The following is a 57671-nucleotide window of genomic DNA, read 5'->3' on the forward strand; positions in this document are numbered from 1 at the left end:
AATTTCTAAAAAAACTAATCCCGAACAGAGTTATTGCTCCAGATAAATAAAAACCTACTGCCAGAATATCTGCAATACCTCGCCACTTTCCGCTAGCAGTAAGAGGAATTACTGCTGTTTTGAAGAGATAGAGAAAAATTCCCATAAGCCCGTTTTGTGGTGATTACACTAATGTGCAAATCTTTGGCCAGCTGCCGGATCGAGAGGAGAAGCCTATTTATATTCTATTAGAATTATCGTATAATAAAAGTAGAATATTCTACTAGGGGGCCAATTAAATGATTATAAAATCATCTACAATGCTTCGTAATAAATATAATACCATTTCCCAGCTTGCCCATGAAAAAGCAGAACCTATATACATCACAAAAAATGGTGAAGGCGATCTTGTAATAATGAGTATTGAGGCTTTTGAACGTCGAGAAGCTATGCTTGATCTCCGCGAAAAATTATTGTTGGCCGAACAACAACGCCTTGCTGGCGAGCCGACCATCACGCTTGCTGAGGCACAAAAACGGCTCAAGGAGAAAATCCATGGAAAAATATAATGTAGAACTACTCCCTGCCGCATATACAGACCTAGACGAGATATTTGATTATATTATGGTAGATAATCCAAGCGCTGCAGATAGTATACTTGAAAGTATTATGCACGCCTTGAGCCGTTTAGAGAATTTTCCTCATTCTGGAACCCCGTTACTCGATCCCTCGCTGAAAAAGTTTAATTTCCACATGATTATCGTTGAACCTTATATAGCTTTTTACCGGGTTATAGAAAATAAAGTATATGTATATCGCGTATTACATGGTGCCCGAAATTATACACATTTATTAATAAAAGAATTAAAATAAGCCTATAATCGGTGTAGCGCTGAACAATTGGATTCGTGCACCTCAGTCCGTACGTTCAGCTAACGGTAGGTACTCACCAACCCCAGCTCGAGAATATCACTCGTTAGATACAACAAAAAGGGCTGAGCTCGTCGCTCAACCCTTTTCCTTTTCATTTTACTCCACAGTCACACTCTTGGCCAGATTCCGCGGTTTATCCACATCACAGCCGCGGGCCACCGCCACATAGTAGGCGATCAACTGCAACGGTACCACCGTCAGCACCGCACTGGTCAGCTTATGGGTGCGGGGAATATAGATCACCTCATCCACACTCTTGGCCAGCTCCTCTTCCCCTTCGAAGGTGATGCCCACCACCGAGGCATCGCGGGCCTTGACCTCCTTGATATTGCTCACCATCTTATCGAAGACATCCATCTGGGTAGCCAGGGCCAGCACCAGAATCCCCTCGACGATGAGGGCCAGGGTACCGTGCTTCAGCTCCCCGGCGGCATAGGCCTCTGCGTGGATATAGGAGATCTCCTTCAGCTTGAGAGAGCCTTCCATAGCCACTGCATAGTCGATGCTGCGGCCCAGGAAGAACACATCCTCACAGTGGGCGTATTTCTGCACAAAACCCTTGATTTCCTCTTCCCGGCCCAGGATGGCTTCCACCTGAGCGGGCAGTTCCCGCAGGGCGGTGACCACTTCCCTGATTTGCTCCTGGGTAAGGGTACCCCGCTGCTGGGCCAGGTAGAGGCCGAGCAGATACATCACCACCAGCTGGGTGGTGTAGGCCTTGGTGGAGGCCACGGCGATTTCGGGACCAGCCCAGGTGTAAATCACCCAGTTGGCTTCACGGGCCACCGAAGAGCCCACCACATTGGTAACGGCCAGCACTCTGGCGCCGCGGTTTTTGGCCTCCCGCAGGGCAGCCAGAGTATCGGCGGTTTCGCCGGACTGGCTGATCACCACTACCAGGGTATCCTGGTCGATAATGGGATTGCGGTAGCGGAATTCGGAAGCGATATCCACTTCCACCGGAATACGGGCCAGGTCTTCGATGACATACTTGCCTACAATTCCGGCGTGATAGGCGGTACCACAGGCGGTGATGAATATCTTCTTGATCTGCTTTACTTCCTCCGGTGTCATTTGCAGTTCTTCCAGCAGGACCCGGGAGTTATCGGTGGCCAGACGGCCGGAGAGGGTGTCCCGCAGGGCCTTGGGCTGTTCGTGGATTTCCTTCAGCATGAAATGAGGATAGCCGCCTTTTTCCGCTGCTTCCACATCCCAGTGGACCCGGAAGACTTCCTTGTTGATTTCCTGCCCCTGCTGATCAAAGACCTTGACCTCATTGGCAGTCAGCAGAACCATTTCCCCGTCATTGAGAATATAGGTATCGCGGGTGTGGCTGAGAATGGCGGGGATGTCAGAGGCAATGAAATTCTCCCCCTGACCCAGGCCAACCACCAGGGGGCTGTCCTTGCGCACGGCCACGATTTTGTCGGGCTCATCCTGGCAGATGATGCCCAGGGCATAGGAGCCCTCAATGTGTTTCACCACTTCCCGAACGGCGGCCAGCAAATCGCCCTGGTAGAAATGTTCCACCAGGTGGGGCAGTACCTCAGTATCCGTTTCCGAGCGGAAGGTGTGGCCATTGGCGGCCAGCCATTCCTTCAGCTTCTGGAAGTTTTCAATAATCCCGTTATGGACAACCGCAAATTTTTCCGCACAGTCAGTATGGGGATGACTGTTGATATCGCTGGGGCGGCCATGAGTGGCCCAGCGGGTATGGCCGATGCCCAGAGTACCCTGGGGAGCATTGTGGGCCAGTTTTTCTGCCAGTATGGCCAGTTTGCCCACGCTTTTTTCCACAGCAATGCCTTGCTCTGTCAGGACAGCGATACCAGCGGAGTCATAACCCCGGTACTCCAGTTTAGCCAGTCCATCCAGCAATATAGGTACAACCGGTTTACTACCGATATAGCCGACGATTCCACACATGCAAGTTATCCTCCTCAAGCCAAAATCCGGGCCCCGGTACGGGTTTTGGCCCTGGCATCACTGCCAGGTTTTGTCCCGTCCTTACGGCCTGGGCCCCTCACCGGAGGGCATCCGCCGAAACCTCGATGCTCCCTCACCTCGTCAACTCCCGCAGGAGTCCCGGCGCTTTTTTTCAGTATGCCCGTTGCTCTTTTTCTTCATGTCTCACCCCCTTAAAAAATTAAGGCCAGGGGGCCGCCCGCAGCAGGCGGCCCGCTTGCTTATAGCCTACATCTGTTCAAAAATGGCGGCAATTTCCCGTACCAGTTTTTCCACTAAGGCTCCGTCCCGGCCTTCGCCCATCACCCGGATCAGGGGTTCAGTGCCGGAAGGCCGCACCAGAATCCGGCCCTGGCCGGCCAGCTGAGCTTCCGCCTGGCGGATAGCTTCCTGGGCCTTGAGGCTGGCCATGGCCGCCTCCTTATCCTTCACCCGCACATTCACCAGGAACTGGGGCAGGCGTTCCATCACCGCAGCTGTTGCGGAAGCGGGTTTACCCGCCTCTTTAATAATATGCAGTAACTGCAATCCCGTCAACACCCCGTCACCGGTAGTGTTGTAGTCCAGAAAAATGATATGCCCTGATTGCTCGCCCCCGAGGACGGCGCCGCTTTCCAGCATTTTTTCCAGGACATAGCGATCCCCTACCCTGGTTTCCAGGATGTTGATGCCCCTGGGCTTTAAAGCTAGATGTAAGCCCAGGTTGGTCATCACCGTTACCACCAGGGTATTCTGTTGGAGTCGGCCCTGTTTTTGCCATGCCAGCGCGCAGAGGGCCATGATTACATCCCCGTCGATAACCTGGCCTTTTTCATCCACAGCCAGCACCCGGTCAGCATCACCATCATGGGCGATCCCCACCTGAGCCCCGTGTTCCACCACCGCTGCCTTGAGAGCGTCCAGATGGGTCGAACCGCAGCCGGCATTGATATTGAGCCCATCAGGCTGGTCATTGATGACCAAAACCTCCGCCCCCAGTTCCCGCAGCAGGCGGGGGGAAACCCGGCAGGCGGCCCCATTGGCGCAATCCACCACCACTTTCAGGCCGCTCAGATCGCCCGGGATGGTGGATTTGAGGAAGGCCAGATAGCGATCTTCCGCATCCTCCAGCTGACGCACCCGGCCAACCTGGGCCCCGATGGGCCGGGGCAGGTGGTCCTCCTCTGCCGTTTCGCCCAGCAGGGCTTCAATAGTTTCCTCCTGTTCATCAGTAAGCTTGTAGCCACTGGGGCCAAAAAACTTGATCCCATTATCCGGAGCTGGATTGTGGGAAGCGGAAATCACTACCCCGCCCTGGGCTCCGTAGGCCCGGATCAGATAGGCTACCGCCGGCGTGGGAATCACCCCGGCCAGCCAGGCATCCACTCCTGCTGAATTAAGACCGGCTACCAGAGCGCTCTCCAGCATCTGGCCGGAAATGCGGGTATCCCGGCCGATCACCAGTGCTGGCCGCTCTATCCCCTGTTCCCGGGCTGCCCGGGCCAGCACTGCACCCCCGGCCCGGCCCAGGCGAAAAGCCAGCTCAGGGGTCAATTCCTGATTGGCAATACCGCGTACCCCATCAGTACCAAACAATTTTCCCATCTCAGTAATCTCCTTCCCGATAGCGCTGGATAATGGCTTCCGCTACTTTCAAGCCATCTACCGCTGCACTCATTATACCTCCGGCATAGCCGGCTCCTTCTCCGGCCGGATAGAGACCAGCAATCTCCAGGGCCTGCCGGTCTTCTCCCCGGTTGATACGGACCGGAGCTGAAGTGCGGGTTTCCACCCCGGTTAAAACCGCGTCGGGGTGGGCAAATCCTTTCAGTTTTTTATCCATATTTATTATAGCTTTTTCCATGGCTTTGGCAACATAATGCGGCAGAGTTCGATGCAAGTCGGCAGGAGTAATACCCGGTCGGTAACTGGCCCCTTTTACTTCTGAACTGGGACGACCGGCCAGAAAGTCCTCTACCCGCTGGGCTGGAGCCTGATAGCTTTCTCCCCCCAGGCGAAAAGCGGCCTGTTCCCATTTTTCCTGAAAAGCGATCCCACCCAGCGGTCCCTCCTCGGGAAAATCAGGAGGGAATACCTGCACTACCAGGGCAGCATTGGCGGTGCCGCTGGCCCGGTCCCGGTTGCTCATGCCATTGGTCACCACCTGGCCTGGTTCTGAAGCAGCGGCCACTACCTGACCGCCGGGGCACATACAGAAAGTGTAGGCTCCCCGCCCGCTCTCCTCATCCTGATAGGTCAGGTGATAATCCGCCGCTCCCAGGCGAGGATGCCCGGCAAAGGCGCCATACTGGGCCCGGTCGATCAGTGCCTGGGGATGTTCAATGCGGGCACCGATGGCAAAGGCTTTAGGCGTAAGGCTGACCTGATGCCGGTGTAACATGCGATAGGTATCGCGGGCACTGTGACCTACTGCCAGGATCACTACTTCAGCCGGAATTTCCTGCGTATGGTTAACAATGACTCCCTGTATCCGGTCTCCTTCCAGAATCAAGTCGGTAACCCGGGCCAGGAAGCGCACCTCCCCGCCCAGTGCCTCGATCTGACGGCGCAGATTGACCACCACCCGGCGCAATATATCCGTACCGATATGCGGCTTATGTACATAGAGAATATCCTCCGGTGCCCCGGCCTTAACCAGCTCCTTCAGCACCAGAAAGCGGCGGGGGTCATCGATGCGGGTAGTGAGTTTGCCATCGGAAAAGGTCCCAGCACCCCCTTCCCCGAACTGGACATTGCTGCGGGGATCCAGGTTGCCGGTGCTCCAGAATTCCTCCACCGCTGCTGCCCGGCTGTGGACATCGGCTCCCCGTTCCAGCACCAGCGGCCGATAACCATAGCGGGCCAGCAGCAAGGCGGCAAACAGCCCCGCAGGCCCTGCTCCTACCACAATGGGCCGCTGGTTCAAAAGCAGACTGCCTTTGTTCAGTTCCGGTTCCGCAGCCGGTGTAGAGACGGCTGCAATTTGCCCTTTGCCCCGGCAGCGGGCCAGCACCCGTTCTTCCTGAGTTACCTCCACATCAACGGCATAGACGAACCAGATCCTGTCCTTGCGCCGGGCATCTACCGAGCGCCGCACGATTTGCAGACTAAGGATATCCTTTTCCTTCAGGCCCAGCTCCCGGGCCGCCTGGCGGGTAAGTTCCCGTTCACTGTGTTCCAGCGGTAACCTGAGATTATTGATGCGAATAGCCATAGGCAGCCTCCTTAGCGGGTTTTGTTCCAGGGTTCCAAACGAATAGCAATCTGGGCCGGACTCACTTCCAGCAGGCGGGCATCTTCGGGTACCTGCACTTTGACTTTGGCCCAGTTCAGGCCGGCTTTGGCCTGGCTCAAATCCACTTCCGCCTTGACTTCAGCACCGGTCCGGTTGCCCCAGAGCGGCAGGGTAGTCTTGTTTCCTCTCAGGTAACGGACATTCACCGTGGGCTGCATTTCTACGATGACCAGCTGTGCTGGCTGGTTTTTGACCACTACTGGTACTGTCGCCTGAATCTCCTGCTGGCCCCCGGTTTCCAGCTGATTGACGTAAAACCAGAGGACAATAGCAGTCAGGAGAGCCAGCAATTTCAGTCCGGTATTGCGTTCCCAGAATCTTTTCATCTTACTTTCCTCCACCAGGGCCGGTTCTGGTTTTCCGGCGCACTGTATAGAACCTCCAGCATTTCTTTAAGGGATTTTTCACTTAAATAGCGAGTCAGGTTGCCTTCCTGAGCAACGGAAATGGTACCTGTTTCTTCCGAAACTACAATAGCTACCGCATCGGAAACTTCACTGATACCCAGGGCGGCCCGGTGGCGGGTACCCAGCTCCCGCCCTACCTCCCGGTTTTCCGACAGAGGTAACAGACAGCCCGCTGCTACCACTCGCTCCCCATCGATGATTACCGCACCGTCATGGAGGGGGGTATTGGGACTAAAGATATTAGCCAGCAATTCGCGGGAAACCACTCCATCGATATATGTACCCGTTTCCGTAAATTCATGCAATTTGCTTTCCCCCACCAGTACGATTAACATCCCTATTTTCTGCTGACTGGCCTGGCTGATGGCCCGAACCAGCTCCTCCAGCAACCGTTTTCTGGCCTCTGGCCCCAGCTGCCGGGAAGAGCTGGCAAAGATTTTGCCCCGTCCCAGTTGTTCCAGGGCGCGGCGCAATTCCGGCTGAAACACTACCGGCAGGGCCACAAACACCATCCCAATCGTTTTTTGCAATAACCAGTTAATAGTATAGAGTCCAGCCCACTGGCTGATAATGGTGACCGCCAGCAATATACCCAGCCCTTTCAAGAGCTGGATGGCACGGGTTCCCTTAATTAACAAAAAGATTTTATATAAAACAAAAGTAACAAGGGCTATGTCTAACAAAGCGATAATGCTATAATAGGTGTTAGAGCCGGGCATACCCTGACCTCCCTATCCTTCCAAAGACTATAAAGAAATTCGCTTTAAATTGCTAAATCCCTTTCTTTTCCGCATAAATTCCCAGAAATTTTGCAGGAGGCACAGGAAAATGAAACTCTCCCTCAAGCGCCGGGAACTATCACCCTGGCAAGCCCCTATCGCCTTAATTGCGGTTTTGACCGGTTTACTCATTGCCATCGATTTGCGCATCCATGACCAGTTAACCAACGGTCCCAATACCAAGCGGGCAGAGACCCTGGCCGCCATGGCCTCCCGCCTGGAAAAGGAAAACAAGGCTATAGAAAAAGAAGTCAGCAGTCTACGCCAGCAACTGGCAGAATGGGAAGCCAGCCAGAAGGCAGAAGGCAGCCTGACACTGCAAGCAATCAGGGCCCAAATGGATTTGACCCGCGCCCTCGTCGGTCTGACACCAGTGGAAGGACCGGGAGTGGTAATAGTGGTCAATGACCGCACGGAGGCCCTGGAACTGGCCCGCAAGGAAAACCAGCAAGTGGATTACTGGGATTATCTGGTCCATGACAGCGACCTGGTCTACCTGGTCAATGACCTCAGGGCAGGGGGTGCCGAAGCCATCGCTGTCAATGGTGAGCGGATAATCAGTTCCAGTGATATCAAGTGCGGCGGCTTTATCGTTTTCACCAATTCCAACCGTTTGACCGCCCCCTATCAGATCAAGGCCATCGGGGACCCCGTCGCTTTGAAACGGGCTGTGGAAAGGGGCTTTACTTATAGTGTGCTCAAATCTCTGGATTATCCCATCCGAATCGAACAACACCAGAAAATCCTCGTGCCGGCCTACAGTGGTGCCCTGGCCCTGCGCTACGGTCAGCCGCTGACTCCACCGGCTGAGAAAGGAAGTTAAGCATGCACTGGCAGAAATTAAAGCTACCTCTGGCTTTTACCACTTTCAGCCTGGGGCTGCTGGTATCAGTCCAGCTCAACACCCAGGAAGCAGCCCTCAGAGACTATACGGCACAGAGCCAGGAAAACCTGGCCTCAGTGATCAAGACCCTGAATGAAAAGCGGGAAGCTCTGTTACAGGAAAAGTGGGAGCTGGAGAACCGCCTGCGCCTGATCAAGTCCGACCCCAGCCAGGGCCAGCGTCTCCTTTCCGCCCTGAGGGAAGAAAACAGCCGCCTGCGAGCTGCCGGTGCCCTGGCACCCCTGCGGGGGCCTGGCATTACCATCACCGTTTCCAGTCAGACGCCCATCGGTTATGATGACCTGATCCGCATTATCAATGAGCTCTGGAATGTGGGGGCTGAAGGTATAGCCATAAATGGCATCCGCCTGACCCAGTATACTGCCATCACCCAGAGTGCCAGTGGCAATACCATTGTCGGCAGTCATGCCATAACCTACCCCTATGTAATCCAGGCCATCGGTGACAGTGCCTCGCTTACCGCTGGTATCAATATTCTGGGCGGAACCCTGGATCAGCTAATCAATGTCAATGGAGTCAAGATCGAAGTAAAAACCAGCCAGGATTTGCTCCTACCGGCCGGCCAGGCCCCCACAGCTTTTAAATATGCCAGAGTACCGGACTAAAAAATACCCGGCACCCAAAAACAATCCCCCTATGTTAGCTTTTATAACTACCATAGGGGGAATTTATTTTTTGTCCTGAACTCAAAGCAATTTACTCAAAGCTACGGAAAATTCAATTCTGGTCGTCGCCCGATCCGGATTAAAATATCCCTGTTGATTGCCATACATCAGCCCACGGCGAACATCATCCCGGATAATGTCCCTGGCCCAGTGGTTGGTGGTATCAGGAAAAAGGCCACCACTTTGCGCTACGGGCAATTGGTCCACACCCGGCAAACGGGCCAGTACCGCCGCCAGCTCCGCTCTAGTCACCAGCTTGTCAGGATAGAAATAGCCCTGGGGCGTCCCTTTCAGCCAGCCCCGGCTGGCTGCCCAGTTGATATACCAGGCATAACTATGGTTGCTTGTATCCTTGAAGACCGGTGGTGTTTGGGTCGCTGGAGCCTGTGGGAAGGCCCGCTGCAGAAAAACTGCCAGCTGGGCCCGGGTGATATTGCCCCAGGGAACAAAGTTGTTATAAGCATTGGGTACAAGAATCTTTCTTGCAGTTACTTTCTCTACCTGGAGATAACCCCAGTAATCGGGCCCAATATCCCAGAACAACCAGCCCCTGGGGACAGCAGTCGGTGCCGGGAGGTTAGACAGATTTATCACTAATATTGGCGAGGAAACCACATACCCGCTGGCATCTCTGGCAAAGACCCGAAAATAATAAGAACCCGTTTCCCGCCCCAGGTAAAACCTGGCCTCCCGGTTATCTCCAAAGGTATAGGCAACCGGAGCAGCCAGAGTATCATTGGGCCCGTGATAGACCAGAGTGTATTCCAGGCTGGCAGGATAGCGGTCATCTACCGCCTGACTCCAGGAGAAAGTAAGGTAATGGCCCCTTTCATCCTGGCCGCTGCCGGTTAATGCCAGCTGGGGTGGCTTAGGCGGCTGATTGGTAGCTGCAGGCAGACCGGCCAGCTGCCGCCAGTAGGCTTCCAGCCCCGGCACCTGAGCTGCCAGAGGCAGGGCCAGGTTTTCCTGGGGAGAAAGATTATAGCTGCTGCTGCTGAAATAGCCAAACTGGCTGGTGAATTTAGTAAACTGGCGGGCCTGGGGAGAACCAAAGAGCTGGGCATAATCATCAGCCGCAATCTCTGCCGGGTCCCAGGCATGGCTGCCGTTATTTACCCTCGGGTCCCGAATCCCCTGCCGGATATCATACCAGGGAGTGCGCCAGTAGTTGTCAAAGGTTACACCATATTTAGTCCAGAAATAGTAGACCGTAAAATGGTGACCATATTCATGGGCCATAGTTTTGGCGACATCAGCCAGCTCTGTCTGCTCGTCACCGCCAAATAAAAAAATCGGCCGTTTAGGTGTGACATATCTCTGTCCTCTGCTGTCCCAGCCCAGTTCCGGAACATAAAGACCTCCTACGCCCCGGCCCAGGGGATAATCAGGGTAAATAACCACTCCACCCAGGTAATCCCATTCCTTACCGTGAACATTGTTTTTTAACTCATAATATAAGGCCTGTAATTTGCCAGGGTCAGACCAGGCAGAGGACAAACTTACGATTTCTTTACCGTCTGGTGCTGTATAAATTGCCACTACCGGCTCCAAAGGCAGTTGCTCATAATACCACCAGGGTTCTGCGGCTCCAGCCCCGTTTGCGCCCCCCAGAAGCAGGACTAGCAGCATTACTGCCCCAAGCCAGAATTTTGCGCTGTTTTTCATCAATTTCCCTCCCTACCGCTCCTGGAAAATAAAAGGGTTCTATCCGGAAGATAGAAACCCTCTACCCAACTTTAGTGTCTATGGTGATGGACCTCATAGCCTCTCCGCCCAATCACACCCAGCCAGCGCCCCCCCATAAAGGCGAGCAAGGTCAACGCCCCCAGTACCAGCCAGCCTAAACGGGCAGGCAGGAAGCTGACCAGAATCCCTGCCAGGGAAAAAATAGCGTGGATCAGGTAAATAGCCAGTACCGCCTGTTTGTGGGATAAACCCAAAGCCATCAGGCGGTGATGTAAATGGGCCTTATCTGCCTGAAAGATGGGTTTGCCATTCGCCATTCTCCTGACGATGGCAAAGGTAGTATCCAGCACCGGTACCCCCACCAGCAGGATGGGAACGAACACCGACATGACAAAAGCCCCTTTGGCTACCCCCATGATGGAAAGGGCCGCCAGGGCAAAGCCCAGAAAGAGGCTGCCCGCATCCCCCATGAAAATGGAGGCCGGATGAAAGTTATATTTCATAAAGCCCAGGGTAGCCGCAGCCAGCAACCAGGCCAGGATAGCTACCGCCGGATCCTGTTGCCAGGCCACAATCCCCATGGTGACAGCCCCGATTACACTGGTACCTGCCGCCAGGCCATCCAGGCCGTCAATCAGGTTAACAGCATTGCTGATCCCGACCAGCCAGAAAAGGGTAACCGGATAGGCCCACCAGTCCAGGAAGATCACACCCCCATCCAGGGGATTGGTGATCACACTGACTTTCACGCCAAAGGCCATCAATACGATCGCAGCTATTACCTGGCCCATCAATTTAACTTTCGGTGATATTTCCATAATATCGTCCAGACACCCAGTTGCTACAATAATACCTCCCGACAGGATCAGCCCCCAGACTTCCGGACGATATCCCTGAGTCAACAGGGCCAGGGCTGCAAAAGCCAGATAAATCGCCACACCACCCATGCGGGGCATCACCCGGGCATGGACTTTACGGTGGTTGGGCTGGTCTACCGCCCCCACCTTAAAAGCCAGCTTCCTGACCAGCGGTGTAGTCAATAGAGCCATGCCCCAGGCCGCTGCCAGGGATAAAGCCATTGTCTCCATCTTTCTCCTCTCCAGTCCTCTGACATTAGCTTAAGGCAAACATCAATTCCCCTTCACAGACTACTTGCCCATCGACAGTAGCCACCCCACGGGCCTTGCCGACAGTACCTTTCAGTTTCAGCAATTCCGTCTCCAGGCGCAGCTGGTCACCCGGCAAGACCTGGCGGCGAAAACGCACGCCATCAATGCCAGCAAAGAAGGCCAAACGGCCTTTAAACTGCTCCTGGGACAGGATGGCTACTGCCCCTACCTGGGCCAGCGCTTCCACGATCAGCACCCCCGGCATTACTGGATAACCGGGGAAATGCCCGGGAAAAAAAGGCTCATTGATAGTGACATTTTTGATACCCACCGCTCGTTTGCCCGCTTCCAGTTCCAGAATGCGGTCTACCAGCAAAAAGGGATAGCGATGGGGTATAATCTCCATAATTTCCCTGGCTTCCATGACCACTCCCAATCCCTCCTATATCATTGTACTACCGGGCTTTTCCCCTGACAAGTCGTTCTTTTAAGGCTAATAATAAAAATTCTGGTAATACCAGCATCCGCTTGTAGCGCCAGGGCTCCTTGATCAGACGGTAAAACCACTCCAACCCCAGTTTCTGTAACCATATAGGAGCCCGCCTCACCCGTCCGGCCCAGACATCAAAACAGCCACCGACGCCGATGCCTACTTTCACCTGCAAACGGTGCCGGTTTTTCCAGAACCATTTTTCCTGACGCCCCATGCCCATGGCTATCAGCAATATATCCGGCCTTACCCGGTTGATTGCCGCTATTACCCCTTCATCATCCTGAAAATAGCCATCATGCCAGCCTGCGATCTTGAGGCCAGGATAGATAGACTGAAGCCGGGCCGCTGCTTCTTCTGCTACTCCCGGCCGTGCCCCCAGAAAGAAGAAACTATACTTCCCCAGGTCAAAAAGGCTCTGGGCTAAATCAATGCCCGTTACCCGCTGGGGTAACGGGCAACCCAGGATTTTTGCTGCCAGCACAATCCCGATGCCGTCAGCTGTTACCAGATCTCCAGCCGCCAGGATCCGGGCCATTTCCTCATCCCGGCGGGCCAGCATCACCATTTCCGGATTGGCAGTAATCACCAGGGCAGGGGCTTGTCTATCACATACTACCAGCTCTTCTATCCGTTCAACCGCTGTGGCTAGTGTCAACCGATCAAAGGCAACCCCCAGTATCTGCTGCCGCAAATTCCATCCTCCTTTGCTCTGTTACCCCTGCGGAGATGGCGGCGTGGTCTGGGAGCCACTCTCCGGAGCAGGGGTGGAAGTAACGGGAGTACCACCGCTCCCACTCCCTCCGGGTTCCGTCCCAACAGGAGTAGTTCCTTCCGGGGTAGTTCCACCGGTCGTATCACCACCTGAGGTAGAGCTCGTACCACTACCGTTATTCGTACTGGCGGATCCGCTGCCATTAATGCTGCCAGCAGGGGTTTGAGCTAAATTCTCATTCCCTCCGTTGCCGGTAGCTGAGCCGTTCTGATTAGAATCTGGCGTCTGGGTTGGATTATTATTAACCGGCTGGGTAGAAGTTTTTTTCTCACTGCCAGTTGTTGATTTGCTATCTCTGGCTTTAGCAACCTGGGTCTTACGGCTTACCTTCTTCTTCGGCCGCTCATCCTCATTGATATCTGCCCCTACAATCATCGGATAGGTCTTGCCGTTCATCAAGTCGGCAATTAAGGTCCTGGCGATAGTGGCATCATGTTTCCAGTAACTGCCGTGATTGTTATAAAATTGACCGGGCAAAGTCTGGGAAACAATCTCCAGCTGGCCAAAATCCCGGGCCAAAGTGGCATACTTGACCATTTCGCCCACTGACATATCCGTCTGGACTGCCTGGTTAATATCCTTCATCAGCTGGGGCAGTTTGGTAACCACCGAAGGCTTGAGGGCTGCTTCAGCTACTGCTTTCAGAAAATGTTGCTGTCGCTGGGTTCTCCCCACATCCCCCAGGGCATCATGACGAAAACGTACATAGTCCAGGGCTTCTTTGCCATTTAAATGCTGCAAACCGGGCTTGAGGTTGATATACGTCCCATCAGTGGGGTCCCGATAGACCATGCGCTTTTCCACCTCAATATCGACCCCACCCAGGGTATCTACCACTTGTTTGAAGCCCTCAAAATTGGTCTTGATATAGTAGTCGATTTCCACATTCAGCATCTCGGAGACTACTTGCTTAACCAGATCCACACCGCCATATACATTGGCACTGTTTATTTTTTCCCGGCCATGGCCTGGCAATTCCACCAGGGTATCCCGGGGAACCGAAACCATTACCAGTTTTTTCTTTTCAGGGTCCAGCTGGGCCACTATAATAGTATCTGTCCGGGCGTCCTTTTCTCCTGGTCGGGCATCAACCCCTAACAAGAGAAAAGTGGTAGGTCCACCGGCAAAAAATTTGCGCAAATTTCCTGGTAGCAGGCCAGGACCTTTCCGGGAATCTTCCCCCAGCCAGAGGCCAGCAGCTCCGTAACCAATTGCCGCTGTTATGACAAGTACCAGCAGCAGCACCACCAGGGCAGCAAAGCCCCTTTCCCTGTGTCTCCTCTCCATGGATATTCCTCCTCTCAAACCATGACCCCACCTGGGCCGGTGGGGTTGAGGTTATTTCTTTACCTGGGCCAGTTGTTGTTCCAGCAATTTCACCTGTTGTTCTAATGCTGTAGCTTTTGTAGTCAGCTGCTGGATTTTGGCCTGCAATTCCTGTACTTTCGGATTTACCGCCTGATTGACATAACTTTGGGAGGCCAGAGGATCAGCTAACGAACCTGGTGTACCGGTATCCGCCTGGACTTTTTGTCCCAGCAAAAAACCGGCACCCGTACAGAGCAACATCAATGCTCCAATCCCGATGTAACGTTTCCAGTTCATCTTTTCTCCTCCCCTCTATCATATTTATTATAGACTAACCGGTTCAACACCGTCAATTAGCTAAATTCACCATTCGACAAAATCTGAAAAGCCAGCTGCGCCGGACGTCGAGCCAGGTTACTGAGTAAGGGAAGTCTCTCCTTTAAGGCGGTACCAAAAGTGTCTCGTTTCTGCCAGACCATCTGCAGATTTTCTATCAGGGGCTCTGCCTGCAAATGTCCGCTGCTTCCCAGCATCACCTGTCCTACATCAGCGATAAACCGTTCCACTTTGGGATCATAACTGATTCCCAGCAGAGGCTTATGCCAGAGGGCACCAAAAATCAGGGCATGCAAGCGCATCCCGCAGACCAGGTCCAGCCAGGCATAGATTCCAATTGCCTGGTCAAGACTGTAGGATGGTGGCAGCCAGACAGGCCCTGACCCCGCCAGTTCCTGACGCAACCGCTCCAGAACCTGCCAGTCCCCCGGATATTGCATGGGCAATAGCACTATCTGCCCTCCCTGGCCCAGCCAGTAGCGGGTCAGAGTGACCAGAGCCGGCCAGTCGTGCTCCAGTCCCAGCCAGGGACGTAAGCTCAGACCCAGGGTGGGCTGCCCTGACTGCCAGCCCAGGCTGGTCAACAGCTGTAATCCGGCGGCCCGCTCTGTCTCAGTGGGTTGATGGCCAAGAACCGGATCCACCACCACTTCCAGAGGAGGCCGCTTTATACCGAGCTGGCGCAAATCCTGGGCTGACTCGCTATCCCGCACGGTAATATAGTCGACCCGGTTGAGAACAGCTGCCACAAATCGTCGATTGTAGGGACGCAAAACGGGACCGAACCCCTGGCCATAAATCAAAGTCGGCACCCCGAGCCAGTGGGCCAGCTCAACAATAGCCAGGTAATAATAGAGGCTTTTGTTGCCAGTGACATCCTGAAAGAGACTGCCACCACCGCTGATCAGCAGGTCTGCGTTTTTTAGCTCCTTTATAACCGCAGGCAAAGACCAGCGATTAACAGCCCGCACCTGATGCTGGCCCGCTGTCGTTTCCGGTCGGTGAGACAGTACTACCAGTTCCAGTTGTGGCCAGCGGTCATTTAATCCCTGGCTTATGGCACCCAATAAAGCTTCGTCCCCTAAATTATTAAAACCATAATACCCGGATAGGACAATTTTGTAACTCCTCATTTATCTCTTCTCCCAAGCAGGAAAATGTAAAGGAATGGAGAATAAAAAATATTTGTTGCTTGCATACTTATTTAAGAAAGGAGTGAACCCATGTCTATCATCGATGAAAAGGGCCGGTTATTCGGCAAAATCAATATCATTGACTTGCTGGTGATCATTGGACTGGTAACGGTCATCGCCGGTGCCGGCTATAAATTTTTCCTGGCCCCAAAGGCTTTGAAGGCTCAGAATGCCGAAGTCACCGTGATCGTACCGGCTGTGCGCCCGGAAGAAGCCCAATCCATTAAAACCGGGGATCAGCTGGTTACTGATACAGCTGTGACCGATGCGGTGGTAAAAAAAGTGGAAATCAAACCGGCGCTCACCGTTACCACCAGGGCTGATGGTTCAACCTTGCTGACTACCAATCCCTACCGCAAGGATGCCTATGTTACCCTGGAAGGGAAAGTATCCATCGGGCCGACGGCCATGAAATTTGCCGGACAGGAAATCCGGGTAGGCAAGGATTTCTGGCTCAAGAGTCTGCGCTATGAGCTGAAAGGTTCCGTCCTCACCATCAATACCCGTTAGGTCTCAGTTTCAAGGCCCGGGAGCAAATGCTCCCGGGCGTTATTTATGGGTTTAGATGGTTTCCAGAACCAGTCCAGCTGCTTCCACCATTTCCCGGCGGTAAACATTGCGGGTATCCACGATAAAGGGCCGTTCCCCGATCAACTTGCTGCGGAAAAGGTCATAGTTGTGGAAATCGATGCCTTCCTGCCTGGCCAGAACCACAATGCCCTGAGCTCCTTCCAGCGCTTCCGCCATACTTTCTTTCTTAAATTCATAGCGGGTTGGTACTGCAGGATCGAAGGCTTGTACAGTAATTCCTTCCCTTTGTAGCAGTTCCACAATGCGGATGGCCGGACTGATGCGATCATCATTGGAATAATCCTTCATGGCCAGACCGAACACCGCCACTACCGGTGGCAACTCCGGAGTCATATTGCGTTTAATCATGGTTACCACCCGTTCCGGTACCTGCTCATTGATTTCCCGGGCAATGCGGGTCAGACTCAGATTTACCCCCAGTTCCTCTGCCTTGGGCGCCAGATAGTGGAAAGCATTGGGGATACAGTACCCCCCTACGCCCGGACCTGGCAGAAGCAGATTGACCCGGGTATGGGTATTGGCAGCCTTGATTACTTCAAAAATATCAATCCCCAGGGCCTTGGTAAACCGGGCGAACTCATTGACCATCGCGATATTAACATCCCGGGAAACATTCTCCATTACCTTGGCAGTTTCCACCACTTCCATGCTGGAACAGGGGATAAGATCAGCTTTGGTTACAATGGAGAGCAACTTGGCGGCCCGGTCCCGGCTGGCTCTGTCCACCCCGGAAACCAGGGTCGGCATGTTTTCAAACTCTTCAAAGGCTCTACCTTCAGCAATCCGTTCCGAGGAATAGGCCAGATAGAAATCCTCATCGGCTTTCAGGCCGGAAAGCTCTTCCAGAATGGGCTTGATGACATTGCGGGTAGTTCCAGGTACCACAGTACTGCGAATCAAGACCAGATCATTGGGTTTCAGGCCTCGGGCGATGGTTTTGCTTACTGCTTCTATATGACTGTAATCCGCCCGCCCCTCTTTAACGGGAATGCCTACAGTAACAATGAAATTGTCACTGTTAGTCAGGGCCTCACTGGCATCAGTTGTGGGAATGAAGCGACCAGCTGCCAGCTGATCCTTGAGGATTTTCTGAATAGGAGTGCTATGATAAGCCTCCAGGTGATGGGTTATGCCTGCCTTTAGCTCAGCTACCAGCTCCTCATTGACATCCACACCATAGACTTTGCAGCCCCGCATGGCAAAACTGAGGGCCAGGGGCAGCCCTACAAAGCCCAGACCAAAGACTGTTACTTTTACCGGTTCTGTCATGTTTACTGCCTCCTTAAAATAATCTCCAGCATTTGTTTAACCCGGCTCTCCCAGGAGTTTTCCCGGGCCCTGGCCAGCCGCCTGGCCTTCTGCTCCTCATTGTCGCTGCCTAAAATCTCCTCTACTGCGGCTACCGTCTCTGCCGGGGTTGAAGCGATTTTGACAACATCGGCAAAATTTCGTACCTGGGGCATATCCACTGAAACAATAGGCTTGCCTGAAGCCAGGTACTCATAAAACTTGAGGGGACTGACGTTGCGGGTCAAGTCATTGATTTTGAAGGTATTGAGACAAACATCAAACCCCTTCAGATAAGCAGGTAACTCCTTTTGCTCCCGCCGCCCCAGCAAGTAAACATTGGGTAGAGCTTGCAGGGCACTGACATCAATCCCAGCCCCTACCGGTCCAACCAGCACCACAGACCAATTCGGACGCAGACGGGCTACTTCCGCCAGCAAATCCAGGTCCACCCAGTCCTGAATTACCCCTACAAATCCCAGCCGGGGAGGCGGAATTTGCTCCAGGTCCGGCGGCACCCGGGTAGCCTGGTCCTGGGCCTTGCCAAACAGCTCCAGATTGGCTGCATTGGGAATGAAATATGTACGCGGATTCCAGCCTTTTTTATCTTCATACAGGCCAAGGGCAGTAACAAATACCACATCACAGCGGCGGCAGAGTTCGGCTTCCATGGATCGTACCACCTGTTTATCAATCAGCCCGGTATATTCGGAATGTTCATCCACACAATCGTAAATCAGTTTGCTGTGTTCCAGGCGGTCAACTATATCCACACTGCCTGGCAGGTACATCCATAACCAGGGCTGCTTGAGGCCCAGTTTCCTGATCTGCCGCCGGATAAAGAGGCTCTGCCACCACTGGTTAATTTTATTGATCCAGCGATATTTATTACCAAAAGGCAATACCGGTGGCGGAGAATAAAGCCAGATATTCTCCCGCCAGGGACGATTGCCTTTCAGCCACAACGTCCATTTGAACCAGAGGGTTTTATCCTTAAAGGCTGACAACAGGGTAATGGGAGGTTCTACATAAAGTACCCGGTAGTTCTGGGGCAACCGGGACATCACCTGTTGTTTACGGGTCCAAATCGGGTCCCAGTCAATGGAAGAGAGGCAAACCACTGCCCGGGCCGTTTCCTTGTTCATCGGTCTTTTTCCCCTTTCCTGAAACGAGCCAGCAGCTCAAAATATACTTTTTGCGTATCTGCTACCATTCTGTCTAAACTGAACTTCTCCCTGGCCCGCAGATAGGCCGCCTCCGTCAATTCCCGTCCCAGCTGAGGCCGCTCCCAGAGCCAGACAATTCTTTCCGCCAGCTCCACCGGATCACCGGGGGGAACCAGCAGTCCACTGATACCATGTTCTACCAGTTCCGGCAAACCGCCCACCTGGGAAGCAATTACCGGCACCTTACGGATCATCGCTTCCAGAGCGACCAGCGGACATCCTTCTGATAAACTAGGTATGATTAGCATGTCCAGTGCCGGCATAATTTTTTCCGCTGCATCGGACCGGAAGCCGAGAAAATGCACGCATCCCGTCAGGCCCAGTTCTGATGTCAGATTTTGCAATTCCTGACGCTGTTGCCCTTCTCCCACCAGCAGCAGGGTAAAATCCCGTCCCTGAGCAACCAGGCGAGCCGCTGCCTGTAACATCACCGCCTGGCCCTTGACGGGATGTAATCTTCCGATCACCCCTAATAACGGCCGCTGTGGCTCCAACCCCAGTTCTTGCCGTAGCAGCCCTTTGTCCAGCGGGGAAGTCGGCTCCGCAGGTATCGGGATACCATTATAAATCAGGCTAATCTTTTCAGCGTTCACGCCTTTGCGCTGCAAATCCCTGGCCAGCAGCTGGGACACGGCAATAAACCTGTCTACCAGGCGCCAGGTGGATTTTTCGGTCCAGCTGTTGACCAGACGATCCAGCAAACCAGGATAATCATATTCCAGCACACTGTGAACAGTGGTTACAGACACCGGCACCCCTGCCCGGAGTCCAGCCAGCCTCCCTACCAGGTTAGCCCGTACCCCATGGGTATGTAATATCTGGATATCCTTTTCCTTAATCAGCTGATAAATACTTTTTATCACATGAATATCCAGTTTATGGCGCATATCCAGGGCATAGGCCTCTATTCCCAGCTCCCGGGCCCGCTGGTACAGGGGGCGGGGAGCCAAACAGCAAAGGGTAGGAGCAAATTTTTCTTGATCCAGAGCGGCCAGAAGGGAAAGAACGTGATTTTCCGCTCCCCCGATTTCCCCGCCCCCGATAATGTGCAGGACGCGAATTTTCGTCAATTTGACCAACTCCCGCAAAATCTGTCAGTCTCACCTCTGTCTATTGTAGCTGATTTGACTGCCTTTTACAACATCAGTATAATGGAGAACAGAAATATGGAAGTGAGGAAGAAGGTATGTGGCAACAAATGCTCGCCAACAGCTGGTTCTATCGCATCTTCATCAATAGCCGCTTTTATCGCTGGGTAACTGAACCGGTGGATTCCTGGCCAGCCTGGCCGCAAAGCCGTCTGTACCTGGTTTACCGTCAGCTCCTGACCTTCCTTGAAGTACTGGCCCAAAAGCTGGAAAACTTCCTGCAATCTTCTGGTACCTATCAGTACCTGGTGCGGCTGAATCTTACTGGCCTGCTTTTGCTTTTAGTAGCCCTCTATCCTATCATCGATTATATCCTGCGAACCATCGGCCTTCTGGCCGGTCTCTGGGATGAATTGCTGTTTGTCCTTATTGTAGGTCTGGGCTTTGTCTATCTGTTAGCCACCCAGGGCTGGCGGCAGCTTAAGGCCACACCAGTTGCCAAATATATCATTCTGTTCTGGTGGGGCATGTTGCTCCTCTTTTTCCTGCGCTCCCCCGATACCAGAATCGGCCTGGATGGCCTCAGAGCTGTAGTGGAATATTCCCTCTGGTTTTTTGTGGCCGTCAATTTCCTGCGGGACAGGATCCAAATCCGGACCTGGCTGTTTGTGGCCCTGCTGGGGGCATTCCTGGTGGCAGCTTATGGTCTCTATCAAAAGGCCGCCGGGGTTTCCATCCCGGCCAAGTGGGTAGACCAGGCAGAACGCTCTATATCATTTCGGGCTTTTTCCATTATCGGCAGTCCCAACGTACTTGGCTCTTATCTGATGCTGTTTATTCCCATTAACCTGGCCTTTGCCCTTTCTGCCCGGCGCTGGTCGGAGTACATACTGTACTGGGGCATCCTGGCTGCCCAGCTCTTATGTCTGGTCTATACCTATTCCCGCGGCGCCTGGCTGGCTTTCCTGCTGGCCATGCTGGTCTTCGGCTTCTGCTACAATCGCCGGCTGCTGGTGGCCATCCTGGCCCTCTCTCTGCTGGTACCAGTCCTGGCCCCATCGGTTGGCGCCCGCATTAGTTATATGCTCAGCCCCCAGTATATCGAAAGCAGCCAGAAAGGCGGGCGCCTGATCCGCTGGACCACAGCCCTGGAAAAGGTGGAGAAACGGCCAGCTATCGGCCTGGGTCTGGGCCGGTTTGGCGGTGCCGTGGCGGCTCAAAATGATATCCCGGGTACTTTTTATGTCGATAACTACTATATCAAGACTCTGGCGGAAACAGGCCTGATCGGTTTGGCACTATTGCTGTTTGTTTACTTCAATGCCTGGCGGTATGCCATCGGTTCCTACCGGCGCATCCGCGCCCCCGGTGATCGCCTGCTGGCTGCTGGCCTGGTAGCAGGATTGACGGGAGTACTGGCCCACAATGGAGTGGAGAATATTTTTGAAGTACCGATGATGAATACGTATTTCTGGTTCCTGTTAGGGATGTTATGGCAGTTAAGGGAAAACCCCGGCTCTCAATAGCCGGGGTTTAATGTTTGTTTGGGCCAGAGATAGACGCGGCCACTGGTTACCTGTAAAAGGTCACTGTCAATCAAGATCATGCCATTATAGGGTCTTCCATCAGGCCAGCGCACCGCCACCATCGTCCCCTGTTCGGCCCGGAAGACAGTAACCAGCAATTCCCCTTCTGGTTTTGATGTAGCGGTTCCGCTCTCCAGTTCAGCCTGCAGGCTATACCGGGATTCGGTCAACTGGTAGTTGGCCAGCGTAGCGGAAGTATAGGCTACTACCTCCCAGGTACCGGCCTGAGGATTCAGCACCTCTTTGCTGACTTCCAGGCGGTTCTGGCCATCGGGATTAACTCCGGCAAAAGCCGTCAGGTCAGGATCCACTTCCCGTCCCTGGGGGTCAAACAGGTGCAGCCTGGTTCTTCCCTGTCCACCTTCTACTTGCAGTCTGATCCGCAGTTTGCTGCTGCCTTCCTCTACCCTCAGAAAATATCTTTTACTCTGCCCAGCCTGAGCATTATCCTCTTTTTGCCATCGTTTGATCGTGCCATCTGTCTGCCATTTTTCCGGAGAAATATATGTGGTTAGCAAATCCACCGCCGGTTCAGGGTTAGGCCCGGCATAACCCTGCAAATGATAGGTATATAGCCCCGGTTCAGCTGGCAGGTTAAAGTGCAAGGGTAGTGTTCGGCTTGTCAGCGACGGTAGCAAAAGATAGTTCTGGCTCATGATTGTTCCGGAAATATTTGATTCAAAGCGCATTTGCCAGTTTTGACTGTCTATATTGGTTATTTTTAAGTCAAGCACAAGAGGCCGAAATTCCCTGCCATAAAGTCCTGCTAGTGATTCAAAATCATAACCATTAATGCTCACCAGCATTGGCGGCGGTGTCTGCAGCTGTTTCAAGACCAGCCAGGATTTGACCAGATTGACCTTGCCCGCTCCCTGCTCTACTTCTGAATAACCATTGATGGGCACAGCCCCCCTGATCAGTGCCCGTCGTATCAGTTCAGGTGTTGCGGGCAATCCTTTAGCTTTGGCTCCCTGACGTAAAACTGCAATAGCTCCTGCCACATGGGGAGCAGCCATGCTGGTTCCTTCAGATAGTTCATAACCACCACCCGGTATAGTAGAAACCGCACTGCCAGGAGCCACTACTGTCGGCAAAGCCAGGCCATCCTTGCGGGGTCCGCGGGAACTGAAAAACCAGAGGGTATCGCTATTAACCTTGTAACCGTAATCCTGTAACCACATAGCCGGGGAAATATAGGCCCCTACGCTGATCACTCCGGCTGTGTCTGCCGGCATGGTGATAGTGGATAAACCCGGCCCATTATTGCCGGCAGCTACTACAAAAATAATACCATACTGATCGGACAGGTTTTTCAAAAGGCGGTTAATGGAACTCCGGCCATTTTCACTCTGGATTCCGATGGACAGGTTTACAATCTTGGCACCCAGCCGAGCAGCCAGATTAATGGCCTGAGCCAGCTTACTGGTATCAGAACGACCGCGGGAATCCACGGCTTTAATCACCAGCAAGCGAGCTCCCGGAGCCACACCGTTAACCTGACCACTGGCTGCAGCAATCCCGGCGACATGGGTCCCATGGCCGGAGCCGTCAAATCCCAGCCGCAAACTGGAGCCATCACTGGCCAGCTCAGCCAGGACAACCCCCCGTTTCTTTTCCCCCTGGCCCAGTTTAAGTACTGAGCGGTTAGAGGCAAAAACCTTTAAAGGAGTTTCATCCCGAAAATCCCCATTATGATTGGTATCAATCCAGACAGTATCATAAATTCCCTTTTTATTGCTATCTGCAACCAGTACCGGCCAGCGGTCATCACCGGTACCGTTAAAATCCAGGTCAATTCCGTTTTCCTGCCACCAGCCTCCCCGCCAGAGCCCGCTTTTGCTCCAGGCGGAATTTACACCCAGTGTCTGTCCATCCAGGATTACATTGCCTTGATCAGCAGGCAATTCTTTTAAATTAACCAGCCCATCCTCAGTTACATCCCGCCAATCCACTATTTTGGGCCAGCCCTGGATATTAGCCTGCAAATCAGGATGGGCCGCATCCACACCGGTATCGATAATGGCAATGGTTTCGCCCAATCCAGTCGCCCCGCCTGTCAGGTTGAGCAGCTCATCTACACCCATTTCCCGCCTGGTAATATTGAGGCTGACCGCCGGGTCCGGCGCAGCCTGGCTGGGTTCCTGCTGTCCATTGAAGAGGCGATACTGGTCATTGTCACGGGTTAAGGCGCTACTGGAACTATTATTCCTCTGAACTGCTACTTCAGCGCTTACCCCCTGCAACGGGCCAGCCAGCAGAACCCGCCCTTGCTGGTCCAGCACTAGTCCCCCATACCAGCCGCTATACAGGGCACCACCGGGCAGTAATGCTTCATGCGCTAGGCGCAAAGTTACTTCTTTATTACCCGCTTTCAAGGTAACACTTTCCCCTGGGTAATAAGCTGTTACAGTACCTACCAGATCATAAAGTCCGCCTGTGTCAGCCAGAAAACGGTAGACAACCGACGCAGCTTCAGCTCTCGTTAACTTGTTGTGGGGGCGAAATGTGCCATCAGGATAACCCTGGAGCCATCCCTTGCTCACTCCGTTAGCTACAACCCCCAGGGCCTCCTCCGGTATTTTCCCCAGGTCACGGAAACTGAGATTCCACCAGGGCACGTCCTGGTCAGAAGGCTGCAAACGGGAGAGGATATAGGCCAGCTCCAGTCGAGTGACAGGCTGGTCAGGGCGAAAGGTACCATCAGGATAACCCTTAACCCAGCCCTGTTCCTGGGCCAGGAGAATATAGCCATTGGCCCAGTGTTTCGGACTCAGATCACGAAATACTCCCCAGACGTTCTGCAGGCTCTGAACTTCCTTCCCACGGCCATTTATTTCAATCAGAATTTTGGCCAGCTCTGCTCTGGTCAAAAATCTGTCTGGTTCAAAATAACCGCGGTAACCTTCGACCAGATTGAGGGCTGCCAGATGCTGAATTTGCCCTTTCGCCCAGCTATAACTAATATCCCGAAAAACCGCAGCCTGAGCAGAAACAGGTAAAAAAAGCCCTAATAGCCAGACTGCCAGGCAAAGATATGCCCGGCCCCTGACTTTTTTCTCTATCCTTTTCAACCTTTTCAGTCCTCCCCTTGCCACCAGGGTATCTATATCTTCTTTAAAATGGTTATGCATATTTATAATATTGTTCGACTAATTGTTGGTTTTTCCTGCTAAACCCTGAATAATTACGGAAAAAATATCATTAACCAGTCTGTCTTCGGCTGTGCCAGCCATAATTGCCCCGAACAGCGAATGGAAAGTACCCAGGATAACCAGCGCTACCGCATGGGGATTTAGTTCTGTTTTGATTTCTCCCTTCTCCTGGCCTTCCCTCACCAGCCGGGTAATCAATTCTATCTTTTGTCTCTGATGTCTGAGAATCCATTGCCTGAACTCCTGGTTAAAATTCAGATGGCCAAAATCCAGACTTAACCTGGTTAAGTCCTGAGCTTCCCAGGCAAACTGAAAATGCAATTCCAGCAGACGCTGAATTTTGCCCGTTGTCGTTGTTTCTGCCGCTATAGCGTCTTCCAGACGGGAGAGGTGCTTACATATGTTTTGCCGAAACATTTCCTGAAACAGCTCAGCCTTACTGCTAAAATATTCATAAACTGTACCTTTGCCTACTCCTGCTGCGGCCGCTATCTCCTCCATTTTGGCTTCATGGAAGCCGCGGCGGCTGAAGACTTCCATCGCCGCCGCCAGAATTTGTTCCCGCTTGCCGCTGGTTTCCATTAAAATCCTGCCCCCCCGGTTCCGGTGGAAGCTGTAGTCTGGGCTTCAGAGCCAGCTAACACAAACAGCCGGGAAGTGAACTGGGCCCGTGCCAGATTGTAGTCGAAAATGGCTTCTGCGTACTGGGCTTCCACCTGTTCCAGGCTAACCCGGGCATCCAGCAGCTCAGCATTGGTTGCCATCCCCTTCTGATAGCGCAGGGTGGTAATGCGCAGTCCCTCCCGGGCCCTACTTATACTGGCTTTTAAGACATTAATCCTCTCCTCGGCAGATTTGAGGGTATAATAGGCCTGTTTTACTGCCAGCCGCACTTCTACTTCCGTTTTTTCTTTTTTCGCTTCTGCCTCTGCTTTGGCCGTCTGAGCTTCCCGGTTGGTAAAAACATTGGAAGTATAATATTTATCTGCCAGCTGAGCCTTCAATGCTGCCAGACTGGCTGCTTCATTGGCACTGTAAATATCCAGGGATTCAGCCACCGTATCTTTGATGGTTTTTTCCACATCCAGGTCATTGCTGGGAACATAATTGAGCACAGTGGTCAATTGCAGGGGAGTGTCCAGGTCCAGTCCCAGCTGCTTATTCAATTTCATGCGTGCGATCTGTAACTTATTTTCATAGGCTATATATTCCGCTTTGGCGGATGCGGCCAGGGTTTCGGCATTCTGGACATCCAGTTTGGAGAAAACCCCGGCTTTCTGGTTGGCATAAGCCAGCCGCACCATTTCCTGAGCTTTATCCAGGCTGCGTTTCTTGACATCCCGCATCATCTGGGCTTTTAAAGCCTCATAATAAAGCTGCTGGGTTTCCAGGCGTACCTTTTTTTCCTTCAGGGCTTTGGCCTTCTCCGCCATAGTTAGCGCATACCGGGCCTGACGGGGATAATAATACATGACCAGGTCGTTATCAAAACTGTCATTCCACTGTCCGATCGAGCTCAATTTGTCTTTAGCATCTTCCATCTGCTCTTTGCCGTTTTCCGCTTTGTCCACAGCAATCTGTGCCTTATCTATTGCTATTTGCGCCAGTTTCAAATCCGAACTGTGTTTTAAAGCCTGATCAATAGCCTGATCCAGGGAGAGCTTCACCACTTTAGGATTAGCAGTTTGTGCTCCTACCCCATCAGATAAAGTTAAAGTGGTGAGCAAAATAACCAGGAAAAGGGCTGCGGTTTTAATTCTTGCTTTCATGGTAATTCCCCCCTATCTTTGATTTTTTAAAGCGCCAGTTACGCACATCATCAAACAGGGTATAGACCACCGGCACAAACACCAGCGTCAGAATTGTGGAGGTGGTCAATCCCCCTACTACTACCGTAGCCAGCGGAGCTTCCGCCTCTGCTCCTTCGCCAATTCCCAGAGCCAGAGGAATCATCCCCAGCACAGTAGTGAGGGTAGTCATCAGAATCGGGCGCAACCTGGTATGCCCGGCTTCCAGAATGGCCGTCCAGCGGTCTTTGCCCCGTTCCCGCAGGATATTGATGTAATCCACCAGCACGATGGCATTGGAAACCACAATCCCCACCAGCATGATCACTCCGATAAAGGCATTGACACTAAAGGCTCTGCCAGTCAAGGCCAACCCTGCTACCACCCCGATAAAGGTAGTAGGCAAGGAGAACATAATGATAAAAGGATAGAGGAAGGATTCAAACTGAGCTGCCATGACCAGATAGACCATAATTATCGCCAATACCAGCGCCTGCGCCAGGCTGACAAAGGATTGCATCATTTCCTTGTTCTGCCCGCCATATTCCAGGGTATAATCAGGGGGCAAGGGCAGGTCGGCCAGAGCCTTTTGAATGTCTTTGGTGACGCTGCCCAGGTCCCGGCCCACATTTTCTGCCGAAACCGTCACTACCCGGGCATTTTCCTCCCGCTTGATGGAGGTCGGGCCCATGGTAACCGAAAGGTCTGCCACCTGACCCAATGCCACCACCCCGCCCCCAGGCAGGGATAAAGGCAACGCTGCCAGGCGCCCCAGACTTTCGGCATAGCTGTCTTCCAGAGCCAATCGCACATCTATTTCATCTTTGCCAGTACGGAACCGGGTGGCAGTTTCCCCGGCCAGAGCCTGGTGTACTGCACTGGCTACCTGAGTAGCCGTCAGACCATACTGAGCCGCCACTTCCCGCTTGAGATAAATCTGCAGTTCCGGCCGACTGGCTTCCAGGTTGCTTTCCACTTCCCGGGTTCCAGGCACCTGTTTCACCCTTTTCACTACTTCATCCGCAAGGCGAGCCAGCTCCTCCAGGTCCTGCCCCTTGATATTGATCTGAATGGGCGCCCCGGCAGGTCCTCCCTGGCTGGCATCTGACATTTTGACGGAAATTTTAGCGCCAGGCACTACCCCGATGCGGCGGCGCAAGTCTTCCACTATTTCGTCAGTACTGCGCTGCCGTTCAGAACGAGCGCCTACCTTGATGCGAATCTGGGCATTTTCCGATTGCCCGCTGAGATTGACCATCCCTCCCCGACCGGAAGGTCCCACTGAAGTAAAAATCACTTTCGTTTCCGGCAGCTCCAGGGCTTTTTGCTCACAATACTCGGCTACAGCTGCGGTTTTTTCCAGTATCGTTCCTTTGGCCAGCTTAATGTCTACAGCTATCTCTCCTGTATCGGTTTTGGGCATAAACTCCATGCCGATTACCGGCACCAGTGCCCCACTGGCTACCAGCAACCCGATTACCAGCAGGACCACTGTTTTGCGGTGGCCCAGACTCCAGGCCAGTAAATCCCGATAACGATCATCCAGTGTGCTGAGACCCGCGCTAAACCAGTTGAGCATCCGGTCCCACCAGACCACATGCCGATTTTTCTCCTGCTCCAGACGCAAAAATCTGGAGGACAGCATAGGTACCAGCATCAGAGATACCAGCAAGGAGCAAAGCAGGGAGAAAGAAACGGTTAAAGCCATTTGCCGGAACAGTTCAGCAGCAATGCCTTCCACAAAAATCATGGGCAGAAATACGGCAATTGCCGTCAGAGTAGCAGCGATAACAGCATTGCTCACTTCGGCTGTGCCCTGGCGGGCTGCTTCAATGAGACTCAAGCCCCGCTCCCGGTGACGATAGATATTTTCCAGCACCACGATGGAATCATCCACCATCCGCCCTATCCCCAGGGCCAGTCCCCCGAGCGACATCATATTAAGGGTGATGCCTTTCAAATAGAGCAAGACAAAGGTGGAAACCACTGAAATGGGAATGGCCAGGCCAACAATGATGGTACTGCGCCAGTTGCGTAAAAACAGCAACAGCACGATGATGGAGAGAACAGCGCCCTCCAGGGAATGCTGTTTGATCTGATTGATGGAATCCCGGATAAATTTGGAGTTATCCACCGCTATGCTGATCTGGACCCCGTCCGCTTTTAATTCTTTTTGTAACTGCTTCAGTTCCGCATTGACCCGGTCGGCTACCTGCACAATATTGGTCCCGGTCTGTTTCAGAATATGAATCCCAATACTGGGCTTCCCGTTGATACGGGTATACTGACGCACTTTTTTATTACTATCCTTGACCAGAGCCAGATCCTTCAAGGCAATCGAGCCACCCTGGGGCAGAGGAATCGGCAGATTGGCTAGCTGATCAATACTCCTGAATTCTCCCAGAGTACGGACAAACAGGATTTTGCCGCCATCAGTCAGCTCCCCGCTGGCCAGACTCAGGTTTTCCTGACGCAGAATGCCGGCAATCTGGGTACTGTTGAGCCCATACTGCTGTAACTTGTTGCTATCCAGCTGCACCAGAATCTCCCTGGTATAACCCCCGGTGGTAACTACCGAGGCTACCCCCTCCAGTCGTTCCAGTCGGGGCTGGATTTTATCCTCCACGATTTGTTGCAAATCCGCCAGGTCTTTACCTCCAGTCACCCCCAGCTGCAAAATGGGGATCTGGGTTGGGTCCATTTTCAGCACCATGGGGGTATCGGCGTCCCTGGGCAGCACAGGCTTGATCCGGTCCAATTTTTCCCGCATCTGGATGGCGGCTTCACTCATATCAGTGCCCCACTTGAACCAGACCAGCACCAGGGATGAGCCCGGCTGGCTTTCCGAGGTAATATGATCGATATTGTTGACTGTACCCATAGCCTGTTCCACCGGGCGTGTAATCAGGTTCTCAATCTCCTGGGGTCCCACCCCTTCGTAATTAACCACAACCGCAGCAACCGGGAAATTCAGATCAGGATAAAGGTCCAGCCCCAAACGGGTAACCGAAACCAGGCCCATTATGATGATAAAAATGAATACTACGGCAGTTAAAACCGGGCGCCGGATGGAAAGGTCGGAGATCCTCATTGTTTCTGGCCTCCTGCCTTGATCTGTACCTCAGTACCATCAGCCAGCAGGTTCTGGCCAGCGATAACCACCTTTTGGCCAGCCTTGATTCCAGAAAGCACCTCCACCTTCTCGGCATCACTCAAACCGGTTTCTATCTTGACTTCGTCCACCTTGTTACCGGTCACAACATAAACATATCTGGCCCCCAGCTTTTCCACTATGGCTGCTTTGGGTATGAGCAAGGCCTTATCCTTCTCCTGGGCTGCCAATGTCACTTCCGCTACCATGCCGCCTTTGACCGTCTCATCGGCGTTATTGATCTCAATCCGGGTTAAATAGGATTTGCTGCGCGGGTCAGCAGCCGGACTAATGGACTGGATGACCCCCTGATAGGTACGGCCAGTGGCTGTGATTTTTACCTCCACTGTCTGTCCTGGCCGGGCGTAATTGATCTGGTTTTCCATCAGGCCTACTTCTACCAGCATGGTACTGTCATCCACGATGGTCAGGACCGGCACTCCCGGTGATGCCATTTCCCCCGGATCGATATTGCGGGCTGTTACCACCCCATTAATGGGTGAAGTCAGGGTGAAGTTGGCCAGCTGTACCCGCTGGGCCTGCAGCTGCGCCTGGGCCTGCTGGATCTGGGCAGCAGAACTGCCACCCCCGGCAGGGCTGTAGGCCGCCTGGGCCCGATCCAGGTTGGCCCTGGCTGCATCCAGCTGCTGCTGGGAAGCTCCCCCCTGATCATAGAGATATTTGATCCGGTTATAGTTGTTCAGGGCGTCCTGGTAGTTGACTTCGGCCTGCTTTTGCAAAGACTGTTGCAGACGCACTGCCGCTTCAGTGGCGGCAATCTGGGCTTTGAGGTCACTGGCATCCAGCTCTACTACCACCTGGCCAGCTTTTACCCTCTGGCCAATATCCACCGCTACCCGGCTGACTTTGCCGCCCACTTTGGGCACCAGGGCTATCTCCTGTTTGGGCACCACCTTACCGGCAATAGTAATGGTCTGGGAAATGGGCCCTTCGGTTGCGGTTACCACCTCAACCGGTACAGCCTCACTGGCAGTGGCTGTTTCTTTGGCTTTACTTCCACATCCTGCTGCTCCTACCAGCAGTGTGAGTCCTAGCAAGAACGCTAAACCAGTTCTGAACATGCTCTTATCCCCTCCCTGCATTTATCCCTTCCGACCGACCGGTCGGTCTCTAGTTTCCAGTATATACTACTCCGACCTGTCGGTCAATAGGGAGAAAAAAACCCCCTGGGGTCAGGGGGCTGTTTTGTGATAAGGTTCCAGACTACTGGCCATTCCGGTGAGAGCACCTTCTACTCTGGCGAGCTTGATGTTCACGCGGTCCATTTCCGCCCGTTGAAACCGGTGTCCTTCGTAAATGGTACCAAGCCAGGTATGGCTTTCTTCGATTTTGTGTTTCATGTTAACCAGAGCCTCTAAATCTGGTTTTAATGCTACCAGTCCCTGGATATCCGGCTGCAAGGCGACCAGTTCTTTAATTTGAGGCTTGAGCTTGATGAATTCCTGGATATCTGGCTTTAGTTTGATAAATTCTTGAATTTCTGGTTTTAGTTTGATGAATTCCTGAATCTCTGGCTTAAGCTTGATGAATTCCTGAATCTCTGGCTTAAGCTTGATGAATTCCTGAATCTCCGGTTTTAAGGCAATAAGTTCCTTGATTTCTGGCTTAAGTTTGATAAATTCCTCAATCTCTGGTTTAAGTTTGATAAAGTCTTCGATTTGCGGTTTTAAGGCAATCAGTTCCTTGATTTCTGGTTTAAGTTTGATAAATTCCTCAATTTCTGGTTTAAGTTTGATAAAGTCTTCGATTTGTGGTTTTAAGGCAATCAGTTCCTCGATTTGCGGTTTAAGAGCAACAAATTCTGCCATCTGTGCCTTCAGCAGATTGACTTCCTGTCTTAGTTCAGCAACTTCTTTTTCCAGTTTTTCGATTCTGGCATCCATTCCGGCAAGCATGACAATGACCTGGCGCATCATTTCTTCCAGTCTGTCCAGCTTGTCCACCATCCTCCCCCCTTCCCAATAGCTTCATGTTAATTATATCGCAAACATTTGTTCTGAGCAAGGGGGAATTATTCATTGATACCAAATTTTTTGTTCCAGCGATACAGCAAACTTACAGCTTCTGCTCTGGTTGCAACTGCCCGAGCAGCCAGAGAGCTGTGACTGCGCCCGTTCATTAATCCCTGTTTAACTGCCTGTCCTACCGCCGCGCGGGCCCAGGGAGAGATTTGCCTGTTATCACTGAAGGAGCTTAGATCGGCACTTGCTCCCAGGTCAGCCAGCCTGGCCAGAACCACGGCCAGTTCCTCTCTGGTTACCGCCTCCTGGGGACGGAAGCGGTTATTATAGCCCAGCAGCCAGCCTTTATTCACCACCAGGGCAATATCCCGGGCTGCCCAGTGACTGGCAGGGACATCGGCAGGCAAAGGCAAGGACCGGCCATCGTCTTCTACGGCCAGCAACCGTACCAGCAAGGAGGCCAGTTCGGCTCTGGTCATGGTGCGTTCCGGTTCAAACTTACCCTGGTAGCCCTGAATCCGTCCCTGACCTGCCCAGCCGGAGATGGTGGCTGCCGCCCAGTGCTGAGCCGGGAGGTCCGGGAAGCTGTTGGGGCGCAGGAACACACCATAACGGCTGAAATGGTTCAGATTAGCAGTAATGGTTTGCCGATCAGCTCCCAACTGGCCGCCGATAGGAAGCCAACGATTAGCCAGAGGGCTGTAATACCAGACACCAGCCCCTTGCCCATCCTGGAGCTGTGTTTGCAGGGGGAAGGTGATGGCGGCCGGTTGGCTTAATGAACCATTATAAGTGATATCCCAAATGCCAGCATTGATCCCGGGTTCTTTGCCAGTGACTGCAGTCGGGCTGATGGTAATTCCCGCCCGCAGTTCAGCAGGAACATTAAATCCGGCAGGCAAGGCAGAACCCGAGCTGGACCCACCCCCAGAGCTTGAGCCAGAGCCGGAACTATCGCCCGCTGCAGGCCCGGAAGCAGGGATGGCAATAGTGAAGGTGATGGTAGTGACATGCCCCGCACTGTCTGTTACCACCAGCTGGTATTGCCCATTCTCAGTTATGGTCGTCCCGGAAAGAAATGGTTGCCCATTGAGCCGGGCGCTTCCTTCAGTAAAAACCGGGGTCACCGGCGCGGTATAAGTCTGGCCATCAGCTACTCCGGTGACAGCGGGTGGTTGTAAGTCGGTAATCACTGTTTTGCTGATTTCCTCATTCAGTATGGGATTGGTAGAGAGGGCCTTTATTTTCAAGGTATGAGTACCATCATTCAGACCTGCCAGGTTTAAAGTTGCTGTGAAGGTGCCATCGTTGTTTAATCCGGGTGTAGCTCGCGGCACTGGTTCAGCATCCAGGTAGATTTGGATGGTAGCTTTCAGGTCCTGAACCTGGCCCTGGATCGTCACCTGAGCCTGAGCCGGGTCTGTCAAATAGACCGTATCCTCTACCGGCAGATCCACACGCAAACTGGGCGGAAAGGCATAAATGCCCGGCTGGTCGACGGTAAAGTTAACCTGATTGTCCTGAGCATCCCAGCCCGGTGCTACCACAAAAGCGGTAGCATCCAGTGGTCCGCTTTTTAACCAACCACCGGAACCATCAGGAGTAAGTTTAACAATGTCCGGGTCTCCTGTCCCTGCAGCAAAATAGACATCTTCCATGACGATTTCCAGGCGGTTAGGCATTGTAAGCAAATAATCAGGGCCATAACCGATGATTTTTGGCTCCAGCCAAACCCTCTGCCAATCCTGCCAGCTATTGATCAGCACAGGATCCACCAGGGATAATGTCGTTGCCGGCCACCATTTGATTGAACCGACTCCGGGCCTGTTTACCTGAAAGGAAGTCATGGAGCCCAGGCCCATATCGGTCTGTATCCGCGGGTCAGGCGACAGCTGCCAACCGCCTGGAAAATTGTAATTTAACAGCAGATTATACTCTCCAGCCAGGCGTGGACTACTCTCCCCATTGATCTGGACCATGAGGGGCAAACTGAAGGTTTGGGCTTCTGCATTCAAATCAGGCAGAGGGAATTGCAAGGTAAAATTATTATATCCGTTATCAATTAACAAATAATGGCTGTCCATACCGATACTGCTTAAGTCAGCATATACTTCACTGATAGTTGCTCCACCTAAATCGTTGTTCATCAGCCAATCGTTTAAATCAACAGCGACTTTGACTGTCTGATTGAAACCGGTGTAATAGAGATAACCGTTGTAATTTTCGGCATTACCCGGAGCTAAAGTCGGGTCATTGGGGTGATAGATTTCATATAAAGGATAAAGAGTGCTGCCATAAGCCCCCCAGGCAACCTGGGTCCAAAATATCAATACACTCAAAAACAAGGCCACCAGCTGCCATCTTCTTCTCTTGAACCCCATCTTGCTCCGCTCCTTTCATAACGAATTATTATTAATCATAATAACTTCGACAATCTTCTGTAATTTCCTGCAAAAAACTCCGGCCTACGGCCGGAGTTTTCCCTAATTTACCAACAGTTTTTTCATATAATCTGTTACCTCAAGTTTGGGCCAGGCTATCCACATTCGCTTGTATTTTTCCGGTACTTGCTGCCAGACCTTTTCCATCCGCCGGGGAACTTCCTGCATTTTGGCCCGATAAGCTTCTGCCTTCGCTGTTTCGCCCTGTTGCTGGTAGTACTGGGCTACATTATGGTAGGCTTCGGTCAGAACTTCCCAGGTGCGAATATCGTAGGGGGCAAGGGTTGTCAGCTTTTCCAGTTCACTAAGCCCCTGTTCGATCTGACCTTCCAGCAACAAGGCTTTGCCGTAATTAAGTACATTATTAGCAGAATAAGGATCCAGTTCTACCGCCTTCCGGACAGATTTGACTGCTTCAGCAAAATACGAGGGATTGTTTTGCTGCTGGGCCAATGCCAGCAAGATGACAAATTGCTCCCGATAATACTCCGCTTTCCAGCTGTTATAAGCTATAGCCTGCTGAATTTTTGCAGCTGCCGCTGATAAATCTTGAGCCTGAAACGCTTGTTGGGCAGTGCGATAATATCTTTCTCCCAGGCTGATTTTCGCCGCAAATATTATTAAAACCAAAGTAATGGCTACCCCGGCCCAGGATAACCCCTGGCTCTTGGGCTGAAGGGGTTCCTTTTCTTCCAGCTCTGCCAAGGTCAAGGCCATGATTATCCACATAGTAACAGTAATAGCTGAGAGGGAAAGGGTAAAGTCGATAAAGCTGTGCAAGGTAACCAGCAACACAGCCCACATTCCGGCCCAGGCTAGAGGTGGTAAAGCTTTAGCCCGCCACCATTGCCTGAACAAAAGAGCAAAGAAACCGCCAAATACTAACAAATAGGCACTGAAGCCAATAATACCTGTCTCCACGAGAACTTTCAGCGGATAACTGTGGGTTTCCCGGGAAACATAGCGGTAACTCTGGTACTTTTCAAACAGGGTCCGCCATCCGCCCCCACCGGCACCGGTGAGGGGATAGTCTTTCAGCATTTTCAATCCATCCTGATAGAAAACCAGGCGTTCCTGGACGTTTTGATCCTGAAAATTAATATTGGTTAACCGTTCCAACAGGCCTCCTGAACGGAGGAGAAAATAGGCTCCGATCAGCAATACGGTAACCGTGCCAGTAAAGACCAGAATTCTGCTATATTTTTCCCCTTGCTCTTGCCAGTTCAGAGAAAATTTAAGAAAAACCAACAGAATTGTTATAGCAACACCTGCACCAAGACCCAACCACTGTTGCCCGCTGCTGACAGCACCGGAAAAATTGACAGTCCATTTGGCAACAGCAAAGGCCACGCCTACCGTAAATAGAGAATGAAATAGTACTTGTCGACGGGAATTGCGTGGCCAAAAAGCCAGCGCTGGTGCCAGTATAAGTAACAAGGCTAAAATTGCCCCACGGGACTGAGCAGATAAGATACCGGTAAAAAGCAGATAATTAGCAGCGGCTGTAACGGCTTTCAGCCAGCGCTGGCTTAGCGCTGAATAAAGATATAGACCGAGGATAAACAACATACTTAAATATGCTGCCAGGGCATTCGGGTACTGCATAGTTCCCATCACTCGCCGCAATTCCGCATTATAAGCAGAGGCGAAATCAAAGGTTCCGTATGCAGTACCCAAACCGGATAAAGCCTCACATACACCGATAACCAACAATAAAACTACAGCTAATAACCGGAATTTTTCCTCCCTGTTCCCCAAGTAAATCAATAAAAATGAACCAATATACATGGCATTACGCAACAGTTCCTCAAAAGCTAATCCTATATGCGCTGCCCTGCTCAAGGACAAGATCCAAACTGCCAGCCATAGAGCTGTTGCTCCCAAAATGGCCATTCCCCGTTCGCTGATAGACTTAACCAGAAACCAGACAACCAAAAACATTACTAAAATGGCAGCTGCTGCCGGCATCGCTTCGAATGCAAAAAAGCCGCCCCGATTAAATGTCAAGAAGGAAATGATACTAATAAAAATTAATATGAATGCCGCTTGCAGTCCCCCGGTCAATTTTCTCTCTCCTTCCCAGCCAGTAAATCTTTATAAACAGCCATATATTTTTCCAGCATGATTTCTTGAGAGAATTTAGCCAGAGCCAGTTCCCGCCCCTGACGACCCAATTCTGTCGCCAAGGCGGGGGACTCGCTGATTTCCCTTAACCTGGTTACAGCTGCCGCTTGATCGCCCGGTTGGACCAGGAAGCCATTGATTCCGTTGCTAATCATTTCACCAATGCCCCCTACATCATGAGCCACTACCGGTACTCCCTGCTGCATGGCTTCGATGATAACAAGGGGTAAGCCCTCAAAGCGAGAAAACAAAACAAAAATATCCATGGCCGCCAGCCAGGGAGCAGGGTCCTCATGATAACCGACAAAACGGCAATGTTCGCCAATCCCTAGTTCTTCTGCCTTGCGAAGGGCCGCTTCAGCCATTGGCCCGTCACCAACCCAGATAAACAAAAAATCCGTATCAGCAGCAAGAACGGCCAGTACTTCCAGAACATACAAAGGGTTTTTAACAGTACTTAGTCGGCCAACAGTGCCAATGATCAACCTATGTTCAGGCAAGTTGAGCAGACGGCGTGATTGCCTTTTATCTTGTTTTGTTCTTAGCGGTAGCCCATTATGGATGGTAAGATTTATCTTGGAAGCAATTCCTTCCGCACTGGCAGCACGACTGTCGGCCTCAGAAACAAAAATCAAAGCATCACCCCAGCGAGCTGCTAATTTCTCCAACCAAACATAAAACTTGCGTAGTAATTGGTTTTCCGGAGCATAAAAACTCCAACCATGTACAGTAAACACTTTGACCGGTACCCCGGCCAATCTGGCTGCCAGCCGGCCCAGTATCCCTGCTTTGGAAGAATGGCAATGTACTACTTCCGGACGATGGCGGCAAAACAGCTGATATAACTGACTTAGAGTCATCAGATCTTTCAAAGGAGAGATTTCCCGGACAAGGCTCGGAATTTTAATAGTGTTTATCCCCTTGTAATTCTCAATCCAGTCCCACAGTTCGCCCCTGATTGAAGAAACTACGGTAACCTGATGCCCCTGTGTGGCTTGATTACGCGCCAATGTATAAACCAGTTTTTGGGCACCACCAAATTCAGCCAGAGTAATAAGATGCCAGATTTGCATAGCTACTAATACTCCTTACCAATTACTTTACCATTATCTCCAACTGTTTTTCTATCCAATTTATGTTTCTTATTTTGATAATAGATGCTTAGTAACAATGCTAATATAACTGAAAAATGTCGCCAGTGAATTGTATCGATGAAAAAACTGTTTATTAAAAATCCGGTTAAAGATACCAATGATAAACGTCCTGTCCAATGATCAACTTTTTGCCAGCTCATTTTAAGTAAAATAATAAAAACTATACATAATACAATCAAACTGACCAAGCCATTTTCAAATAACATACGAACATACAAACTATGGGCCGACATTTGATGATATACTTCATATGTACCATGACCATATCCTAAAAGTTTATTAATAAATGAGTCGTTAACGATTGGATTGGACCCCAGTATCCCTTCAACACCAGCCTTTTGGTTAGCAAATCGTTCTACATCATATGGCTGTAATCTATTTCTACCCAGGAAAAAGCTAAATCGATCAGAAAAAAGAAAATATATTAAAGAAAAAACAGTAGCTAAAGCCGAATGAAATAAAGCACGTATACACCAAGTCCGTTCCTTTCGCCAGGAATAGCTAATTAAAATTATACTGCCAATCGCAAGACTAAGCCATGCCCCTCTCGACATAGCAGCCAAAATCAGAAACAGGCTTAATGAAAGTAAAATAATATTTTGCCTAACCCAGCTAATATAAAAAATAAACACGTAAAAGGCAGCAAAAACATTAGGATCTTTGAAAAATCCCTGTAAGCGCCAAGTATCATATTGTACCAAAGTCCACCCGCTCAAATAAGCAACAAATACAACTACACCCCAAAAAAAAGCACCTAAAGATATAATTTTAACTAACATGTCTTCTTTGTTAATAAAGACAGAATAAAGCAGTATTCCAGTGAAAAAAATATAAGCAGTTTTTAAAAAATATGGCACTGTTATTGATAAGTGCTGGGGATCTGCAATCACACCCATTAACAAAAAAAAGCTAAACATTTGTATCTCTCTTTTTACAAAAATTCCTTTCCACTGGTTGCCGTAAAGTAAAAAAGAAACTCCCATTAAAATGTCAAAAGGCGCCGGTTCCCATTTGACTATTGGTAATAAAAACAGTGCTATCATTAATAAACTATATAATAACATCAGTAAATACCCCTTAAAATTTATTTATTTTTAATGCGGCCATGTATCCTTTAATTGTTTCTTCTGCAGCCCTGTCCCAGTTAAACTTCTCCTTGATATATTGTGCTAATGTTAAAGATCTCTCCGCAGCATATGCTGCCAAAACACTTTTGCGTATAGAAACTATATCTGTCGGATCACAATACCAGGCATACTCTTGAAAATATTCCGGAGCTGATCCTCTATTAGTAGAGACTATTTTACAGCCTGCCAGCGCAGCTTCTAAACTTGAAAGACCCGGAGTCTCTACCCAACTTGGCAAAACATGCACTTCAGCAGCTTTATATAAATCGGCTAATTCCTCAGCTGGCATCTCATCAAAATAAATAAAATTTTTATTGTTCCTGATTTTATCAATAAAAACATTAAAATACTTACGGTGTTTTGGACTCACACCGCCAACAAATACTACAGTTAATCCCGTATCTTTTAAGGCCTCGATTAAAGCTAATTGATTTTTTCTATTATCTATTCTAGCAACACATAAAACAAAATTTTTTATTCCATATTTTTCATAAAACCGTTCCGCTGATCCCGTAGAATAAATATTTTCAGCTGCATTAGGTACAACATGGCAATATGGTTTTAAAGGCGCAAAATCCTTATATATACATTCTTGTTCTAGTTTAGAGTTAGGCAAAATTACATCAACCATTTTTAAAAGTTCGCGTTGTTGTTTTATATACCCAGTAAAAGCTTGCCTTAAGTAGACTTTAGCTGATCTTGGTTGTAAAACTGACCGAGCTATGGCTTTTAATCTCTCTCTTGTGTCCAAATCGAATATATTATTTATTAATTTAAGTAAGCCTACTCTTCCTTTGGATTCAAACTCATCCAAATTAAAATATATGGTTGATAAAACTACAGGTTTTCTCCATTTTTTTGCATTTAAAGCTTGTATATAGGTATAACCTACCATAGTTAAGTTAAAAAGATGAACTACATCATAACTTTCCAGATTGGGTTCTAATTCTGTAGAAATATCTACAATATGCCCTAACCTTTCAAGGGCTTTTTTGGTCTGAAGCATTTGAACCGTTTCTCCACCTTTAATAATAAAAGGGTCTGGTCTGTTTTGCATTAAAATTTTCACTTACATTCCCTCCAAATTAATTCTCGGAGAATGGTGTGTATTCACTCCTTCAGTTCAATTATTTATAATATCTTTATAAAATTTCTGTAGTTTTATTTTATTTTTTTGCCAACTAAAATAGTTTTCATAAGTCTTTCTGGAATTATAACTTAATTGGTTATATAATTCTCGGTTGTTATACAAATCATTTAAAGCTTTTTCCAAAACATGTTTATTACCATATTTTACAATTAATCCCATTTTATGCTTTACAACCAATTTATCCATCCCAGTTCCTTCACAAACAATTATAGGTTTTCCTAACATCATTGCTTCAAATAATTTATTAGGACTCGAGTATCTATGATTTATCACATCTGGATCATAGGTTGCAAATAATACATCTGCTTGCGAACTTAATTCTAGTGCTTTTAAATAATCCAATCGACCATGAAAAATAATATTATTTGCATCCAATATTTCTTTTAAAATTAATTGTTCATCTCCTCCAAAACCTGCAATATCTAGATGCCAATTAGGATTTTTCTTTACTACATCAATCATTTCTAAAAGTCCTCGTTCTTTTTGTAAAATACCAATATAAGCAATACGAAATTTTTTATCTTTTTTATCGTATTTTAATTTTAACTCATTGAAAAAATCTGGTGGACTATTGTAAATAACAACAATACGTTTAGGATTACAACCATTTATCTGCTCTAAGCGATTTTCATCAGCAATTATTACACCGTCTACTTTATTAATAACGCAGTAGTCTATTCTTTTTATGATTTTTTTAATACTGTTTGGTACATTCCGAACCATATCTGCATAAAAATCAAAAATATCATAGATTACATTAACATTTTTTATAAATTTTATAAACATTGCAGGTAATACAGTATCAAAATCACAAGCATGTATAATATCATATTTATTGTTATTTCTAATAAGCCATTTAAATAAAGAAAACTGCCAAATAAGTAAATTGGCAAAATTTTTTAGACCCTTACCATATGGAGCTTTTATAGTTAAACGCTGAATTTCACCAAATTCATATTTTTCTTTAATAGGTAAATTACCAATTCTATCCCAACATACAATAGTAACTTGATAACCGAGTTCTGATAAACTTTGAGCTTCTTTTTCCACTCTCGGATCAGGAAAAACAGGATTAGAACGCAAAAAAACTACTCTAGTCATATTTTTCACCTTGGAAAATCATTTTTTAATTTATATTGTGGAATTGGCCATTTTATTAAATCTATAGTGTTTGTTAAAACGAAAAGATATGCCAGCCATTGATATATTCCTATCTTAACTGCACTTAAAATTCTTTTAACTTGTATCTTTTCATTGTGCAAAGTTTCTTCATCAGAATATATAATCTTTTTAATTATATCAACAATCCTATTACAACACATACCATCAACGGGCCCATAAACTTCTTCACATTCCTTTTTTACTATTTCCAAATTAAATTCCGCTCTATTTTGTAAAAGGAATATTAATTGTTCTGCTGATGTAACTACAGGTATATTTTTCATTTTTTCAATTTTAAATTCTTCTGGTATAGTAAATGGTTCAAATCTAAATACATTCTCTACTCCACATAAAATAGCTTCAAAAACACTGGTACTATTCCAGGTTAAAAAAACATTAATACATGGGAACCAATCATAAATACTCAAATCATTAATAATTTTAATATTTAAATTAAACAGATTACGGTTATCATTATGCCCAGGATGAAAACGGAAAATGATTTCAAATTCCTGAGACAAATTTAATGCTAAGTTATTTATAAACTTTATAGTTTCAGAATATGTTTCTCTTGCAATTTTTCTATACTGATAAAAATTAATTCCTCTTTTAGTTAAATTATTAACCTCATCGTCAGTTAGATTTGCTATACCAGCTAAATTATCGGCAAAAAGTATCCATTTCTTTTTAAAATCCAACCCATATTTTATTGCTAATTCCTTTTTCTTTTTATCAACATTACAATTAAAAAACTCATCTGTTCGTGGATTACCAGTAATAAAAATTTTTTCTCGTTCTACTCCAATAGTTAATAGTTTTTGTGCAAAATCCTGTCCCCAAGCTAAGTGATAAACTTGTTTTGATATTTTATCTTTAGGTAACAAAAATTTTATGGTTTCCTTCGTACCTATTTGCTCGTGATGTAAATTGAGTATCTTCATTTTTGGGTTTTTAATTTTAAAAATATAGCAATAATAATAGAAATCAATGTGGTCATACATCCATGGCATAATTACTAAATCAGCTTTTATAAATAATGCTTTAAAATATTCAAATACGATAGACAATACATATACTTTAACACTTAAAAATTCTTCTAACTTTTTCTTTAAAGATAATGCAACATATAATTCTCTATTTATATGCTCATAAAAAATAATAATTTTTTTTCTTCGTTGCATGTTATCCTCCAAAATAACATCTTATCAGTCTATCTGCCATGTTATTTTTTTTGCTAAGCTCATCTATTCGCTGTTTAGCTCTTTCTCCAATACCAAAACGTAGTTTCTCATCTAAAATTAACTTAATTATTCCATCAGCTAATTCATCAATATCTTCAGGTTTACATACTATTCCCTCAATATTATTTCTAATTAAATCTTTAACACCGGATACATCAAAGCAAACAGATGGTAATCCGGCAGTCATTGCTTCAACTAATGAAAGCGGCATACCTTCATTTCTTGAAGGTAAAATAAATATATCTGAAGCCAATAATAAATCAAATACATCATTTCTCCAACCTATAAAATTCACTTTTTCTACTAAGCCAAATTGAACAGTCAGTTGTTTCAAATACGGTAACATTGATCCTGAACCAACAACAAACAATTCAAAATTTCTATCAGAAATTTTTTCCTTGATTTTGGCTAAAGCCTTAAGTAATAAATCAAATCCTTTTTCTTTCTCTATACGACCAACCGCTATCAACTTAATAATTTGATTTTTACCGATGCTTTTTTTATATTCACTTTGTTTATTGTGAATATTTATATTAAAAATAATTGATATATTATTTGTATCTACTCCACGTTTATTTATTAAGAAATTCTTTACTTCCGAAGAAACTGCTATATAATGATCTGCGTTAAGATTAAACAATTTCTCAATCAAATAACTTTTTCTCCAAACTTCTTTGGAATGTTGAGTATGAAAATGCTTTATAGTAAAAAATTTTTTCATTAGGGACACAGCAATAAGCATTCTCGGGTCATGCGTATGAATTATATCTGGTTTATATTTTACAATTAGATTCTTTATTAATTTAAATCTATTAAAACTTAGCTTTGAAAAAAAATTTTTATTATACGGGATTAGTTTAACTTCATTTGAACATATATTTCTAAAAAAATCATTATAATACTTATCAGGAACAACTAAAATAATGTCTAAATTCTTATCTTTAGCTAAAGCCGTAACATAACTGCAAATAACCCTCTCAGCACCTCCAAAAGCTATAGCTTCAGATATATGCATGATTTTTACCAAACTGCTTTCCTCCTACTTTTCAGTGAGCTCTGTTCAACAAAAATATTGTTCGTAAAGTCCTAAACAGTATTTTTATATCTTCCCAGATTGACCAGCTATTTATATAAGCCAAATCATATTTTAACTTTTCCTCTACTGGTAAATCATATCCTGCGCTGACTTGAGCCAGTCCCGTTAAACCAGCTCGCATCAGATGACGCAATTCATACCCAGGAATTTTTTGCTGATAAATTGTAACAAATTCAGGTCTTTCCGGACGGGGACCTACCAAACTCATTTCACCTTTGAATACATTCCATAACTGCGGCAATTCGTCCAGCCTTGTTCGTCGCAACAACTTACCTATTCTGGTAATTCGAGGGTCATTTTTTGTTGCTAGAACTGGCCCAGTAACAGCTTCAGCATCAACTTGCATAGTGCGAAATTTATATAGCCAGAATATTTTCCCGCCAATCGTAACTCGTTGCTGACGGTAAAGAATCGGCCCTGGAGAATCAATTTTAACCAAAATGGAGATGATAATAAATAAGGGCAACAAAAGAAGCAATAGGGGCAAAGATATAATTAAATCCAGTAAACGTTTTAAGCCCTGCATCCTGACCTGAGGTCGCAGGATGATTCTTAATTCTGTCCCGGAGCGCTCCAGTTTTCCACCCAGAACCAGAAGCTGCTCTAAAGTTGGAATTAGTTCAACATTTTTCCCTTCCTGCCAAGCGGACAGGATCATAATAGCTTGTTCAGTTGGAGTCAAATGAGACGGCAGGCAAATAATGTCATTAAAATTGGACTTTAGCTGCTGATCACGATAGTGGCTACTTAACCACAATCCCAATAGCTGAAAGATAGAAGCTAATAGGAAGACTGTACGTGGAAAAGCAAAGGAACGCAGAAAAAAAGACAAGGCCATGCCACCTAACAACTGCAGAGCGACTACCAGGATAATTGAGGCCAAGCGCTCTTCCCGATCTAAACGTCGATAAGGAAGGAAATCATAGATATAAAGGAGCAAAAAACCCCACAAAGTAAGCCAGGGTAAGCTGGTAAGCAAAGATTCAAGGTTAGCCTGTTCGTAAGCACCGCTAAATCTCAGGTAGAAGGCTAATAAATATGAAACCGGAATTATCAATATTGCCATCTAATCACTTCCATAAAATATAATCTTGCATAATACTTAATACATTCGACATAAAACTAAAAAATCCTTTTTGAAAAACCATTTTATCCTATTAATTGCATTTTTCTGTAATCGAGTAGGAGGGGGTGATTATCCCCGTCTTCTCACACCACCGTACGTACCGTTCGGTATACGGCGGTTCACCAAGCTTGACGAATGCGATGATAACGTTCAGTTAAACTCTTTAGGCCCTGACTTTGCCAGTAGGCATTGTTCAGGGCGTTATTTAATTGTCGAAACATACGCCAGTAGCCTTTACGGGCATTAGCCATTATATGTAAAACTCGCTCCGGTAGGCCCAGGGCCCGCAGTTCACGGTATAGGGTTCGGACACGCTTCCATTGTTTCCAGACACACATCCGTAGCCTTCGCCTTAGCCATCCCTCGATTTCCTGGAATACGCTCGGCGTTTCCGCCAGCGCATAGTATCCTATCCAGCCTCCAAGGCAGGCTTTAATGCTCTTGATGCGGTTCGAAACCCTCTCGGCCTTGCTTCGAGAAGTTATCAACTTCTTCTCCAGGAACGATTTGGCATTCCCAAAAACCCGTTCTCCGGTTCGCTTGCTTTGAACATAGAAGTTACAGTAAGTAGCCCTGGGGAGTCTTATACCCAGGCCCTCTCAGAACCGGACGTGACCCTCTCAGCTCATCCGACTCCCATTATCCGCCCCAGAAAGAATCCCCATTTGCCGGTGGATAAACAAATTTAGGTTCCCTTCTGCAATTTTGACCGTGCCATCAGGCATTTGAAACGGTGCCTTGAGCCATCTCTGAATGTAGAGGACGACCCACGGATTGTCGGTGTGCCTGCGGACTGCCTTCATCAGCAATTCGTGGTCGATATTGTCAAACAGCCCCCTGATGTCAAAATCCAGTACCCAGTCGTACCTCCAGCACCGCTGCCGGTGACAGCTAGGGCATCAGCGGCCGATTTCCCCGGTTGGTATCCATAGGAGGCCGCACCAAAGTAGGGTTCAACTTATGGCTCGAAGTAGATTATCGCCACCATCTGCGCCATCCGATCGGCCACTGTGTGGGCACGCCAAGTATGCGAGTACCCCACTTTTCTTCGGAATTTTCACTGCTTTAACCGGTGGAGGGAAATAGCTGCCGGAAGACATTCTGTTCCAAATCTTATAGAGGTTGTTCTTCAAATCTGCCTCAAAAGCTTCCAAACTTTCATCATCAATTCCAGCAGCGCCCTTGTTAGCTTTTACTCTCTGGAATGCCTCCAGTACCATTAACTTGGAGATTTCATAAGGCTTTGTTTTGCTCATTGGTTCCTCCCTTGCGGTTGACCGCTGTTCAAAACCGGATAATACAATCCCTTCGCTTCACACCCATTACGGGAGCTTCATCACTACTGCGGATTGTTCCGCCCCTGCGTTTCGCGTCGATACTTTCGTCCTTACTGGTCCTCCGCTTGGAGTTTTCTCTTGGCATCGAAGTGCAGGTTCCCACGTTCCTCACAGAAGCCTGTACTAATTTCACGCCAACTTCATGCCGGTCATCATCTGGTCAGTAAACAGATTTCTTCCAGCCTTATCCCAAGTTAACTACTACCCCCTGGTTTTGATGACGTCCCTACGCTTTCGACACGTTATCAGAGGTCTAGCCTCGTCTTTTCCTTAACGCTCACTAGCGTGGCTTTTGGCCAAAGCTCCTTGTGGAGTACCTTCATCGGTGTCCATTACTACCCCGTTGACCATTACTCCGGCCTGAAGATAGCGGCGGATAAGTTTTAGTACCCGCTTGCCTTTGACTTTGCGGACAACACGGGCCATCAAGATGTCATAGTTTACCCGGTCGAAGAATTTCTCCAGTTCCATGTCTACCACCCAGGTGTATCCTTCCTCTGCGTACTTCCTTGCCTGTCTGACCGCATCATGTCCCCTGCGTCCGGGTCTGAACCCGTAACTGAAGCGGTTTATAGGGTCCCGTGAGAAGTTCTTCCCTAATTCTGTCCCAGTGCTCCCGTACATAGTCCCTGAGGTCTTTTATCGTGACCTGGTCAATTCCTGGAGCACCTTTGATCACCTCTACCCGTCTTAGAGTTGCCAGCATGTTCTGTCTGGCCACAACCTTCTCCTTCTGACCGTTACCATCACTTTCGCGGGATGTGTTCCCGGGTTGTGCCGGAGTTACACTCGGCCCTCCATGGGTCCCCTGTGGATTCACCACTTCCTCCCCATGGCAGGCCCCATATGGGTTTTTCTGCTGTCTTTGAGTCTCTCTCGAACGTACCAAGCCAAGCCCTCACTTCGTGTTCGGCCCTTCATCAGGATGGTGACCCTTGTCTTAAGCTACGGCTACTGCTACCTTCGCCGTTCGGGACTTTCACCCTATAGACAACGCCCATGCCGGGCGCACAAAAAAACAAGGGGCTTAGCCCCTTGTTGTTATTCTTTCACTACAAAGTCAATCATGCCATCCGTCGGTGACTGATATTTTCCATCTTTGTCCAGGAATTCATAGACCCGTACATTATCTCCGCTGGAGACTCCAGTAATCGGAGTAATGTTCTTACCTCCAGATTTATCAAAGTATTTAACCTTGGAGGCAATGCCAATCCGCTGGTTCCCATTAGTCATGGTGATAATTACCTTGTCGCCTACGGTTTCAACTTTCTCTACTGTTTCCAAACCACCCATTTCAACTAGTCCATTTGCAAAATTCAATTTAGTTCCATCTGCATTCAGTTTGAAAATAATAGGCTGGTTAGAATAGGTAAAACTTGCTACATCCAGTGTGTATTGCTTTTCGGTACCATCGATGTTGATTTTAACCGCATAGTCTCCGCCACCGATACCGAACTTACTGCCTACAACAACACCCCACTTATAGTCGGAAGCAACGGCGGTAGTAGAATCCAAGAAGACATATTTAACTTTGGAACCATCAATAACTATTTTAGTATTAGTTAGATTTTGTGCTACATAATCTTCAGCATTATCCCACGTTACATATTCAGTTTCATCAAGATAAGCTGTAGAAGAGCCACCACCCAATTTCTTGGACTTGATAACCTTGGTGTCACTGGTAATAATGTAAGGTGTACCATTTACATAAAGTACATTTGTATCTTTATCTATATTAGTTGGTGTTTTTATCGTGTTACTATCTATAGCAACAACCTTTGATACTTTACCTGAGTCATTTAAAGTAATTTTGACCAAGTCTTTAGGATTGATTTCAGCAGTATCGGGACTAGTAATAACAGTACTCAGACCTACATATCCATTAGCCATATCGCCAACAGTGCTGTAGTCATCGTTATCAACTTCATATACCAGCATGGTACCATCAAACTTGGTTACCTTGATATAGGTCTTGGTGGAATTGGTGTTTCCACTATAAGTAGTTTCTTTGGTAATATTTCTGACCAGAACATCAAATGTCTTGCTGGTAGCTTCCTTGTCACTGATAACATAGGCTGCCTCACCATTCAGACCCAGTTTCACAGTAACATTCTGGCCAACCAGGTCATCGTTCAAGTTAGCAGTTGTAGCTACGCTGAAGGAATCGCCGTTATTCGTTGTATATTCAGCGGTTCCATTAGTATATACAGTTTTATCGCCAACAACCAGTTTTACATTGTTGCCTGCTGCATCAGCAACAGAGGTCAGCTTACCGCTTACAACAGCATCTGTAGCTGCGATCAAATATTTGTCACCATTATAATAATAAGATACTACATCGCCAACCTTGATGTCAGCTAGAGTTGCCTTTTTACCGTTCTTGAAGATCTGGATATAGTCTTCATCCTTATCCTTTAAGGAAATGGAGCTACCAGACCGCTTGAAAGTAATTTTCTTGTTAGCAGCATCAATTTCTTTTACGTAGTCAGTGTTGGGATAAGCAAACTTAATAAACTTAATAATCTTGCCTTTATCATCCAGTACAACTTTTACTACATCACCATTATTAACATTGGAACCAAGTACTGCCGGTGTTCCTGCAGCAAAGTTGTTGTAGAGGGTTACAGAAGAAGCAAGTTCTTTTTCACCCTTACCATAGAATACAACTTTATTACCACTAAAACTCTTAATCTTATCAGTAAAGATTTCTTCCTCATCAGCCTTAACAGCAATTACATCATTATCCTTGTTAAACCAGACTTTTGTTTTCAGACCATAGAAGTCAAAAGGATTTACTGTACCTACAAGGTCATAGACAGAACCATTGACGCTGATTTGGTCTGCAGCAACACCATCGTGAACTACAGAAGCACCCACAGCCATGTCTTTTTTCTCGGTTACTTTCAGTTTCAGTTCCAGCAGGGTTTTGGTGGATTCTTCGTAAGTCTTGGTGTCACCATAACCTTTTTGTTCCAGCGGTTTTACATCCAATGCATCATCAGCGATAACGAATACATCTCCCCGTTTAGCAGGAGCATTGAAGTTGTCAATGGAAACATTGTCCAACAAGCCGAGAGCTGATGCCTTGGAGATATACTTGGTCGGCCAGGTTCCAGTCAGAACAGGCTCATAACCCAGCACCCGTACCATCATGGCAATGGCTTCAGCAGCAGTTACATTCGCATCAGGTCTGAATTTACCATCGGGATAACCGGTAATGATCCCCTGGTCAACTGCTACATTAATATAACCAGAGGCCCAGTGATTGGCAGGTACATCCTTGAACTTGGTAGGTCCTTTTGCATACTGAGCAGCCGCTTCCAGCCCCAGGGCCCGTACGGCAATAGCGGCATATTCAGCCCGGGTGATGTTCTGTTCCGGTTTGAAGCTGCCATCAGCATAACCCTTAACCAGACCTACGCCATTCAGACGATTGATGCTGTCATCCACGGAAGCGAATGCCATGCCGGTGGAACCGAACAGCATGGTGGCGGCCACAAAAGTAGCCATAGACTTCTTGATTCTCATTCTTTTCATATCCCCCTTTACACTTCTTTTTTTATTTAATCTTTTCAGTCCCCCTGTAGCCATTAGGCTACATTTTCCATTATAGCCAGCAACGGCAGTCCAGTCAATGGCTTTAATTTAAATTTCTGCTACATCAACCATAAAACTGAACCCCTGTCCTGACGTTATATAAATACGTCAGGCAGGGGTCTTTTTTTGGGGGTCGGAGGAAAATTTTTTATAAATTTTTCTTGGCTGCCACTTTTGCCATGATCGCCGCCGCTTCCGCCCTGGTCAGCAGCCGGTTGGGATAAAACTTCCCCTGCTTGTCCAGGGGCATCAGCTCACTAACCACTACCTTCTGGATCGAAGTTTTAGCCCAGTGACGGTTGCTATCCTTTACATACGGCATTTTGGTACCCGCCCTGGGCATCAGTTCCGGAAAATTGCGGGCCAGGTAATAGGCCAGCTCGGCTCTGGTGACACCCTGGTTGGCACCATAATAGGTGCGACTGCGGGCCGGGAGCAGCTTTTTCTCTGCTGCGGTTACCATCACCCTGGCCAGCGGATCGCTGGCCTTCACATCTTTGTATTTTGCCTTTGTGTTACTGAGGGGCACTCCTTTGGCCCTGACCAGAAACAGGGCCAGATCCCTGCGGGTCAGGGCAGCTTTGGGCCTAAAGGTGCGATCGGCATTGCCCTGCATCCAGCCCAGCTTGACTGCCTTGATTATGGCCACTTTTTCCGGTATGGCAGCTATATCTTTGAAGTTCAGCAACAGTTCGGCCAGCTGTTGCTGTAAGGCTGTGCTTCTTACCAGCAACTGGTCCAGATTCTGTTGCAGTGCGTCCATCTGGTCAGCCAGAGGCGTTAGCCCTTCAGCCACCTGTTTGTCAACATAGCTCCTGGTTACCAGCGGGTCACTGGCATCCCCCGGCCGGGCCCAGGCTACAGCCGTATTTGTTCCGAGTATTGCCAGGGCAATTATCAGGGCCATTCTCTTTTTCATTGGGCTTTGCTCCTCTCTACTGTAGTTTTGCCAGGGCCTCCACCACCCATAAACGGGTGGCCGGGGCATCGGGATTGAATTTGCCGCCCGCTTCCACCGGAATCACCCCTGCTTTAGTCAGATAATCCACATAAGGCCGGGCCCAGTGTTTGGTCATATCGCTGTATTTAGGCGCCGATTGCACTGCTATCAGTGATTTGGCATAGGCCCGATAGATGAGCGCAGCCGCTTCCCCTCTAGTCACCTGCCGGGTTGGCCTGAAGGTATTGTCAGGATAACCGGTAACCAGTCCGGATAGTTTAGCAGTGGCGATATACTGATAAGCCCAGTAGCCGGAATACACATCTTTAAAATAGATTTTCCGGGTAGTTAATGCTAATTTTTTCGCCCTTACCAGCAGGGTAGCCATTTCACTCCTGCTAATCGGTCCATTGGGCCTGAAAGTACCATCCGGATAACCTTTGATCAGACCAAGATGGTATATCCGGGCAATAGCCGGGCTGTACTCCGCCTGATAAACATCGCTGAAGGGCACCAGTTGTTTTTGGGCACTGACAGTACGCTGTAATAAATCATCCAGTTTGCTATCTACAGACGCCAGAGTCTGCGCCATAGGATTGAAGTTTTCTGAAATCACCTTCATTACATAGCTTTTGGTTACCAGTGGGTCAGCCGCATCCCCGGGCCTGGCCCAGCCGCTCTTGCTTAATCCCAATCCAGCCATGATCAGTAGAAAAGAGAGTGCTAGAATCCTGTTTTTCCGCAAAACAAAAACCCCCTTTCCCTGTTATTTCAACAGGCGGGGGAAGAATTCCTGCCATTCCCGGGGAGAAATGGCCCGGTATTTTACACCATCAATATAGAAATCCTTACCCTGAACGGCTTCCTTGTAAGTTCGTTCCGGTCCGATTTGCCGGTAGAGGGAATAATATTGCCAGAGCTCCTGCATGGTCAGATTGGTATCTACAGCCCCGATCAGTAAATAGGCCAGCCGGGGCAGTTTCCACCATTCCTCCGGTTGACGGAGCTTGGCACTAAAAGCTCTCACCACTTGCTGATCATCATGTCTAATCCCCAGCCGGGTTTGCTCAAAGGCCGTTGCCATGGTAATCTCTTTTCCATTGATGGTGGTGGGTCCAACCAGTTCAGACATGCTGGCAAAAGCTTTCTGCTCAATCGCTACATACTTGCTGAGCGGTAGGCCCAGATAGGTACTTACCGCTGTTAGTACCGCCGTCCGGCCTTGAGCAGCAAACATCTCTCCCACCGTTTGCGGTAGCCCCCGGCTGCCCGGCCCTCCGCGGTGACTGGCATAATAGGCGAAGACAGGGACGGTTCCGATCACCGCTTTGCTGCCATCAGCTCTCATGACCAGAATAGTAAGAGCTTTTAGTTCTCGGCCATTATGCCAGAAAATAGCTACTGGTTCATTGATAGATTGTTCACTGCTCCAGCCGGTTGCAGCACCAGAAATGTTCAGAATAACGACCAGCACCATCCCTATCCAGATTCTTCTGCTAATCTGCATTTAAATCACCAGAACACAGGTTAACCAGCTGGAACAGTTTTTATTCCCGCAGAATAGCTATTTTTGCGGTTTCAACTGTTGATACAACATTTCTGCCAGACCAATCCCACCGGCCTTGCTCATCTGCATCGCCAGTTCCCCATCCAGCATATCCCGAAAGATCTCCTCTCCATTATCTTCCGGGAACAGTCCTCCTTTGGGAACAGTAGCCCGCATCCTCTGCAGGAGCTGGTGTAAAAAGAGAGCCTCCATCTGCTGGCAGGCCCCTTTCAGCTTCTTATCATCAGCGCTTTTGGCCGCCTGTTCCAGCACCCGGGCAAACTCCTGCCCTTCACCCGGAACGGTACTCTTGACCGCTTCCCGGGCCAGTTTCAGCGGGGAGGGCCCACCGATACCATTAACTGTCACCGGCTATCCCTCCTTAACGTTTGAGCTGGTTGGCGACCTGCATCATATCATCAGCGGTCTGGATCGCCTTGGAATTCAGCTCATAAGCCCGCTGGGCCATAATCATTTTCACCATTTCCTCAGCCACCTGGACATTGGAAGTCTCAATAAAACCACTCATCACCCCTGCCTGGTCTTCAGACACGGTTTCCGCCGGACCAGAGGCAGCGGTGGGGAAATACAGGTTCTGGCCCCTCTTCTCCAAACCCTGCGGGTTGGTAAACCGCACCCGGCGAATCAGGCCCACTTCCTGGGTCAGAACGAATTTGCCATCATCCCCTACATCCACCTGAACTACCCCCTTGTCCACTTCCGGCAGGGAGGAACTGACCAGCCTGGCGGGTTTAAACCCCCCATTGCCATCAGCAACCTGCAGGGAGGTGACAATATTGCCTTCACTGTCCACCTTGAAACTGCCGGCCCGCACATAGGCTTCACTGCCATCGGGCATTTCTACCTTGAAATAGCGGTCTTTGGGCGGATTGGGCTGACTGTCTGATGGTTGCCATTGTTCAAAGTCGCCGGTGAAAAATCCAGTGCCATTATCCACCAGAGTCTTGGCATCCTTAAGAATATAAATATCTGCTGATACTGCAGTTTTCCTGGGCATGACAATACTGCCATTTTCCGCAATGGATACCGCTTCCGGATCGCTGATCAGCACCTCATCGGCCGTCTTGTTCTGCAAGGACAGCTGATAGCCATCTACTGTTACAATCCGCCCTTCACTATTAATTTTGAAGGAGCCATCCCTGGTATAGGCGACCTGGCCGTTGGGCAGACGGATTTCAAAAAAGGTGTCATCGGTTAGTGCCAGGTCAAAGGGATTATTAGTAGCCTGCAGATTGCCCTTGCTGAACTCTGTCCTGATCCCGGCCACCCTTACCCCCAAACCCAGCTGGAAATTGATCGGGGAAGTGGTCCCATCAGCCAGCACCCGGCCGTTTTCCCGCAGATTGGCATAAAGCAGATCCTGAAACTCCACTGAAGTCTTTTTGTAACCGGTAGTATTGACGTTTGCCAGGTTGTTGGCGATATTGTCAATATTGGCCTGCTGGGCCGTCATACCGCTGGCCGCTGTCCATAAAGTCCGTATCATTCCGACTCCCTCCTTATACCCTGCCTACTTCATTAACAGCTTTCTCCAGAAGCTGGTCTTCCGCCTGAATGGTTTTTTGCCCGGCTTCATAGGTCCGCATAGCCGTCAGCATATTCACCATTTCCAGTACCGGATTGACATTGGACTGTTCCAGAAAACCGGGACGCAGCACCGGTTCCGCCAGCGGGGTTGCTCCTGTCCCCTGGAAGAGGGAGTCCCCCAGTTTCTGCAGGGCCTGGGGATTGGCAAAAGTCACCACCCGCAGCTTTCCTACCGGCTGACCATTGGCTGTTACCTGTCCCTGTTCATCAATAACCACCTTGCTGCCGGGCTGAACCCGAATCAGTCCCCCCTGCCCCAGCACCCGGTAACCGGCAGAGGTGACCAGGTACCCCTGTTCATCCAGCTGGAAAGCGCCATTGCGGGTGTAGGCCTCTCCGGCAGGAGTCTGAACCACGAAAAAGCCATTCCCGGCAATAGCCACATCCAGCGGTGCCTCCGTCTGGCGCAAGGGTCCCTGGGTAAAGATAGGCAGCACTGCCTGCAAACGGGCACCTGTGCCCAGCCCACCTACCAGCGGCCGTACATCCCCTTTATCCGCCCCCGGAATTCCCGGGTCATTGAGCCGGCTCAGCAGCAACTGGGGAAAAGCTTCAACGACAGTCTCATCTCGCTTGAAACCGGCTGTATTGACATTGGCCATGTTATTGGCGATGGTGTCCATGCGTTTTTGCTGGGCCACCATCCCGGACGCTGCTGTATATAATCCTCTGATCAAACCAACCCCTCCCCCGCTTAAATCCGCTTCAGTTCCGTCATCATCTTGACCAGCAACCTGGCAGCCTGGGCCTTGGTAATAGCCGCCCGGGGTGCTAACACTCCCGGTTTCACCCCATTGATATAGCCCTTTTGCAGAGCTACAGTTATGGCATTTTTAGCCCACCAGGGCACCTGGGCCCAATCCCTGAACCCGGGGCTGGTCCCACCATCCCTGGCAGCAGCCCAGTTACCGGCCCGGCTGAGGATGGTCATAAACTCCGCCCTGGTTACCGTACCATAAGGGTTAAAACGCCCATTGCCTGTACCTTTCATGTAACCAGCCCTGATTACCGCCTGAATATACGGGTAACGGGCATCACCGGTCGACAAATCGGTAAAGTAAAGATAATTATTGTTCAAGGGCTGCAGTCCCAGCGCCTTAGCCAGAATTACTGCCAGCTCGGCCCGGGTCAAGGCCCGGTCAGGACGAAAAGAGGTACTGCTGTCCGGTGACATGATACCACGAGCCAGCAGGGCTTCGATATCCTCCTGGGCCCAGTGGCCCTCTACGTCGGCATAAACCCTGACATCGGCCAGCACCGCATAAACTCCATTCCCCGGCAGCCAGGCAGTTACTGTTCCTTTGCGGCTGTCTGCCACTCCCGCCAGCGGCTCCCAGTTCCCATCGCCATTATAGCGATAGAGGTCCAGGCGCCGACCCTGCTCCGAACTGAGACCTGGCGCGGTTTTAACCGTCAGAGTTACCCCCTGTTCCCCCAGTCCTTCGATACTCAGCACCGGTCCGGCAAAAACCCGACCACCTCCGGAAATAGTATAGTCCCGGGGATTTTCGCTCCTGACCCGCAGGTATTCATTGCCGCTGAATACCCCGGGCGGTACCGTCAATTGAACCATTCCGCCCCAGAGTTTGAAGTTACCGCCGCTGATAGCAGGCTGCAGGCGGATACTGGCCCCTGTTTGCGGTTGTTCAATATAGTAAATATCAATACTCTTGCTTAAAGTTAAATTTGCCGTCTTTACTTCAACTTTAACAGTATTTTTGCCAGGCTTCAACAGGATATTGTCTGCAGTAAAGTACCCCCTGGTATTGAAAGAATATTTATTTTTGTTGACCACAGCCTCCAGTCCGCTATAATCAGCCAGGCCGAGCAGATGCCCACTGATACTGATAACATTGCTATAGACCTTGCTGCCCGAACCAGGACTGTCAATAACCAGCTCCGGCTTGCCTGCATATTTGACCTGAATCTCAACTGTAACCGACCGGTTGCCTTTGCTGCCCACCAGAGTGATTTTATCGGTCTTATCATTGACCACCAGGGTGTAGCTGAAACTGTTACCACTGACAGATACCTGCTGGTCATTGATTAGCAGCTTGTCCACATTCCAGGCCTTCCCCTTGACCACCACAGTGTTACCATTAATTTGTTGTCCCGGACCGGGTTCAGTTACCTCCAGTGCCGGACTGTCATCATACCAGACGGTCAGGTTTTTTTCCCGGCTATCCCCTTCGGAGTCCACTGCTGAAACCTTAATGTTATTTGCGCCCGGTTTCAAGCCGGACAGAGTCAGATTGAAGGTATTTACTCCGGTGGTCACCGACTGCTGGCTGCCATTGAGATATACCGCTGCCAGCACTCCTTCCGCCACTTCTCCCGTCAAGTTGAGAGATGAGGCGCGCACCAGCCCCTGATCTGCCGGCTGGTTGATGGTAATCACCGGCAAGCCATCGGCGTAAAACAGGTTGAGATACTTTTTGAGCGTCTGACCTGATATTCGTGCCACCAGCTCGATCCGGTTGGCACCCGGAGTCAACTGGATCTGGGTGATCCAGGAACCGTCACTGCCTACACTAACGGTATTGCCGTTAACTGTCAGCTCTGTACTGCCTCTGAGATAGCCCCTGACATCAATCTGACCAGTGGTTACCCTTGCTCCCTCCAGTGGGCTTTCCACCACCAGGGCCACCTCTGCCCCCTGACTTAACGCTGAGCCTGTCCCCAGCCAGACCAGCAGCAACAATATCAAACTTAGCCAGCGCTGCCGCTTCACTCTCCATCACCACCGCTTACAGCACTTTCCGATAGGACCGGTTGTTTTTGGCTACTACATCGTAGTTAACCAGGGCTTTCCCTGTTCCTAGGGCTACACAGGAAAGAGGATCATCGGCAATATAGACCGGCAGGCCTGTCTCCTTGCTGATCAGGGTACTGAGGCCATGCAGGAGAGAACCTCCCCCCGTCATGACAATTCCCTTGTTCATTATATCTGCCGCCAGCTCCGGCGGGGTTTTTTCCAGCACTTCCTTGACCGAGCTTACTACCTGTTCCACCGCTTCCTGCAGTGCTTCATAGGTATGCTGGCTGGTTACCTGCACATTCTTGGGCAAACCGGAAACCAGGTCCCGACCGCGAATCTCGTAAACGCTGTTATCCCGTTTGGCGGCCGGATAGGCAGTGCCGATCTGGATTTTCAGCTCTTCTGCCGTCCGCTCTCCGATCATCAGGTTGAATTCTCGCCGAATATAGCGCATAATAGCCTCATCAAACTTGTCTCCGCCGACCCGCAGGGATTTGCTCACCACTATGCCCCCCAGGGAAAGAACGGCAATATCGGTGGTACCCCCGCCGATGTCCACCACCATGGAGCCACTGGGTTCGGAAATCTCAATCCCTGCCCCCAGGGCTGCTGCCAGGGGTTCCTCAATCAGCGCCGCCTGCCTGGCCCCGGCCTGAATGGCGGCCTGTCTGACTGCCCGTTCCTCTACCCCCGTTACACCGGAGGGAATACACACCATAATGCGGGGCCGGAAAAAAGGCAAAATAAATTTGCGGCCGACGGCTTTGTTGATAAAATAGCGCAGCATTTTTTCCGTTACGTCATAATCGGCGATAACACCGTCCCGCAAAGGGCGAATAGCCACAATATTGCCCGGGGTCCGCCCGATCATGCGCCGGGCTTCCTCCCCGACAGCAATCACTTTGCCGGTATCCTTGTTGATGGCGACCACAGAGGGTTCGTGCAAAACAATCCCTTTCCCCCTTATATATACCAGCACACTGGCAGTGCCCAGATCCACACCGATATCCATGCCGAAGCCGAACATTCTCTTCTTTTCCCCTTTCAAATATTCTATTACGCCCAGTTTCGTCTAAATATAATTTATTTCTACTAAAAAGGGGAAAATCCTCTTTTTCTTACTGTTATTCAGCATTTTCCTGATATTTTTTTCTGGTCGCCTCCCCGCCCCGAATATGACGTTCTGCCTTGTTGTTTTCCAGGATTTTTTTGACCTGGGCTGCCAGGCGTTTATTAATGGTCGGTAACCGCTCGGTTATATCCTTATGCACGGTGGATTTGCTGACGCCGAAGACCTGGGCTGCCTGCCGCACCGTTGCCCCCGACTCCAGAATATAATTGCTGATATCCAGGACCCGTTTCCTGATGTATTCTTGCATCCCGTCCTCAACCCCCCTACAGCCATTGCTAATAGATATATATGCTGCAGGGAATGAGAAAAGAAGCCACTTGTCGGGTAATATAGCAAAAAGCCAGGTTGATAGCGTCTCAAAGTGCTAACCTTTTCTTAAAACCGCACGATAGCAATAGAGTCGGCCATATAGATCACTAAAGACTGCGTCATCTGGCAGTGTAAGTGAAACAGATCCATTAAATTTTAAGCCAACTTCAG

Annotated in this window: 53 protein-coding genes (1 of these 53 running past the window's edge); 6 read left to right on the forward strand and 47 right to left on the reverse strand. The window is 49.3% G+C overall.

What is annotated here, in order from left to right; translation table 11 throughout:
• Positions 1–145, reverse strand: a 145-nt coding sequence (locus tag B5D20_RS14065) for a DUF6803 family protein (RefSeq protein WP_341429559.1), incomplete at its 3' end; no start/stop codon positions are given.
• A gap of 133 nt (positions 146–278) precedes the next feature.
• Here B5D20_RS14065 and B5D20_RS05175 point away from each other — a divergent pair.
• Together B5D20_RS05175 and B5D20_RS05180 are read left to right on the forward strand one after the other, a co-directional pair.
• Positions 279–548, forward strand: coding sequence for a type II toxin-antitoxin system Phd/YefM family antitoxin (locus B5D20_RS05175; RefSeq protein WP_078665166.1), 270 nt, complete (start codon positions 279–281; stop codon positions 546–548).
• On the forward strand, positions 535–852 hold the full coding sequence (locus B5D20_RS05180; RefSeq protein ID WP_078665167.1) for a type II toxin-antitoxin system RelE/ParE family toxin: 318 nt from the start codon (positions 535–537) through the stop codon (positions 850–852). The genes B5D20_RS05175 and B5D20_RS05180 overlap by 14 nt, the downstream gene beginning before the upstream one ends.
• A 156-nt stretch (positions 853–1008) precedes the next feature.
• Here the strand turns inward: B5D20_RS05180 and glmS are convergent, their stop codons facing one another.
• From glmS to cdaA, 6 genes are all read right to left on the reverse strand, one after another.
• Positions 1009–2838, reverse strand: coding sequence for a glutamine--fructose-6-phosphate transaminase (isomerizing) (glmS, locus tag B5D20_RS05185; RefSeq protein WP_078665168.1), 1830 nt, complete (start codon positions 2836–2838; stop codon positions 1009–1011).
• 14 nt (positions 2839–2852) lie between these two features.
• On the reverse strand, positions 2853–2975 hold the full coding sequence (locus B5D20_RS14190; protein WP_278307787.1) for a hypothetical protein: 123 nt from the start codon (positions 2973–2975) through the stop codon (positions 2853–2855).
• A 130-nt stretch (positions 2976–3105) separates the two neighbouring features.
• Complete coding sequence (glmM, locus tag B5D20_RS05190) at positions 3106–4461, reverse strand: phosphoglucosamine mutase (RefSeq protein ID WP_078665169.1); 1356 nt, start codon at positions 4459–4461, stop codon at positions 3106–3108.
• A 1-nt stretch (position 4462) separates the two neighbouring features.
• Positions 4463–6070 (reverse strand): NAD(P)/FAD-dependent oxidoreductase, encoded by a 1608-nt coding sequence (locus tag B5D20_RS05195; RefSeq protein ID WP_078665170.1) that lies wholly within the window; start codon positions 6068–6070, stop codon positions 4463–4465.
• 11 nt (positions 6071–6081) lie between these two features.
• Positions 6082–6477 (reverse strand): CdaR family protein, encoded by a 396-nt coding sequence (locus B5D20_RS05200; RefSeq protein WP_078665171.1) that lies wholly within the window; start codon positions 6475–6477, stop codon positions 6082–6084.
• Complete coding sequence (gene cdaA / locus B5D20_RS05205) at positions 6474–7277, reverse strand: diadenylate cyclase CdaA (RefSeq protein ID WP_078665172.1); 804 nt, start codon at positions 7275–7277, stop codon at positions 6474–6476. Before cdaA ends, B5D20_RS05200 begins: the two co-directional genes overlap by 4 nt.
• Positions 7278–7386: 109 nt before the next feature.
• Here cdaA and B5D20_RS05210 point away from each other — a divergent pair, with 109 nt between their 5' ends.
• Entirely contained in the window at positions 7387–8160 is a 774-nt protein-coding gene (locus B5D20_RS05210) for a DUF881 domain-containing protein (RefSeq protein WP_078665173.1), read from the forward strand.
• Between the two features lie 2 nt (positions 8161–8162).
• Complete coding sequence (locus B5D20_RS05215; RefSeq protein WP_078665174.1) at positions 8163–8846, forward strand: DUF881 domain-containing protein; 684 nt, start codon at positions 8163–8165, stop codon at positions 8844–8846.
• Between the two features lie 81 nt (positions 8847–8927).
• Here B5D20_RS05215 and B5D20_RS05220 read toward each other — a convergent pair whose 3' ends face one another.
• The 7 genes from B5D20_RS05220 to csaB form a co-directional block, all read right to left on the reverse strand.
• Entirely contained in the window at positions 8928–10571 is a 1644-nt protein-coding gene (locus tag B5D20_RS05220) for an S-layer homology domain-containing protein (RefSeq protein ID WP_078665175.1), read from the reverse strand.
• 71 nt (positions 10572–10642) lie between these two features.
• Positions 10643–11680, reverse strand: a complete 1038-nt coding sequence (locus B5D20_RS05225) for a glycosyltransferase family 4 protein (protein ID WP_078665176.1) — start codon at positions 11678–11680, stop codon at positions 10643–10645.
• A gap of 25 nt (positions 11681–11705) precedes the next feature.
• Complete coding sequence (fabZ, locus tag B5D20_RS05230) at positions 11706–12125, reverse strand: 3-hydroxyacyl-ACP dehydratase FabZ (protein ID WP_078665224.1); 420 nt, start codon at positions 12123–12125, stop codon at positions 11706–11708.
• A gap of 31 nt (positions 12126–12156) precedes the next feature.
• Positions 12157–12885 carry a WecB/TagA/CpsF family glycosyltransferase gene (locus B5D20_RS05235; protein WP_078665177.1) on the reverse strand — a complete coding sequence of 243 codons (729 nt, stop codon included), beginning with the start codon at positions 12883–12885 and terminating at the stop codon, positions 12157–12159.
• A gap of 21 nt (positions 12886–12906) precedes the next feature.
• Positions 12907–14253, reverse strand: a complete 1347-nt coding sequence (locus B5D20_RS05240; RefSeq protein WP_078665178.1) for an LCP family protein — start codon at positions 14251–14253, stop codon at positions 12907–12909.
• A gap of 51 nt (positions 14254–14304) precedes the next feature.
• Positions 14305–14571 carry a hypothetical protein gene (locus B5D20_RS05245; RefSeq protein ID WP_078665179.1) on the reverse strand — a complete coding sequence of 89 codons (267 nt, stop codon included), beginning with the start codon at positions 14569–14571 and terminating at the stop codon, positions 14305–14307.
• Positions 14572–14627: 56 nt separating this feature from the next.
• On the reverse strand, positions 14628–15743 hold the full coding sequence (csaB, locus tag B5D20_RS05250; RefSeq protein ID WP_078665180.1) for a polysaccharide pyruvyl transferase CsaB: 1116 nt from the start codon (positions 15741–15743) through the stop codon (positions 14628–14630).
• A gap of 90 nt (positions 15744–15833) precedes the next feature.
• On the opposite strand from csaB, the gene B5D20_RS05255 reads away from it, so the two are divergent.
• Entirely contained in the window at positions 15834–16313 is a 480-nt protein-coding gene (locus tag B5D20_RS05255) for a DUF4330 domain-containing protein (protein ID WP_078665181.1), read from the forward strand.
• 51 nt (positions 16314–16364) lie between these two features.
• On the opposite strand, the gene B5D20_RS05260 is transcribed toward B5D20_RS05255, so the two are convergent.
• From B5D20_RS05260 to B5D20_RS05270, 3 genes are read right to left on the reverse strand one after another with little or no spacing between them, the layout of a single operon-like run.
• Positions 16365–17663: a nucleotide sugar dehydrogenase gene (locus B5D20_RS05260; RefSeq protein WP_078665182.1), complete on the reverse strand. Its 1299-nt coding sequence runs from the start codon at positions 17661–17663 to the stop codon at positions 16365–16367.
• Positions 17664–17665: 2 nt separating this feature from the next.
• Positions 17666–18826, reverse strand: a complete 1161-nt coding sequence (locus B5D20_RS05265; protein WP_078665183.1) for a glycosyltransferase — start codon at positions 18824–18826, stop codon at positions 17666–17668.
• Entirely contained in the window at positions 18823–19977 is a 1155-nt protein-coding gene (locus B5D20_RS05270; RefSeq protein WP_143311805.1) for a glycosyltransferase family 4 protein, read from the reverse strand. Before B5D20_RS05270 ends, B5D20_RS05265 begins: the two co-directional genes overlap by 4 nt.
• A gap of 116 nt (positions 19978–20093) precedes the next feature.
• Here B5D20_RS05270 and B5D20_RS05275 point away from each other — a divergent pair, with 116 nt between their 5' ends.
• On the forward strand, positions 20094–21521 hold the full coding sequence (locus B5D20_RS05275; protein ID WP_078665185.1) for an O-antigen ligase family protein: 1428 nt from the start codon (positions 20094–20096) through the stop codon (positions 21519–21521).
• Here the strand turns inward: B5D20_RS05275 and B5D20_RS05280 are convergent.
• From B5D20_RS05280 to B5D20_RS05425, 30 genes are all read right to left on the reverse strand, one after another.
• Positions 21515–24652, reverse strand: a complete 3138-nt coding sequence (locus B5D20_RS05280) for a S8 family serine peptidase (RefSeq protein ID WP_159071789.1) — start codon at positions 24650–24652, stop codon at positions 21515–21517. The genes B5D20_RS05275 and B5D20_RS05280 overlap by 7 nt on opposite strands.
• A 78-nt stretch (positions 24653–24730) precedes the next feature.
• Positions 24731–25315 (reverse strand): TetR/AcrR family transcriptional regulator, encoded by a 585-nt coding sequence (locus tag B5D20_RS05285; RefSeq protein ID WP_078665187.1) that lies wholly within the window; start codon positions 25313–25315, stop codon positions 24731–24733.
• The gene (locus B5D20_RS05290; protein ID WP_078665188.1) at positions 25315–26502 is read right to left on the reverse strand and encodes a TolC family protein; all 1188 of its coding nucleotides are present in this window, start codon (positions 26500–26502) and stop codon (positions 25315–25317) included. The genes B5D20_RS05285 and B5D20_RS05290 overlap by 1 nt, the downstream gene beginning before the upstream one ends.
• Positions 26486–29611 carry an efflux RND transporter permease subunit gene (locus tag B5D20_RS05295; protein WP_078665189.1) on the reverse strand — a complete coding sequence of 1042 codons (3126 nt, stop codon included), beginning with the start codon at positions 29609–29611 and terminating at the stop codon, positions 26486–26488. Before B5D20_RS05295 ends, B5D20_RS05290 begins: the two co-directional genes overlap by 17 nt.
• A complete protein-coding gene (locus B5D20_RS05300) occupies positions 29608–30753 on the reverse strand; it encodes an efflux RND transporter periplasmic adaptor subunit (RefSeq protein ID WP_159071788.1) in 1146 nt (381 codons plus the stop codon). Before B5D20_RS05300 ends, B5D20_RS05295 begins: the two co-directional genes overlap by 4 nt.
• 111 nt (positions 30754–30864) lie before the next feature.
• The gene (locus tag B5D20_RS05305; RefSeq protein ID WP_143311820.1) at positions 30865–31635 is read right to left on the reverse strand and encodes a hypothetical protein; all 771 of its coding nucleotides are present in this window, start codon (positions 31633–31635) and stop codon (positions 30865–30867) included.
• 68 nt (positions 31636–31703) lie between these two features.
• Complete coding sequence (locus B5D20_RS05310) at positions 31704–34034, reverse strand: S-layer homology domain-containing protein (RefSeq protein ID WP_078665192.1); 2331 nt, start codon at positions 34032–34034, stop codon at positions 31704–31706.
• 102 nt (positions 34035–34136) lie between these two features.
• Positions 34137–36158, reverse strand: a complete 2022-nt coding sequence (locus B5D20_RS05315; RefSeq protein WP_078665193.1) for an O-antigen ligase family protein — start codon at positions 36156–36158, stop codon at positions 34137–34139.
• The gene (locus B5D20_RS05320) at positions 36155–37291 is read right to left on the reverse strand and encodes a glycosyltransferase family 4 protein (protein WP_078665194.1); all 1137 of its coding nucleotides are present in this window, start codon (positions 37289–37291) and stop codon (positions 36155–36157) included. Before B5D20_RS05320 ends, B5D20_RS05315 begins: the two co-directional genes overlap by 4 nt.
• 5 nt (positions 37292–37296) lie before the next feature.
• On the reverse strand, positions 37297–38436 hold the full coding sequence (locus tag B5D20_RS05325; RefSeq protein WP_078665195.1) for an O-antigen ligase family protein: 1140 nt from the start codon (positions 38434–38436) through the stop codon (positions 37297–37299).
• A gap of 13 nt (positions 38437–38449) precedes the next feature.
• A complete protein-coding gene (locus tag B5D20_RS05330) occupies positions 38450–39568 on the reverse strand; it encodes a glycosyltransferase family 4 protein (protein ID WP_078665196.1) in 1119 nt (372 codons plus the stop codon).
• Between the two features lie 54 nt (positions 39569–39622).
• Positions 39623–40750, reverse strand: coding sequence for a glycosyltransferase family 4 protein (locus tag B5D20_RS05335; protein ID WP_078665197.1), 1128 nt, complete (start codon positions 40748–40750; stop codon positions 39623–39625).
• A 5-nt stretch (positions 40751–40755) separates the two neighbouring features.
• Positions 40756–41991, reverse strand: a complete 1236-nt coding sequence (locus B5D20_RS05340; protein WP_078665198.1) for a CDP-glycerol glycerophosphotransferase family protein — start codon at positions 41989–41991, stop codon at positions 40756–40758.
• Between the two features lies 1 nt (position 41992).
• Positions 41993–43078, reverse strand: a complete 1086-nt coding sequence (locus tag B5D20_RS05345; protein WP_078665199.1) for a glycosyltransferase family 4 protein — start codon at positions 43076–43078, stop codon at positions 41993–41995.
• Between the two features lie 19 nt (positions 43079–43097).
• Positions 43098–44213 (reverse strand): exopolysaccharide biosynthesis polyprenyl glycosylphosphotransferase, encoded by a 1116-nt coding sequence (locus B5D20_RS05350; protein ID WP_078665200.1) that lies wholly within the window; start codon positions 44211–44213, stop codon positions 43098–43100.
• A gap of 179 nt (positions 44214–44392) precedes the next feature.
• Positions 44393–44761: a group II intron maturase-specific domain-containing protein gene (locus tag B5D20_RS14195; protein ID WP_159071787.1), complete on the reverse strand. Its 369-nt coding sequence runs from the start codon at positions 44759–44761 to the stop codon at positions 44393–44395.
• Positions 44762–45226: 465 nt separating this feature from the next.
• Entirely contained in the window at positions 45227–45529 is a 303-nt protein-coding gene (locus B5D20_RS14345) for a hypothetical protein (RefSeq protein ID WP_348980838.1), read from the reverse strand.
• 351 nt (positions 45530–45880) lie between these two features.
• Entirely contained in the window at positions 45881–46090 is a 210-nt protein-coding gene (locus tag B5D20_RS14350) for a hypothetical protein (RefSeq protein ID WP_477021181.1), read from the reverse strand.
• A gap of 46 nt (positions 46091–46136) precedes the next feature.
• Positions 46137–46499, reverse strand: coding sequence for a hypothetical protein (locus tag B5D20_RS14075; RefSeq protein WP_242952046.1), 363 nt, complete (start codon positions 46497–46499; stop codon positions 46137–46139).
• A gap of 152 nt (positions 46500–46651) precedes the next feature.
• On the reverse strand, positions 46652–49138 hold the full coding sequence (locus B5D20_RS05375) for an S-layer homology domain-containing protein (RefSeq protein WP_159444460.1): 2487 nt from the start codon (positions 49136–49138) through the stop codon (positions 46652–46654).
• A gap of 217 nt (positions 49139–49355) precedes the next feature.
• Positions 49356–50126, reverse strand: a complete 771-nt coding sequence (locus tag B5D20_RS05380) for an S-layer homology domain-containing protein (RefSeq protein WP_159071785.1) — start codon at positions 50124–50126, stop codon at positions 49356–49358.
• 16 nt (positions 50127–50142) lie between these two features.
• Positions 50143–50892: an S-layer homology domain-containing protein gene (locus B5D20_RS05385; protein ID WP_078665205.1), complete on the reverse strand. Its 750-nt coding sequence runs from the start codon at positions 50890–50892 to the stop codon at positions 50143–50145.
• A gap of 21 nt (positions 50893–50913) precedes the next feature.
• The gene (locus B5D20_RS05390; RefSeq protein WP_078665206.1) at positions 50914–51654 is read right to left on the reverse strand and encodes an LCP family protein; all 741 of its coding nucleotides are present in this window, start codon (positions 51652–51654) and stop codon (positions 50914–50916) included.
• A 57-nt stretch (positions 51655–51711) separates the two neighbouring features.
• On the reverse strand, positions 51712–52062 hold the full coding sequence (locus B5D20_RS05395) for a rod-binding protein (protein ID WP_078665207.1): 351 nt from the start codon (positions 52060–52062) through the stop codon (positions 51712–51714).
• A gap of 13 nt (positions 52063–52075) precedes the next feature.
• On the reverse strand, positions 52076–53200 hold the full coding sequence (locus tag B5D20_RS05400) for a flagellar hook-basal body protein (RefSeq protein WP_078665208.1): 1125 nt from the start codon (positions 53198–53200) through the stop codon (positions 52076–52078).
• A gap of 13 nt (positions 53201–53213) precedes the next feature.
• The gene (gene flgF, locus B5D20_RS05405; protein ID WP_078665209.1) at positions 53214–53978 is read right to left on the reverse strand and encodes a flagellar basal-body rod protein FlgF; all 765 of its coding nucleotides are present in this window, start codon (positions 53976–53978) and stop codon (positions 53214–53216) included.
• Positions 53979–53995: 17 nt separating this feature from the next.
• Complete coding sequence (locus tag B5D20_RS05410) at positions 53996–56032, reverse strand: S-layer homology domain-containing protein (protein WP_078665210.1); 2037 nt, start codon at positions 56030–56032, stop codon at positions 53996–53998.
• Positions 56033–56048: 16 nt separating this feature from the next.
• A complete protein-coding gene (gene mreB, locus B5D20_RS05415) occupies positions 56049–57086 on the reverse strand; it encodes a rod shape-determining protein (RefSeq protein WP_078665211.1) in 1038 nt (345 codons plus the stop codon).
• Between the two features lie 97 nt (positions 57087–57183).
• Positions 57184–57438, reverse strand: a complete 255-nt coding sequence (gene spoIIID, locus B5D20_RS05420; RefSeq protein WP_078665212.1) for a sporulation transcriptional regulator SpoIIID — start codon at positions 57436–57438, stop codon at positions 57184–57186.
• A 117-nt stretch (positions 57439–57555) separates the two neighbouring features.
• Positions 57556–57671 carry the 3' end of a class I SAM-dependent methyltransferase gene (locus B5D20_RS05425; RefSeq protein WP_078665213.1) on the reverse strand. 535 nt of this gene lie beyond the right edge of the window, so the window shows 116 of its 651 coding nt (coding positions 536–651); its start codon lies beyond the right edge, outside the window; the stop codon is at positions 57556–57558.

It is taken from the genome of Carboxydocella sporoproducens DSM 16521 (assembly GCF_900167165.1).
Taxonomy (GTDB): Bacteria; Bacillota.

Excerpts from the sequence above, each read along its gene's own strand:
- B5D20_RS05175 (WP_078665166.1), top strand. The coding sequence starts at position 279 with ATGATTATAAAATCATCTACAATGCTTCGTAATAAATATAATACCATT.
- B5D20_RS05180 (WP_078665167.1), top strand. The coding sequence starts at position 535 with ATGGAAAAATATAATGTAGAACTACTCCCTGCCGCATATACAGACCTA.
- glmS (WP_078665168.1), bottom strand. The coding sequence starts at position 2,838 with ATGTGTGGAATCGTCGGCTATATCGGTAGTAAACCGGTTGTACCTATA.
- glmM (WP_078665169.1), bottom strand. The coding sequence starts at position 4,461 with ATGGGAAAATTGTTTGGTACTGATGGGGTACGCGGTATTGCCAATCAG.
- B5D20_RS05195 (WP_078665170.1), bottom strand. The coding sequence starts at position 6,070 with ATGGCTATTCGCATCAATAATCTCAGGTTACCGCTGGAACACAGTGAA.
- B5D20_RS05200 (WP_078665171.1), bottom strand. The coding sequence starts at position 6,477 with ATGAAAAGATTCTGGGAACGCAATACCGGACTGAAATTGCTGGCTCTC.
- cdaA (WP_078665172.1), bottom strand. The coding sequence starts at position 7,277 with ATGCCCGGCTCTAACACCTATTATAGCATTATCGCTTTGTTAGACATA.
- B5D20_RS05210 (WP_078665173.1), top strand. The coding sequence starts at position 7,387 with ATGAAACTCTCCCTCAAGCGCCGGGAACTATCACCCTGGCAAGCCCCT.
- B5D20_RS05215 (WP_078665174.1), top strand. The coding sequence starts at position 8,163 with ATGCACTGGCAGAAATTAAAGCTACCTCTGGCTTTTACCACTTTCAGC.
- B5D20_RS05220 (WP_078665175.1), bottom strand. The coding sequence starts at position 10,571 with ATGAAAAACAGCGCAAAATTCTGGCTTGGGGCAGTAATGCTGCTAGTC.
- B5D20_RS05225 (WP_078665176.1), bottom strand. The coding sequence starts at position 11,680 with ATGGAGACAATGGCTTTATCCCTGGCAGCGGCCTGGGGCATGGCTCTA.
- fabZ (WP_078665224.1), bottom strand. The coding sequence starts at position 12,125 with ATGGAAGCCAGGGAAATTATGGAGATTATACCCCATCGCTATCCCTTT.
- B5D20_RS05240 (WP_078665178.1), bottom strand. The coding sequence starts at position 14,253 with ATGGAGAGGAGACACAGGGAAAGGGGCTTTGCTGCCCTGGTGGTGCTG.
- B5D20_RS05245 (WP_078665179.1), bottom strand. The coding sequence starts at position 14,571 with ATGAACTGGAAACGTTACATCGGGATTGGAGCATTGATGTTGCTCTGT.
- csaB (WP_078665180.1), bottom strand. The coding sequence starts at position 15,743 with ATGAGGAGTTACAAAATTGTCCTATCCGGGTATTATGGTTTTAATAAT.
- B5D20_RS05255 (WP_078665181.1), top strand. The coding sequence starts at position 15,834 with ATGTCTATCATCGATGAAAAGGGCCGGTTATTCGGCAAAATCAATATC.
- B5D20_RS05260 (WP_078665182.1), bottom strand. The coding sequence starts at position 17,663 with ATGACAGAACCGGTAAAAGTAACAGTCTTTGGTCTGGGCTTTGTAGGG.
- B5D20_RS05265 (WP_078665183.1), bottom strand. The coding sequence starts at position 18,826 with ATGAACAAGGAAACGGCCCGGGCAGTGGTTTGCCTCTCTTCCATTGAC.
- B5D20_RS05275 (WP_078665185.1), top strand. The coding sequence starts at position 20,094 with ATGTGGCAACAAATGCTCGCCAACAGCTGGTTCTATCGCATCTTCATC.
- B5D20_RS05285 (WP_078665187.1), bottom strand. The coding sequence starts at position 25,315 with ATGGAAACCAGCGGCAAGCGGGAACAAATTCTGGCGGCGGCGATGGAA.
- B5D20_RS05290 (WP_078665188.1), bottom strand. The coding sequence starts at position 26,502 with ATGAAAGCAAGAATTAAAACCGCAGCCCTTTTCCTGGTTATTTTGCTC.
- B5D20_RS05295 (WP_078665189.1), bottom strand. The coding sequence starts at position 29,611 with ATGAGGATCTCCGACCTTTCCATCCGGCGCCCGGTTTTAACTGCCGTA.
- B5D20_RS05300 (WP_159071788.1), bottom strand. The coding sequence starts at position 30,753 with ATGTTCAGAACTGGTTTAGCGTTCTTGCTAGGACTCACACTGCTGGTA.
- B5D20_RS05310 (WP_078665192.1), bottom strand. The coding sequence starts at position 34,034 with ATGGGGTTCAAGAGAAGAAGATGGCAGCTGGTGGCCTTGTTTTTGAGT.
- B5D20_RS05320 (WP_078665194.1), bottom strand. The coding sequence starts at position 37,291 with ATGCAAATCTGGCATCTTATTACTCTGGCTGAATTTGGTGGTGCCCAA.
- B5D20_RS05325 (WP_078665195.1), bottom strand. The coding sequence starts at position 38,436 with ATGTTATTATATAGTTTATTAATGATAGCACTGTTTTTATTACCAATA.
- B5D20_RS05335 (WP_078665197.1), bottom strand. The coding sequence starts at position 40,750 with ATGACTAGAGTAGTTTTTTTGCGTTCTAATCCTGTTTTTCCTGATCCG.
- B5D20_RS05340 (WP_078665198.1), bottom strand. The coding sequence starts at position 41,991 with ATGCAACGAAGAAAAAAAATTATTATTTTTTATGAGCATATAAATAGA.
- B5D20_RS05350 (WP_078665200.1), bottom strand. The coding sequence starts at position 44,213 with ATGGCAATATTGATAATTCCGGTTTCATATTTATTAGCCTTCTACCTG.
- B5D20_RS14345 (WP_348980838.1), bottom strand. The coding sequence starts at position 45,529 with ATGAGCAAAACAAAGCCTTATGAAATCTCCAAGTTAATGGTACTGGAG.
- B5D20_RS05375 (WP_159444460.1), bottom strand. The coding sequence starts at position 49,138 with ATGAGAATCAAGAAGTCTATGGCTACTTTTGTGGCCGCCACCATGCTG.
- B5D20_RS05380 (WP_159071785.1), bottom strand. The coding sequence starts at position 50,126 with ATGAAAAAGAGAATGGCCCTGATAATTGCCCTGGCAATACTCGGAACA.
- B5D20_RS05390 (WP_078665206.1), bottom strand. The coding sequence starts at position 51,654 with ATGCAGATTAGCAGAAGAATCTGGATAGGGATGGTGCTGGTCGTTATT.
- B5D20_RS05400 (WP_078665208.1), bottom strand. The coding sequence starts at position 53,200 with ATGATACGGACTTTATGGACAGCGGCCAGCGGTATGACGGCCCAGCAG.
- mreB (WP_078665211.1), bottom strand. The coding sequence starts at position 57,086 with ATGTTCGGCTTCGGCATGGATATCGGTGTGGATCTGGGCACTGCCAGT.
- spoIIID (WP_078665212.1), bottom strand. The coding sequence starts at position 57,438 with ATGCAAGAATACATCAGGAAACGGGTCCTGGATATCAGCAATTATATT.